The organism is Sphingomonas sp. 67-41 (assembly GCF_001899725.1).
GTDB classification, from domain to species: Bacteria; Pseudomonadota; Alphaproteobacteria; order Sphingomonadales; family Sphingomonadaceae; genus Sphingomonas; species Sphingomonas leidyi.
In genome coordinates this window covers 115,078-172,034 of the sequence record NZ_MKWJ01000004.1, presented here as the reverse complement: position 1 = coordinate 172,034, position 56,957 = coordinate 115,078, and the positions used below count along the sequence as shown (strand labels likewise).

Sequence of the window (56,957 nt, the reverse complement as noted above, 5' to 3'; positions counted from 1 at the left end):
GTCGAGGTTGAGGAAGGCGACGATATAGCCGCCGACCAGTTCCAGCCGGTCGGCGATCTTCGCCACCCGGTGCTCGGACTTGCGGCGCAGCACCACGAACTGATGCTCGATCCAGGCGAGCAGCGCTTCCTGCAGGCTCATCACCCGCGGCGTGCGATGCTTGTCGAGCACGTTCAGGTTGAGCGGCACGCGCGTCTCCAGGTCGGAGAGGCGATAGAGGCTGTTGATCAGGTCCTCGGCCACCACGGTGCGGCTGCGCGGCTCGAGCACGATGCGGATATCGTCCGCGCTCTCGTCGCGCACGTCCGCCAGGATCGGCAGCTTCTTCTCGTTGATGAGCTCGGCGATCCCCTCGATCAGCTTGCCCTTCTGGACGCCGTACGGGATCTCGGAAACGACGAGGTGCCAGCCCCCGCCCTTCTCGGTCACCTTCTCGATCTTGGCGCGGACCCGGAAGCCGCCGCGGCCGGTATTGTACGCCTCCGCGATCGCCGCCGGGCTGTCGACGATGATGCCGCCGGTCGGCAGGTCCGGGCCCTGCACATAGTCGAGCACATTCGCCTGGGGATTGTCGATCAGCGCCACTGCGGCGTGCATCAGTTCGGCGGCGTTGTGCGGCGGGATGCTCGTCGCCATGCCCACCGCGATGCCGGCGGCGCCATTGGCAAGCAGGTTGGGGAACAGCCCCGGGAAGAGCTCGGGCTCCTCGTCCTCGCCATTATAGGTGGGACGGAAATCGACGGCATTCTCGTCGAGCCCGTCCATCAGGTCGATGGCGACCTGCGTGAGCCGCGCCTCGGTATAGCGATAGGCGGCCGCGTTATCGCCGTCGATATTGCCGAAATTGCCCTGGCCGTCGACCAGCGGATATCGGAGGGCAAAGGTCTGGGCGAGGCGGACCATCGCGTCATAGACCGACTGGTCGCCATGCGGGTGGTATTTGCCGATCACGTCGCCGACGACGCGGGCGCATTTCTTGTAGCCGCTTGCCGGATCCAGCCGCAGCAGCCGCATCGCCCAGAGCAGGCGGCGGTGCACCGGCTTAAGCCCGTCCCGAACGTCGGGCAGCGAGCGCGCGGTGATCGTCGAGAGCGCGTAGACGAGGTAGCGCTCGGAAAGCGCGCTGTCGAAGGGAACGTCGGAAGGCGTGCCGGGGTCTTGGAGTTCGGTATCGAGGCTCATTGCCGCACCCGGATAGCAGCAGCCGAAGCAAAGCGCCAAGCCGGACGATCCAATCGCGTGCATTCGCCGAGGCGACATTCAACCGCCTGGTTTCGCATTCCGATGCGCAACCATCCGGTTGCGGCGCGCCCCAGGGACGGCCGGCGCGCGCGATGATTTTCGAAAGGGAGGGCCATTCCGGAACTAAAGCAGAACATGGGCAGCTTTTCCAGAGGCCCTGCATCGCGCGCGCGCCGGAGCAATCTCACGCTCGCACCCAAGTTATGCACATAATTCTGACGATAACCATCCGATATTCGCCGTACACTTGCCAATATCTTGCCATAAATCGACGCTTCGCAAGAATATCCCAGGAATACAGGCAGCGGAGGCAATTTTTTTGAGGGATAAATACGGGTTCTTCGAAACCGTTCCGTCTCCGAAACACAGGGGAATTCGAACGAAAGTAAGATCATGCGTAACTCATTCCTGATTCTCGCCGCCGTGACTTGCCTCGGCGGCGCGCAGACTGCCTTTGCTCAGGAAACCGAAGACCGGGAAACCGGACGGGCTCCCGCCCAGGCCTTTGCGGGCCCGCGGGTCGAAGCCACGATCGGCCTCGACCAGAGCGGCGACGATGCCTTTTTCGGCAAGGAACTGACCGGCATGCGCGCCGGCGGCGCGATCGGTTATGACGTCGCCGTCGGCAAGCGCGTCACGATCGGCGTCGAGGCCGGCATCGGCTGGATGGTCGCCGGCAACACCAAGCTCGGCCCCTTCCCGCCCCGCGACACGAACACCTACGCGATGAGTGCCGGGCGCGACATCGATGTCTCCGGACGCATCGGCTACGCGTTCAGCCCGAGCACGCTGCTCTACGGCAAGGTCGGCTGGGCGGACCAGAGCTATGGCGCGCGCTCCAGCGCGGGCAAGGACTATGGCGACAAGAAGTCCAACGGGTTGCGGCTCGGCGCCGGTCTCGAGCAGAAGCTCACCTCGAACGTCTATGCCAAGGCGGAATATCGCTACACCCGATATGGGGACGTCGGAAACATCAAGAACGATCGCCATCAGCTGCTGACCGGCATCGGCGTGCGCTTCTGAGCGCATGCGGGGGACGGGGCGCGCCCCGTCCCCCGATTTCAACGCTCCGGCGGCACCAGAGCGCCCCAGGGATCGTCGCGCAGCGACGTGCGGATCTCCTCCAGCAGCCAGTCGCGAAAGGCGCGGACCTTGGGCTGGTTGCGCTTGCCTTCGGCATACATCAGCCAGAACGCATTGCGATATTGCGCGACCTGGGGAAGCGGCTGGACGAGTTGCCCCGAATCGAGTGCGGCCTGCCACATCGGCGGGCTGAGGATCGCGACGCCGTGTCCGGCGATCGCCGCATTGCCGTCCAGGATTTGCGAATCGAAGCGGATGCCCGCCGCCTGGCTGGTGTCTGGCGCCTCGCCCAGCGCCGCCGCGAACCACAAGTCCCACCAATCGTCGCGATAGGTGAGTCGCGGCAGTTCGAGCAGGTCCTTCGGCGTGCGGATCGGCGGATGCTCGGCGAGGAAGGCAGGATTGGCGAGCGGCGTGATCGGCATCCGCATCAGGAAATGGCAGCTATGCCCAGGCAGCGGGCCCGGCGCGCCGCGCAGCGCGACGTCAGCCTCGCCCGCCAGCAGATCGATCATCTCGTCGCCGACATGAAGGCGCACTGCAAGGTCCGGGCGCGCGAGCTGGAACGAGCCCAGCCGGCTCGCCAGCCAGTTGGTGGCAAGGGTGCGCGGCGCGGTGATGCTGATGACGCTTTCCGTCTCGGCATGGACCGCGGCGAAGGCCTCTCCCATCGCGTCGAACGCGCCCGTGACCTGCGGCGCGATCCGCCGCCCCAGATCGGTGAGCACGATGCCGCGCCCGCTGCGGGCGAACAGCGGGGCGCCCAACCGCTCTTCGAGCAGCTTCATCTGGTAGCTCACCGCCGCCTGGGTCATTCCCAGCTCCTCTGCGGCGCGCGTGAAATTGCCGTGCCGGGAAGCGGCTTCGAACACGCGGACGGCAGCGAGCGGAGGAAGACGGCGCATCACAATATACAAGCACAGCTTATGGTATTTAGCCAATGATTTGTTGGCCCGCCGACGTGTTCGGGCGCAAATGGACAGGGTGCCGGACATGGCGCGACATCCAAGGGAACCAAGCCATGATGAAGACCCTGATCCCGCTCCTGCTGATCCTCTCCCCGGCCGCCGTGCCGGTGATCGCCCAGGCCCAGCGCGGCGATGCGAGCGTTCGCGTCTCCTATGCCGATCTCGACCTGTCGCGCGCCGCGGGTCGCCAGGCACTCGACCGGCGCCTCGCCCGCGCGCTCGACCAGATCTGCCCGGCCGATCGGCCTGGCTATCTGACTCCGGCGCCCGATGCGCTCCGCTGCCAGGCATATGCCCGCGAGCAGATCGCGGCGGCGCGCCGGCACGCGCTGGCGCAGCGCGGTGGCGTGGTCCGGATCTCCGCCGTTCCCTGATCGATCCCTCGGAACCGCGAAGCGGCGGGCGGCCTGCAACGCCGCCCGCCAACCATAAGCATTGCTGATAGCGCAAACCCATATCCCGAAAAGGGATGCGCGGCGCGGCCCATTCGGGTTGGGCCCGTCACAAAATATGGTTACTCCTTGGGCAAGGAACAGGGAGGAACCCATGCGAGTCGTTTGGGCATTGGCGGCGCTTGCGCTGCTCGCGGGATGTGGGCTGCTCGCGGGATGCGACGATCTCAATCGACCGCCTGCGGACGGCAAGGGCGGTTCCGAATTCGGGTCGGCAGCCAATGCCGAAGCCTTCGCCTCGACCGGCACCGGCTTCGACTATCGCTATGCCTATCGCCTGCCCGCCGCCAAGGTGAAGGGCGTCCTCCAGTCCAACGCCGATGCCTGCGACCGGATGGGGCCGGCGCGTTGCCGCATCCTCGCGATGCGGTATCGCGTGGATGACGGCAATCATACGCGCGCGGTGCTCACCATCCGCATCGACCCGTCGATCGCGCGCCGGTTCGGCGATGCCGTCACGGCGAATGTGGCGACTGCCTATGGCGTGCTCACCGATACCGAGATCAGCGGCACCGATGCCACTGCCTCGGCCCGCAGCATCGCCGTGGTGAAGCGGCTGCAGGACCAGCTCCAGAATGCGCGCGCCAGCACGACGCCGGATGGCCAGGCCCGGGCCGCTCGTCTGCAGAACGCACTCGCGCTGATCGCCGAGGTGGAGGCGAGCCAGGGCCAGACGCTGGCCAACGCGCCGATGCTGTTCACCTATGAATCGAGCAGCGCGCTGAGTGGCCTGGGGTCGTCCGAAGCCAATTTCCGCACTGCGGGCCAGACGCTCGAGAATTCGGTCGCCCAGCTCGTCCAGCTGCTCGCCAGCGTCGGGCCGTGGTGCCTGCTGATGCTGGCCGTGGTGCTGGTCCTGCGATGGATCATCCATGGCCGCGCCGTGGGTCCCGATGTCGAGCCGCGTCACGACGATGGCTATGACGATGGCCATGAGGGGAGCCATGACGGCCGGGACAATCGCGGCCGCAGCGACAATCGCAACCTCATCCAGCGCTGGTTCTCCCGCGACGACGCCGAGGAGCATACGCACTGACCCCGCGCGCCCGCGGGTGGCAAAGTGGCGGATTGGCATCCGCGCGCGAGGATGCATGATTGCACCCCTCCCCCCCTTTGGGTATAGCGCCACCTCTCGCCCCGGCAGGCCAGCGGATTCCCCGCGCCGCCGGGGCAATGACTTTCCAGGGGAACGAGCACCCGATGGCACGCCGCCGGCAGATCTACGAAGGCAAGGCTAAGATCCTCTACGAGGGTCCCGAACCCGGCACGCTGATCCAGTATTTCAAGGATGACGCGACTGCCTTCAATGCCCAGAAAAAGGGCACGATCAACGGCAAGGGCGTGCTCAACAACCGGATTTCCGAGCACGTCTTCACGCTGCTCGCCGGCATCGGCATCCCGACGCACTTCATCCGCCGCCTCAACATGCGCGAGCAGCTGATCCGCCAGGTCGAGATCGTGCCGATCGAAGTGGTGGTGCGCAACGTCGTCGCCGGCTCGCTTTCGAAGAAGCTCGGGATCGAGGAGGGCACGCCGCTGCCCCGCACGATCGTCGAATATTACTACAAGGACGATGCGCTGGGCGACCCGATGGTCACCGACGAGCACATCCTCTGCTTCGGCTGGGCGAGCCAGGAAGAGCTGCACGACATGGCCGACATGGCCATCCGCGTGAACGACTTCCTGTCGGGGCTCTTCGCCGGCATCGGCATCCGCCTGGTCGACTTCAAGCTCGAGTTCGGCCGGATCTGGGACAACGACTATAGCCGCATCATCCTGGCCGACGAGATCAGCCCGGACGGCTGCCGCCTGTGGGACATGGCCACCGGCGAGAAGCTCGACAAGGACCGCTTCCGGCGCGACCTGGGCGGCGAAGTCGAGGCCTATCAGGAAGTCGCGCGCCGGCTCGGCCTGTTCCCGGAGGGCGAGGATTCGGCCGTGCTGGACCTGGAGAGCCACCGGAAGCGCCGCGGCAAGTAATCCCGGTCAGGGTCGCCGGCGCCGCCCGGCACGGCGCATCGCGACCAACAGCGGGCCTGCAGCGACAAGCAGGAACAACGCACCGCCAATGGCCAGCGTCTCGTTCGCCTGCGTGGTTCGCGCGGACGCACCGATCGCGCAATCGGGCCCGTGGCAATATTGCAGGGCCAGGACGTGGAAGCCCAGGGCCACCCAATAGGCCGCCGCCGCCAGCCCGGAAACCAGCGACAAGGCGACGCGGCGCGTTCTCGACATCCGGGATGCCTAGCATTGCCTGCCAGATCGCCCAATGGCTGAACTCCAGCCTTGCAGCGAGGCGCCGGGGGCGCCATAGGCCCTGCCCATGAAGCTCCGCATCATCGTCACCTTGAAGAACGGCGTGCTCGATCCCCAGGGCAAGGCCATCCAGCATGCCTTGGGCGGCCTCGGGTTCGAGGGCGTGGAGGACGTCCGCGCCGGCAAGCTCTTCGAGCTCGAGCTCGCCGATTCGACCAGCGACGCTGCAGTCGACGAGATGTGCCGCAAGCTGCTCGCCAACACCGTCATCGAAAACTACCGGGTGGAAAAGCTGTGAAGACCGCGGTCATCGTCTTTCCGGGCTCCAACTGCGATCGCGACATCGCAGTCGCGCTGGAGGCGGTGACGGGGACTAAGCCCCACATGGTCTGGCACGGCGACAGCGAACTGCCCCAGGGCCTGGGCCTGATCGCCCTTCCCGGCGGCTTCTCGTACGGCGATTATCTGCGCTGCGGCGCGATCGCGGCGCGATCGCCGGTGGTGCGGGCCGTGGTCGAGGCGGCGGACAAGGGCATGCCGGTGATCGGCATCTGCAACGGTTTCCAGGTGCTGACCGAGACCGGGCTGCTGCCCGGCGCCCTGATGCGCAACTCCGGCCTCAACTTCGTGTGCCGCGACGTGCCGCTGACGGTCGACAATTCGCAGTCGATCTTCACCTCGGCCTATCGCTCGGGCGAAGCGATCACGATCCCCGTGGCGCATCATGACGGCAACTACTTTGCCGACGCGGAGACGCTCGACCGGATCGAAGGCGAAGGCCGTGTCGCCTTCCGCTACGCCGCCGATATCAACGGCTCGGCCCGCAACATCGCCGGTGTGCTCAACAAGGCCGGCAATGTGCTCGGCATGATGCCCCACCCCGAGCGCCGCATCGAAGCCGCGCATGGCGGCACCGATGGCCGCCGCCTGTTCGAGGGCCTGCTCGAGGCGGTGGCGTAGGCCGCACACCGCCCCGGCTCAGTGCAGCGCGGAAGCCGCCTGTTCGCCGCGTGACGACGCTGCGAGCCCCGGGGCCGGGAAAGACAGCGGACGACCGCTGCCCGCCACCCGGAAACGCCCGGCCTGCTCGGCAAGCGTGGCGATCTCCACGGTGAGGTTGCGCGCCGCCGCCGAAGTCTCTTCGACCATCGCGGCATTCTGCTGGGTCGACTGATCCATTACACCGATCGCGGTGCTGATCTCGCCGATCGCGATCGATTGGGCCTGGTTGTCCTCGGCCATCTGGTTGAGCAGCGTGTGCACGTCGCCCACATCCTCGGCGATGTTCGCCAGCGCGCCATCCACCTTCTCGACCATCTCCACCGCGGCAAGGATGTCCACCTGAGTCGCGGTGAGTTGTTCGCGCGCACGGCCCGCCTCTTCCTCGGCCCGCATGGCCAGCGCCGAGACGAGATCCGCGACGACGGCGAAGCCCCTGCCCGCCTCGCCCGCGCGGCCGGCCTCGACCGCCGCATTCATCGCGAGCACGCGCGTCTGGAAGGCGATCTTGTCGAGCCCCTCGATCACGGAGTCGATTCCCTTGGCGCTGTCGTTGACCCGGTTCATCGCCTGCACCGCCTGATCGACCACTTCGCGGCCGCCCGAAACGGTCGTCGTGGCACCGTCGGCGCGCGCCACGGTGCGGCTCGCCGCGGCGGCGGTCGCCTTCAGGCGCTGATCCATCTGCGTGATCGCGGCCGAGGTCTGCTCGAGGCTGGCGGCATTCGCTTCGGTGCGACGCGCAAGATCTTCCGACGCCTGGGCGATCTCGCCCGATCCGGTGCGGATCGCGGCACTGCTCTCGCCCACGGCGCCAAGCAAGTTGCGCAGCGAGGCGAGCGCGGCGTTGAAATTGTCGCGCAGCTTCGCATAGGTGGCGGGATATTCCTCGACGATGTCGGCGGTCAGGTCCCCCTCGGCCAGCCGCTCGAGATTGACGGTCATGCCCCGCACGATTTCGCCGTGATGCTCGGCTTGCTCGTTCTGCTGGATCTGTGCGGCGGCGGTGTCGCGGAACGAGAACATCGCCTTGGTCAGCCGGCCGACACAGTCCCGATAGTCGGTGAACTGGATCGGGCTGGCGAGATCGCCGGCCGCCAGCGCCTCCATGCGCACCACGGTCGTCACATAGGGCGTGGCAATCGCGTGGCGATACCAGACGGCCAGCACCGCGGCGACCAGGGTAGCGAGCACGCCGGTGGCGAGTGCAAGCCTGGGCGCGAGCAGCAGCGCCAGGGGCGAGAGCCCGACAAGCCCCACCATGGAACCGAACGACACGAGCAGCTTCTTGCGAATGGGCGCGTTGGCGACGAACCAGTGCATGGCAAATCTCTCAGCGGAGGCAACAATATGGTTGCCGCTTCCTCGCTATAGAGAGTTCCCGCGCCGAACCGGTCGTTTCGGCAAATATACGTAACAATAATCTACAATATTAGCCACAAATGCGTAACTTCCGTAAATTCGCCCCTATACGCGCGCCTCGATCCAGTCGAGGATATCGCCCATCACGCCCTCCCTGCCGAGATCGGCGAGCAGGTCATGATAATGGCCTTGGTAGATCTTCAGCGTCTTGTCGCCGGATCCGGCGGTCTCGTGGAAGAACGCGCTGCCATGGCAGACGGTCGCATGGTCGTCGGTACCATGGAGGATGAGCAGCGGGATCGTGATCGCGGGAAAGCTGTCGTGTAGCCGCTCGTCGGCGCGGGCCAGCGCGGCGACGGTGGCGGCGGGCTGCGTTTCGTCCTTGATATAGGGGTCGGCATTGAGCGCGGCCACCGCGGCCGGATCCCGCGAGAAGTCCTCGTTCTTGAGCTTGAGCACGCCGAGATGGGGCGCGATGTGCGCGAGCCCCTTGATCGCGGTGATCAGGAAGCCCGGCGCCGGCACCTGAAAGGCGAAGCTCTCGCAGATGAAGCCGGCGAGTTCCGCCTGGTTGTCGAGCGCATAGGTGGCGCCGGTTACCCCGCCCGCGCTGTGGCCGAGCAGAAACGTCTTGAGCCCGGGGTGGCGCTACTTGGCGATCGCGATCGCGCCGCCAAGGTCGTGGACATAGTCGGCAATATCCTCGACGTAGAAGCGCTCGCCGCCCGAACGCCCGCGCCCGCGCAGGTCAGGAGCGTAAACGGCGAAACCGCGCTCGGCCAGCCGCTCGGCGACCCAGGCATATTGGCCGCTATGCGCATTGAAGCCATGGCAGATGACGACCACGGCCCGCGCGGCGCCCTCGGGCAGCCAGGAGCGGAAGAAGATGTTGACGTGCCCGGTGCTGCCGAAAGTCTCTTCCGTCGTCGCAGTCATGCCCTGTCTCCCCGGAGATCGTTGCAGTGAAGATGTCCGCAATCCCGCACGCCTCACACCCGCATTGCGAACGGAGTGAAATCGGTCCCCTTGTCGAACACGTCCACGCCCTCGCGGCGCTTGAGGAAACCGACGACGAGATAGGTGACCGGCGTCAATATCACTTCCCATGCCACCTTGAGCGCCCATTGCGTGAAGAGCACCTGGAGGACGAGCGTGGCGGTCCACCCCTCCGCGCCCAGGAAGGCGAGCGGATAGAAGATCAGGCTGTCGACGCCCTCGCCGGCGATCGTCGAGCCGATCGTGCGGGTCCACAGCATCTTGCCGTCGGTCAGGATCTTCATCCGGGCGAGGACATAGGAATTGACGAACTCGCCGGCCCAGAAGGCGCAGACCGAGGCCAGGACGATGCGCGGCACCTGGCCGAAGATCGTCTCGTACGCGGCCTGGTTGCCCCAGCTCGGCGCCGGCGGCAGCGCCACGACCACCCAGGACATGAACGCCATGAACAGCACCGCGGCGGTGCCGGCCCAGATCACGCGGCGGGCCCGGGCATAGCCATAGACCTCGGTCAGGACATCGCCGATCACATAGGAGATCGGGAAGAACAGGATACCCGCACCGAACGGCCAATAGCCATTGTAGAGCGGCAGCCAGACCTGCGAGACCTTGCCCGCGCCGAGCACGTTGGAGAGCAGGATGATGGCGACGAAGGCAGCCATCACGAAGTCGTAATAGCGGAAATGCCCACCCCGCAGCGCGTTCGCGGCGATCTGCGCCGGCTTTGCGTCCCCCTGGCTCATGCAAGGACTATGATCCCGGTTCCGCTGCCGCGCAATCCACGCTAGGGGCAGCGCTACGCGCGCCCGTAGCTCAGTTGGATAGAGCACGTGCCTTCTAAGCTCGTGGTCGCTGGTTCGAATCCAGCCGGGCGCGCCATTCTTGTCTTTGGGGCCTCGCATAAGCTCGGAGGCGCGTTCGCGCTTGCGAACCCTGGCGGGTTCGATGTCGCTCCAGTCGAGTGTGCCAGCCCGTCGCGAGCGCAGGATTCCCGCGCCCATAGAATCTTTGTCCGGATATTCGCGATCCCGCGTCTCCTCCCTTGAGGCAGCATGTGCACGTCAGCACCAGCACGACGTGGAAAGGCACCGGACGTTGCGCGCATGCCCACCACGTCCCGAGCGCAAAAAGAAAAGAAGTTTACCAGATTACCGCCCTGTTCACGGGATAATTTCAATATAAACCTCGACTATGCCGAAGCAAATTAACGAAACGCGCGGATGTGCGAAATATTTCTTTCACAAAAGAATCAAATAATTCTCCATGCGAATCGCATTAATAAGAGGAATTAATTTCGCAATCTTCAAATTGCGGAGGCGTTATTGCGATGCGCAGTACAAACCAGACTGTACAACGGGAGATTGTATGGAAAACCAACTTCAGACGCTGAACGGATCGCATGAAGACAAGCCAGGTGCGCGCATCGGTTTCGGCACGCTGCCCGTTCGCTCCCTGGCCATCGCGGCGTTCGGAGCGCTCATGATGCTGCAGCCAAAGCCCGCACAGGCGCAGGGCTGGCCCGCCCCGGTCGCGCCGCTGCCGGAACTGGCCACCGCGCTCGACAAGCGGTTCCAGCCGGCGATCGATTTCGACACCGATGTCTGCTTCAACGTGCCGGCAGTCAACGCGGCGGGCGCGATCAGCGCGGGTGCGTCGACCTATGCCACCCGGCCGCCGGCGTCGTGCCGCAACCCCAGCTACCGGACGACCAGCAACGTCTATGTGCGCGCCCGCTGCAACAACGGCTATTGCGCGCGCGTCTACAGCTATTTCTGGCAGTCGGACTTCTCGCACGCCTATGACTGGGAATCGGTCATCGTCTGGACGACCGACCAGGGCACCAGCAGCACCGTGGTCGGCGTCACGCGCGGCGATCATGGCGGCTGGGAAACCCGCGCCACCAGCGGCGGCCAGTTGCGCTTCCAGAGCGATTCGACCGGCCAGCACGTCAAGATGGTCTATCACTACGAGACCTGGGGCTTCTCGCACCTGTGGCGCTTCTCGAAGACCGACAATGGCGACGAGCCGCCCGAGAACGGCACCGGCCAGTGGCTGATCCAGCCGCTGATCAGCTGGAACGGCTATCCCTCGGCCAGCGTTCGCAACGCGATCTCCAACTATAATTTCGGCAGCGGCAATTTCGACAACAAGGATGCCCGCTTCTCGGGCGTGCTCGCCGCCACGGTGAACACCAGCATCACGCCGGGATTCAACCCCAACCTGGATTCGGGCCCGAACTCGCCGGGTTGCCCGGCCGGCTCCACCCTCTGCTGACCGACTTCGCCCCGCGCCGCCAAACCCCCGCGGCGCGGGGCGGAACCCTGGCGAGGCTCCGCCGACGAGGTGCACATGGCAAGAAATCGCAAGGTCGCATGGCAGATGCTCCTGCTGGGGTGCGCGGCCGTGATCGTTGCCGGCTGGGCCTGGCTGGTGCTGCGGAGCGCGAGCGGCGGGGGCAAGCCCGCCGCCGAAGGCCTGGTGCGCGTGGACATGCCGGCAACCGCAGCGCGCACCTCCCCGATCGCCGCGCCTGTGGCCATGGCGAACCTCCCTGCCCTGCCCGACAGGGTGATCGCGCATGTCCGCCAGGACTATCCGCTGCTCACGGAGGTAGACTTTCGCTGCGATGCCGGCGGATGCGCGGTGACCGCCACGATACCGCCACCCACGGACGACGCGTTCCTGAAGCAGCGCCAGGAGATGCTGCTCGGCGGCCTTGCCAGGACAGTCGCGGCGGATGGCTATACGATGCTCGGGCCAGTCCGGATGGACGAGGTCGCGTTCAATGTCTTCCATATCCGCGCATCGGTGACACCGGCGCAGGGACAGGAGCAGGCGCGATAGGACGCCCGCGATCGGGAGCCGTCGGGCGCAAGCCCAAAACGGGCGCCCCGGCAAGCAGGACGCCCGTCAGGCACCGGCTCGGGCGTCGATCCGGACCGGCACAGGGATGTATGCCGGCGCAACTGTCGGGTTCAGGTCGCGTCGGCACGCAGGCCCTGTGGCCGGGCGCGCCGGGCATGACGAGGCAGGTGCGACGTAGGACGAAGATCGAGCGACGAATCCGGTTCGCCGTCCGTCAGCCGAGATTACTTATTGCCGCCGCGCCAGTAGAGCAGGCCGGCGACGATCGCCGCCGAGCCGATGCCGATGGCGGCGCCCATGCCGATCTGCTTGGCATCGGGCTTCCAGCGCTTCTTGGCCTCGACGATGTCCTTGACGGCCTGCAGCGCTTCGCTCCCCGCATGGTGATCGTGCGGCGCCTCCTCGACCGGATGGGGCGACGGGGCATCCTCGGGCAGTGGCGGCTTCTTGCTCATGGTCTTCCTCTATTGGCGCAAGCCTGAACGTCAGGCTAATGCGGCGGTTGCACCCAAAGATGCAAGCCGCCACAAGCTCGGCCCCATGAACCCGCTCTACGCCCGGATGGGCACCACGATCTTCGAAGCCATGTCCGCCCGCGCGCGCGAGACCGGGGCGATCAACCTGGGCCAGGGCTTCACCGACGGGCGCGGGCCGGAAGCGGTGCTGCAGGCAGCGGCGAAGGCGGTGGTCGAGCGGTCGAACCAATATCCCCCGATGCTCGGCCTGCCCGAGCTCCGCCATGCCGTGGCCGACCATTATGCTCGCCACCAGGGGCTGAACCTGGCGGCAGAGGAAGTGGTGGTCACCTCGGGCGCGACCGAGGCGCTGGCCGCCGCGATCTTCGCCTGCGTCTCCCCCGGCGACGAGGTGATCTGCTTCCAGCCGCTCTACGACGCCTATGTGCCCCTGATCCGCCAGGCCGGCGGCGTGCCGAAGTTCGTGCGCCTCCAGCCGCCCGAATGGAAGATCGACCGGGCGGCGCTCGAAGCCGCGGCATCGGGCAGGACGCGCGTGCTGATCCTCAACAACCCGCTCAATCCCGCCGCGACCATGTGCGGCGCGGACGAGCTGGCGATGCTCGCCGATTTCTGCGTCGCGCACGACCTGATCGCGATCTGCGACGAGGTGTGGGAGCACGTCACCTTCGACGGCGCCCGCCACCTGCCGCTGATCGGCTTCCCCGGCATGCGCGAGCGCACGGTGAAGATCGGCTCGGCCGGCAAGATCTTCGCGCTGACCGGCTTCAAGGTCGGCTGGATGTGCGCCGCCCCCGCCATCGCCCGCGTGCTTTCCAAGGCGCATCAGTTCCTCACCTTCACCACGCCGCCCAACCTGCAATGGGCAGTCGCCGAGGGCCTCGCCACCCAGGACGGCTGGGTGCAGGAGGCGCGCCACCGCTTCCAGCATGGCCGCGACCGGCTGCGCGCCGGGCTCGCCGCCGCCGGCTTCGCCGTGCTGCCGAGCGCCGCGACCTATTTCCTCTCGGTCGACCTCGCCGCCTCGGGCATCGCCCTGGACGACGTCGCCTTCGCCAACCGGCTGATCGACGAGGCCGGCGTCGCCTGCATCCCCGTCTCTGCCTTCTATGCCGAGCAACCAGTGACCAGCGTGGCGCGCTTCTGCTTCGTCAAGGAAGACGCCACGCTCGACGCCGCGATCGCACGAATCGCCGAGGCCCGGGACCGGCTGGCGAGCGGCTGACCGGCCGCACGCGGATATGCGGGAAACATACGCTGCGGCCCCCTTTCCGCCCCTCCGCAAGAGACCCGCGCGACCGAAGCCGGCGTTCCGGTGATAGGGAAGACTGCCCATGCCCGGCGACTCGGCCGCGGGGCGGTTCGCCTATGGAAGCGCCCGCTTCGCCGTGTGGCGTGCAACTCGTCTCGTTTGCGGCACGTTCGCCGGGCCGCGGGACAGATTGGAGTTGTACCATGCGTAACATGAAGTTCCTGATGCGCGGCGCGGCAGTGACCGCGCTGCTCGTCGCGACCCCGTCGCTCGCCCAGAGCCGTATCGACCGGGCACGCACCGCCGTGACCGAAGCCGCCGCCAAGGTGGAGGCGGCACAGACCGCCGGCGCCCAGACCTATGCCGGCGAGACCATGGCCAAGGCCGAGGAGGCGCTGCGCGTCGCCAAGGACCAGCTGGCACGCGACCATCGCGATTCGACGATCAGCGAAGCGCGACGCGCCTCGGGCCTGGCCGATCAGGCGCTGGCCGAGGCCGAACACAACAAGGACGCGCGCATGGCCGCCGAGCGCGACGCGCGACGCGACGCCCAGGCTGCCGCAGCCTCGGCTTCGGCGGATGCCGCGGCAGAGGCCAGCCAGCGCGAGGCCGCGCAGAATGCCGCGGCGGTAGCCCAGGGCAATGCGGCGGCGGCGAATGCCCGCGCCGACATGGCCGCCCAGGCGGCGCAATCGGCGGCGGCGGACGCGGCGGCAGTGCGCGCCGCGGCAGTCCAGTCGGTCGCGACGACGATCGAGACCACCACCACCCAGCCGGCAGCGCGCAAGGCGACGACGGTGAAGAAGGCGCCGGTGCGCAGGACCACCCGCACCACCGTGTCGCGCCCGGCAACGACGTCGACGACCACCACCACGGTAAAGACCGAGCCGCGCTGACGCGGAGTCCTGCGATCGGCGGCGATAGCGCGAGGCGCGCGCTCCACGCCACCGCGCACGCCCAGGGTCAGATCCTGTCCAGCACCCCGCGCTCGGTGATGTAGCCCGTCACCAGCCGCGCGGGGGTCACATCGAATGCTGGATTGGCGGCGGGGGAGTCGGTGACACGGACAGTTCCGATTTCCCCGCTTGCGCCCGGCCCGCTCAGCCGGGTCAGTTCCTCGGCGCTGCGCTCCTCGATCGGGATGTCGGCACCGCTTTCGGTGTCCGGGTCGAACGTGGTGTAGGGCAGGGCGACATAGAAGGGCACATCATTGTCGTGCGCGGCGAGCGCCTTCAGATAGGTGCCGATCTTGTTGCAGACGTCGCCGTTGCGCGTGACGCGATCGGTGCCGACCACCACGGCATCCACCTGCCCCTTCATCATCAGCAGGCCGCCGGCATTGTCGGCGATCACCGTATGCGGCACGCCGTGGTTGCGCAGCTCGAACGCGGTGAGCAGCGCGCCCTGGTTGCGCGGGCGCGTCTCGTCCACCCAGACATGGACCGGGATGCCGGCATCGTGCGCGAGATAGATCGGCGCGGTGGCGGTGCCATAGTCGACCGTGGCGAGCCAGCCGGCGTTGCAATGGGTGAGGATGTTGAGCGGACGATCGGGATTCCGCGCATGGAGTTCGCGGAACAACTCCAGGCCATGCTCGCCGATCGCGCGGCAGAGCTCGGCATCCTCGTCGCAGATCTCGTCGGCGCGCCGGAACGCCGCCGCGGCGCGCTCGCGCTCCGGCAGCTCGGCGACCGCCGCGCGGACCGCATCGAGCGCCCAGCGCAGGTTGATCGCGGTCGGGCGCGTCTCGAACAGCGTCTCGTAGGCCGCCTGGAGGTTCGCGTCGCCCGGATCGGCCGCGAGCGCCATGGCATAGCCATAGGCGGCCGTGGCGCCGATCATCGGGGCACCGCGCGTCCACATCTCGCGGATCGCCACCGCGGCGGCATCGACGTCGCGCAGCTCGACCCATTGCACGTCCCAGGGCAGCTTGCGCTGGTCGAGGATGACCACGCCCTTGCCGTCTTCGGTGCGGCGGATCGAGCGCGTGGGACGGCCTTCGAGGATCATGGGAGCACTTCCGCCAGAGAATGGATGTCGGCCGGGCCGCCTTCGCGGTCGATCAGCAGCGCCTGGAGTCCCGCTTCGTGCGCGGCATCGACTTCGGCGGCCATGTCCGAGACGAAGAGCAGCTCGGAGGGCGCGAGATCGAGGGCATCGACGATCCTGGTATAGGAATCGCTGTCGCGCTTGGGGCCGGTGGTCGTGTCGAAATAGCCGCTGAGGAACGGCGTCAGGTCGCCGGCGATCGAATGGCCGAAGATCAGCTTCTGCGCGGCGATCGAGCCGGAGGAATAGATGCTCACCATGAGGCCGGCGGCCGTCCAGCGGCGCAGCGCCTCGGGCGTGTCGGGATAGACATGTCCCTTGAGCTCGCCATCGGCATAGCCCCGGGCCCAGATCAGGCCCTGCAACGTCTTGAGCGGCGTTTCCTTGCGGTCCTCGTCGATCCAGGCGAGCAGCGTGGCGACGGGATCGTCGCCCGGCACCTGGGCCAGGATCGGCGCGGCGACTTCGGGATTGTTCGCGACGAATTCCGCCAGATGCCTGCGCGCATAGGGAAAGAGCTCGTCGGCGACGAAGCGGATGCTGCTCGTCGTGCCTTCGATGTCGAGGAGGATGGCTTTGGGCGGGGTGTGGGTCATTCTTCTCTCGTCATCCTGCCCCTTTCGTCATTCCCGCACAGGCGGGAATCCGGGGTAACAGGGCGGCGTCCTTCACGATTCTCGATCCCCGCCTGCGCGGGAACGACGGGGATTGGCTCAGACCAGCTCGTGCCGCGGGAAACGATCGGCAATCGTGTCGCCGGTGAAGTTGGCGATCCAGCCGTCGGCATTGGTGAACAGGCGGATCGCAGTGAAGCGCGGGCTCGGCCCCATGTCGAACCAGTGGCGGGTGCCGGCCGGCACCGAGATCAGGTCGCCTTCCTCGCAGAGCACGGCATAGATTCTCTCGCCATCGCGCAGGGTGAACAGCCCCTCGCCTTCGACGAAGAAGCGGACCTCGTCCTCCGAATGGCGATGCTCGGAGAGGAACTTGCTGCGCAACGCCCCCCTTTCGGGGTGGTCGGGCACCATGCGGATCACGTCGACGGACCGATAGCCCTTCTCGGCCTTGAGCCGCTCGACCTCCGGGGCGAAGGCCTCGAGCACTTCCTCCTGCCCGGCATCGGCGGCAAGCGGGCGCGACGGCCATTGCTCGAAGCGGACGCCGATCGGCGCCAGCGCCGCCGCGATCGCCCCGGGATCGCGCGTCTCGGTGAGCGGCGCGCCGCCCGTTTCGTCGAAGACCCTGAGATGCGTCATCGCTTCCATGCCCTTTCGGCCAGCTCGGCGGCGATCAGCCATTCGGTGCCCTCGAGCACGCGCTCGGCCTCGGCCAGGTCCTTGCCCCAGGCATAGAGCCCGTGGCTGCGGATAAGATAGGCCGGCGCCGCGCCCGGCGCCAGCAGCGCGGGCGTCACCGCAGCCTCGATCACCGCCATGTCCTGGCTGTTGTCGACGATCGGCAGGCGGATCTCCGCCTCGTGCGTGGCGTTCCCCGGAAAGACCTTGAGCATCTCATGGCCGGCGAACACCCATTCGCTGGCGTCGGCGGCGGCGCGGCTCATCCCCACGGCCTCGGGCGAATGCCCGTGGAGCACGGCGCCCGTGTCGGGGAACAGGCGATAGATGGCGAGGTGCAACGCAGTCTCGGCCGAGGGCTTGCCGGGCGTGAGCCCCTTCCCCTGCAGGTCGACCCGCATGATCCCCGCGGGCGTCAGCCGGCCCTTGTGCCAGCCGGACACGGTGACGGCGACGCTGCCGTCGTCGAGGCGAACGGAATAGTTGCCGGCGGTAGCGGGGGCCCAGCCGCGCGCGTCGAGCCGGCGGCCAACCTCGACCAGTGCGTCGGCGGCATCTGCGAAGGACATCGTCATGCCCGCGGCCTTAGCCGATCCGCGGGCACCGAGGGCAACAGATTTTATTTGTAGCCGCGGCGCGGAAGCGGCTGGACGATCTCGCTGGCCGGGCCCGTGACCCAGCTCGCCGGCTGGGGCTGCGGACGGGGCGCCATACCGGGCATGGTCACCATGTTGAACGCCTCGCCGCCCAGGTTGCGGGCGTCGGCCATCAGGATCGGCGTGGAGGGCCCGGAGCGCTCGGGATTCGTCACCGGCTCGTCCGTCACCATCACGTCGCCGCCGATCTCCGTCAGCGCGTAGAGCTGCTTGGCGAAGGCCGCAGGGAAGCGGATGCAGCCATGCGAGGCGGGATAGCCGGGCAGATGGCCGGCATGCAGCGCGATCCCGTCCCAGGTGAGCCGCTGCATATAGGGCATCGGCGCGTTCGAATAGAGGTTCGAACGGTGGAAGACCTTCTTCTGGAGGATGGTGAAGGCGCCGGCCGGCGTCTCGTGCCGGTCCGAACCGGTCGACACCGTGCTCGCCCCCACCAGCTTGCCGCCGCGATAGACATAGGCGCGCTGGTCCGGAATGCTCACCACGATCGAGACGGGATCCCAGTCGTTCGTGCTCGCGCGGATGATCTGCGGCTGCTCGTACCAGACCCATTGGCCGTTGCGCAGCCCCTCGGGCGCGACCTGCATCGTGTCGGACGCGATCCCCTGCGCGGCGGCGGGAGCGGTGGGAAGAATGGCGGCCAAGGCCAGGAAAAGGACGGCAAAGGTGCCGGAACGCATCGAACAGCTCTCCGAATCCGACGAGCCAGGACGGCTCAGGGCGATTCCTTAACGAAATTAACCTAATTTCGTGCCGCTGCCGAATCGGCGATACTCGCACGGCCAAATCGCTGGCAACGTTCCGGATTTCGGGAAGGCTTCGGCGAACCGGGCGAACGATGCGGCGAGTCGCGCAACTTGGGACAGATGTTGAGCAACGCGCTTACCATCTGTCTGGTATAGGTTCCCCCTGGGGACGAGCAGCGGGCTTTTTGGATAGTGATGGATAGTCTCGATACGATTCAGTCGCGTCGCGCCTTGTTGAGGACGGCGCTGGTGATGGCGAGCGGCGCGGCGGTTTCGGCCTGCGCCTCGCGCACGATCGGAACCGCGATGGCACCGGCGCCGCTGCCGGTCCCGGCGCCGATCCCCGAAATTCCCAAGGCGCCCGAAGTGGCCGCCGCCAAGGTGCCCGGCGTGCCCGCCGGCATTCGCCCGGAACTGTTCAAGAAGGCGCTGGCCGCGCTCAACCGCCATTCGATGCGCATCCCGTCGCACGACCGGATCGCGATCGCCGACTTCGCCTCGCCCTCCTACAGCCCGCGCTTCTTCGTGGTGAACCTGGGCACCGGCCAGGTCGAGCGCTTCCTGGTCGCGCACGGCATCGGCTCGGATCCGCAGCATACCGGGCTGCTCCAGCGCTTCTCGAACGAAGTGAATTCGGAAGCGACCTGCGAGGGCGCGTTCCTGACCGCCGACTATTATGTCGGCAAGCATGGCGACTCGCAGCGCCTGCTCGGCCTCGACCCGACCAACAACAACGCGCTCGACCGCGCGATCGTGGTCCATTCGGCCTGGTATGCGAACACCGACATGATCGGCCGGCACGGCAAGCTCGGCCGCAGCCAGGGCTGCTTCGCGGTGGGAGAGAACGAGCTGGCCAAGCTGTTCGAGCGGCTCGGCCCGGGCCGGATGATCTACTCCGCCAAGGTCTGATCGCCTCAATTCCTCGGCAGCGCGGGCCCCGGCCCCGTTCCGCAGGGAAATGGCGGCGCCCAGCAGGGATAGCCGAATTCGAGCTTCGTCGCATAGCGGGCGACCGGCCTTTGCGGCCAGCTGCCCGGCAGCACCACCTCCGCCTTGCCGCTGCCCCTGGGCCAGGTCGCGACGCTGGCGGGCGTGACGCCGTACCACAGCGCCTCGCCCTCGAACCGCCGCTTGAAGGCGATCGCCATCACGCGGTTCCCCATCCATAGCTGGTGATAGTCGGCCGGGCTGCGCTGGGGACCCTTCGCATCCACCACTGCCGAGCGGGCGAAATAGATGTCCTGCCACGGCGCTGCCGGCGCGGCGAAGGCGAGCGCCTTGGCCGGCTCCTGCGGCATGGCGGGACGCGGCACGATGCGGAAGCTGGCGAGCAGCACCAGTGCGGCCACCACCACCAGCCCGCGCAGGTCGCGCCAGGTGAGGAGCAGCCAGGTGAACAGCGCCGCCATCGGGAACAGCCACTTGAAATAATGGGCGTTGAAGAAGCGCCACATGCCGCTGGGCACCAGATCGACATAGGCAAGCATCATCGCGGTGTAGATCAGCGCGGCCAGCGCCATGCAGAGCGTGAGCCAGCGCGCCGGGCCCCGCAGGCGCATGACGCCCAGGATCAGGCCCGCCGCGCCGGTGAGCAGCCAGGGCAGTTCGCGCAGCAGGCCGGTCTCGCCGGGGAACCAGGGCGCGGGATCGACCAGCAATATGCTCGCCTTCCAGCCGAGATCGGCGAAGGCGAAGCCATAGTCGCCCGAGAGCAGGGTATAGTCGGTGAGGCGCCAGCCATAGATGGCGAGATAGAGCGCCGCATAGGGAAGGAACGCCGCCGCCGCGCCGCCGGTCGCCCGGGCGAGATCCGGCCAGCGCCGCTCCATCAGCACCGGGCGCCACAGGGCGAAGCCGCCGATGACGACCCCCACCACGACGTCCGCCGGCCGAACCAGCGCGATTCCCGCCAGCAGCGCCCCGAGCAGCCAGGGGCGGCGGCGCGCGCCGGACATCATGTCCGCCGCCTCGGCAAAGGCGAGCCAGATAAGGGCCGCCGACATGGTGGTGGTCCAGGGCTCGAGCCAGAATTTGGAGATGCGCAGGTCGCCGATCGTCGCGGCGAGGAACAGCAGCCCCGCGGCGAAGCTCCCGACCCCGAGGCGCGCGCAGACGCGGTGGAAGCCCCAGAAGGCAAGCGCATAGCAGGCCAGGTTGATCGGCACGAAGGGCGTCGGCGCCCAGGCGAAGGGCGCGCCCGCGAGCGGATAGAGCAAGGGGTACCAATGCTGGTCCGGGCTCAGGTCGAGGCGCAGAAAGGCCCTGGCCGACAGCAGATACTGCTTCTGGTCGTGCCAGCCGCGCCACCATGGCCCTTCCGGCGCGAAGAACTTCAAGTTGATCTTGAAGACCGTATAGGCCGCGAAGACGATCATGACCGCCCGCACCGGATGCGCGTCGAACTGGCGGCGGATCCAATGGAGCATGGCCTGCGGGTATCTTCTGCGCGGGGTTGGCACAAGCGCGCCCGAGCGACTAGGTGTGTGGCGTGATCGAAACATAACCGGTTGCAAGACGGAGACGATGAGCCAGTCCCACCCCTTTTATTCGATCCACCGCCAGGGAATGATCCGCGCGGGCCTGTGCACGCCGGCGGTAGTGGTGGGCGATCCCGCCGCCAACGCGCAGGCAGCGATCGCGCTGGCGCGGCAGGGCGACGAACAGGGCGCCGACCTGCTCGTCTATCCCGAACTCAACGTCACTTCCTATGCGATCGACGACCTGCACCTGCAGGACACCATCTGCGAGGCGACCGAGGCGGGGATCGCGGCGATCGTGGCGGCGAGCGCGGAGCTGAAGCCGGTATTGCTGGTCGGCGCCGCGCTCCGGCGCAACGGGCGGCTCTACAATTGCGCCGTCGCCATAGCGCGCGGACGGATCCTGGGCGTGGTGCCCAAGAGCTACCTGCCCAATTATCGCGAATATTACGAGAAGCGCTGGTTCGCGCGCGGGGCCGGCCTGGCGGGGCTGGAGATCGTGGTGGCCGGGCAGAGAGTGCCCTTCGGCACCGACCTGATCTTCGCGGCCGAGGAGCTTCCCGACTTCGTCTTCCATGTCGAGATCTGCGAGGATTACTGGTCTCCCCTGCCCCCCTCCACCGAAGGCGCGCTGGCCGGGGCGCTGGTGCTGTGCAACCTCTCCGCCTCGAACATCGTGGTGGGCAAGGCGCGCGAGCGGGCGATGCTGTGCGCGGCCCAGTCGGCGCGGGCGGTGGCGGCCTATGTCTATTCCGCCTCCGGCCCCGGCGAGAGCACCACCGATCTTGCCTGGGACGGCCAGGGCATGATCCACGAGCTGGGCGAACTGATCGCCACCACCGAGCGCTTCGAGCTGACCACCGAAGTGGTGTGCGCCGATATCGACCTGGAGCGCCTGCGGCTCGAGCGGATGCGGATGGGCACGTTCAACGACTGCGCCGCCGACAATGGCGATCCGGAGACGCGCTTCCGCCGGGTGACCTTCCAGCACCGGCCGGACCATGCCGACAGGGGACTGCTCCGTAAGCTGCGCCGCTTCCCCTTCGTCCCCAACACCCCCTCCCGGCTGGAGGAAGATTGCTACGAGGCGTTCAACATCCAGGTGGAGGGGCTGCGCAAGCGGCTGGAAGCCACCGGCGCGAAGCACATCGTCATCGGGGTCTCGGGCGGGCTCGATTCCACGCACGCGCTGATCGTCGCGGCCAAGGCGATGGATCGGCTCGGCCGTCCGCGCACCGACATTCTCGGCTTCACCATGCCGGGCTTCGCGACCAGCGAGGGGACCAGGGCCAATGCCTGGGCGCTGATGGACGCGCTGGGCGTGACCGGCGCGGAGATCGACATCCGCCCGGCGGCGCGGACGATGCTCGAGGGCATCGGCCATCCCTTTGCCAGCGGCGAGCCCGTCTATGACGTGACGTTCGAGAACGTCCAGGCGGGCCTGCGCACCGACTATCTGTTCCGCCTGGCCAACCAGCGCCACGGCTTCGTGCTCGGCACCGGCGACCTCAGCGAGCTGGCGCTGGGCTGGTGCACCTATGGCGTGGGCGACCATATGAGCCATTACGGCGTCAATGCCGGCGTGCCCAAGACGCTGATCCAGTATCTCATCCGCTGGACGGTGCAGACCGGCCAGTTCGCCGGCGCGGCGGCACGCGTGCTGACCAGCATCCTCGATACCGAGATTTCCCCCGAGCTGGTCCCCGCCGATGCGGATGGCAAGATGCAGAGCACGCAGGAACGGATCGGCCCGTACGAGCTGCACGATTTCTTCCTCCACTACACGATCCGGTACGGCCTGCGCCCCTCCAAGATCGCCTTCCTCGCCTGGCACGCCTGGAAGGATGCCGCGACGGGGCAATGGCCGATCGGCTTTCCCGAGGATGCACGGCACCATTATGACCTGGCGACGATCGCGAAATGGCTGGAGGAGTTCCTGTTCCGCTTCTTCCAGACCAGTCAGTTCAAGCGATCGGCGCTGCCCAACGGGCCCAAGGTCTCGGCCGGCGGCGCCGTAAGCCCGCGCGGCGACTGGCGCGCGCCCTCGGACGGGGTGGCGCGGCCCTGGATCGACGAGCTGAAGGCGAATCTTCCCTAGGTCGAGGACTCAAACAAGTATCTGATTTTCCTCCGTCATCCCCGCGCTCTCTTTCGTCATCCCCGCCTGCGCGGGGATGACGGGGTTCGCTGAATGAGTCCTCGGCCTGGGTTTCCGTGTCATGGTCACCTTCGCCTCGTCCGGAAAGGCCATAGCCATCCGGGCGATAGCGTTACCAGCGCTTGACCTGTATATCCTTCCCGACAACGCTGACAAAAAATAGCGAGAGAGGGAATCATGCACGTCCGCCGTCACGCCTTCACGGCGCCGTTGATCGCACTGGGCATCGCTCTCGCGGCCGCGGCCCCCGCCGCCGCACAGGACCAGCCCCGGCCCTGGATGGATGCCGGCCTCGCTCCCGATGCGCGGGTGAAGGCAGTGCTCGCACAGATGAGCGAGGACGAGAAGCTGACGCTGGTCTTCGGCTATTTCGGCACCGATTTCGCGCCGAAGAACGGCTACAAGGCCCCCGCGGAAGCGCGGCAGGGCTCGGCCGGCTATGTGCCGGGCATTCCCCGGCTGGGCATCCCCGCCCAGTGGCAGACCGATGCCGGCATCGGCGTGGCCACCCAGGGCGGCGCGGCGCGAAAGCGCGGACGGACCGCCCTGCCCTCGGGCCTCGCCACCGCCGCGAGCTGGGACGTCGACCTCGCCCATGCCGGCGGCGCGATGATCGGTGCGGAGGCGCGCGCGTCGGGCTTCAACGTGATGCTCGCCGGCGGCGTCAACCTGATGCGCGAACCCCGCAACGGCCGGAACTTCGAATATGGCGGCGAGGACCCGTTGCTCGCCGGCACGATGGTGGGCGCGCAGATCGCCGGCATCCAGTCCAACCACATCATCTCCACCGTGAAACACTATGCGGTGAACGATCAGGAAACCGATCGCGACACCGGCAACTCGATCATCGACCAGGGCGCGGCGCGGACCAGCGACCTGCTCGCCTTCCAGATCGCGATCGAGAAGGGCGATCCGGGTTCGGTGATGTGCGCATACAACCGAGTGAACGGCATCCATGCCTGCGAACACCCCTGGCTGCTGACTGACGTGCTGCGCCGCGACTGGGGCTATAAGGGCTATGTGATGTCGGACTGGGGGGCGACGCACTCCACCGCGCCGGCCGCGAATGCCGGGCTCGACCAGGATTCGGGCTTCCCGTTCGACAAGGAGCCCTATTTCGGCGCGCCGCTGAAGGCGGCGGTGGCGAAGGGCGAGGTTTCGGCCGCGCGGCTCGATGCGATGGCGGGCGCGATCCTGCATGCGATGTTCGCCAACGGGCTGTTCGAAAGGCCGATCGCCGAGGCGCCGATGGACCTGGCCCCCGCGATGCTCGCCACCCATGCCGAAGCGACTCGCCGGGATGCCGAGGGCGGCGCGGTCCTGCTCAAGAACCGGGGCGCGATCCTGCCGCTCTCGCCCACGGCAAGGAAGATCGTCGTGATCGGCGGGCGCGCCGATAGGGGCGTGCTGGCGGGCAGCGGCTCGTCGCTGGTCTATCCGGTGGGCGGCAATGCCGTGCCCGGCCTGAAGCCGGCGACCTGGCCGGGGCCGGTGATGTACTATCCCGATGCGCCGCTCGCGGCGATCAGGGCGCAGGCGCCCAATGCCGAGATCCTGTTCGCCGATGGCGGCAATGCCGGCAGCGCTGCGAAGCTCGCCCGGGATGCGGATGTCGCGATCGTCTTCGCCACGCAATGGGCGGGCGAGGCGTTCGACGTGTCGCTCACGCTCGAGGACGGCCAGGACAAGCTGATCGCGGCCGTGGCCAAGGCCAATCCGCGAACGGTGGTGGTGCTCGAGACCGGCGGACCGGTGCTGACACCATGGCGCGACCAGGTCGCCGCCATCCTCGCCGCGTGGTATCCGGGCACCCAGGGCGGCAACGCGATCGCCAACCTGCTGTTCGGCAAGGAAAATCCTTCAGGCCATCTGCCGGTCAGCTTCCCGGCGAGCCTCGACCAGCTGGCCAAGCCCGCCGCGCCCAACAAGGGCGACACGACCTATGGCGAAGGCGCGACGGTGGGCTATAAATGGTATGACGCCAAGGGGCTGACGCCCGCCTTCGCCTTCGGGCACGGGCTCAGCTACACCACGTTCGCCTATTCGGGGCTGCGCGCGCGCGCCGATGGCGGAACGGTCTCGGCCAGCTTCACCGTGCGCAACACCGGCAAGGTGAAGGGCAAGGCCGTGCCGCAGCTCTATGTCGCCGGCGCCGGCTGGGAGGCCCCGAAGCGGCTGGGCGCCTTCGACAAGATCGCGCTGGCGCCGGGCGAAGCGAAGCAGGTTTCGCTCAAGATCGATCCGCGCCTGCTCGCGACATGGGACGCGGCGGGCAATGGCTGGAAGATCGCGGGCGGGACGGTGCAAGTGATGCTGGCCACCTCGGCCAAGGATATCGTCGCGACGGTGCCGGTGACGCTCGAGGCGCGAACGATCGCGGTGGGGTGGCGACCCTAGGCCATAATCGTCGCCTGGATGACGGCTGCGGTGCGCGACCGCGGTCAAAGGGTCAATCGCCGCCCTTCCCGCGCGCTTTCCCGCGCCATCTCCATGATCCGCAGCCCCAGCACCGCGTCCTCGCCGCTGACCGGCACGGGCGCTCCCTCGGTGATCGCCCTGGCGATGCCGGCATAATAGCCGCGATAGTCGCCGGTTTCGGTCGGCACGATCTCGCTGCCGCCATCGGCGCGCGTGAGGGTGCCGTGGAATTGCGGCTCCTCGTCGCCCATGGCGGGATCGGTGTAGCGGGCGCCATCCTTCACCCGCGCCTCCTGCGGATCGAGGCCGTGCTTGGCGAAATCGGCCCGGGTGCCGTGCAGCCAGAAGCGCGGACGCGGCGTGACGAACAGGCGGCCGGCCGAAAGCGTCACCCGGCGCGGGCCATGGAACAGGGTGATCTCGAAATAATCGTCGGTGCGTCCGCCCTGGCGCTGGACCGCGAGATCGGCCTGGAGCGCCTCCGGTACGCCGAAGAGCTGAAGCGCCTGGTCGATCAGATGCGGACCGAGATCGGCGAGGATGCCGGCCCCCGCTCCGGGATCTTCCTTCCAGGCCTGGGCAAGCGCGGGGCGGAACCGGTCCCAACGCAGCTCGGCCAGCATCACCTCGCCCAGCACGCCGCTGTCCAGCAGCTTGCGGACGGTGCGGAAATCGCCGTCCCAGCGGCGATTGTGGAAGGCGCTGACCAGCAGGCCCTTCGCCTTGGCGAGCGCGACCAGCGCTTCGCCGTCGGCAAGGCTGGTCGCGAAGGGCTTGTCGATCACGACATGCTTGCCGGCCTCCAGCGCCCGGCGCGCAAGCGGGGCGTGGGTGTCGTTGGGCGTGGTGATCACGACCAGCCGGATGTCGGGATCGGCAAGCAGCGCCTCCGGCGTGGTGACGGGCACGTCGGGATGGCGCTCATGCACCAGGTCGGCGCGCGAAGTGGCGATGGCGGCGAGTTCCAGCGCCGGCACGGCGGCCACCAGGGGCGCATGGAAGGCCATGCCGCCCAGGCCATAGCCAATCACTCCGGTGCGGATCATGCGACGCTCCCTCTATCCTGCTGCCACCGCCCCTTAGGGCCAGGCAGGCGGCCGCGGGAAGAAAAAGCGTGACCCCGGCCGTCAGCCGGGATCACGGAGGGGACCTCTTCAGATCGCGTATTTCGCCCGCTGCGGCCGGTTGAGCATCGCATTGGCCGCATCGTCGCCGATGAACCGCTCCGACACGGGATCCCATTTGAGCCGCCGCCCGGTCTTCATCGCGATGTGATGGAGCAGGCAGGTCGAGCAGGCACGGTGGCCGATCTCGGCGGGCGCGCTGACCGGCACGCCCTTCAGGATCGCGTCCAGCCAGTTCCGATGTTGCTCGGGCGCCTTGTAGAGCCGGACCTCGTTCGGGCCGATCACGCTGTCGAGGATTCCCGGATCGCTCGCGGTCAGCGGCACGTCGGCAGGCTTGGAGGGATCGGAGGAGGAGACGGCGCCCGTGCGCTGGACGAAGACCCAGCCCTTGTCGCCGATGAACTTCACGCCATTGGGCAGCGCGCCCGAGATCGTCATCGTCACGCCATTGGCATAGCGGGCATGCGTCTCGAACGGGCCGTGCACGTTCCATAGCCCGGACTTGGGGAATTCGGCACTGCCCCAGATCTCGACCGGGCCGCTATGCTCCATGTCCATGCCCCAATGGGCGATGTCGACGTGATGGGCGCCCCAGCCGGTGATCATGCCGGCGCCGAACTGCTCCATGCGGAGCCAGCCGGGCCGATCCTCGAAGCTGTTCTGCGGGTGGACGCGGGTCTCGGTATAATAGACTTCGGGCGTGGTCCCCAGCCAGGCGTCGTAATCGAGGTTGGACGGAATCGGCATCCGCGGCGCTTCCGGTCCGGAGGGATCGCCGGGCAGGCCGATCTCCACATGCTTCAGCCTGCCGATCCGGCCGTTGCGGACCAGCTCGCAGGCGCGGTGGAATTGCGGCCAGGGGTCCTGTCCACGCTGCTGCGACCCGATCTGGAGGATCCTGCCGGATTGCTTGACCTCGTCCGCCATCCGCCGCCCCTCGGCGATGGTGAGCGAGGCGGGCTTCTGGAGATAGACGTGCTTGCCCGCCCGCACCGCATGCACGGCAAGCGGGGCGTGCTGGTGATCGGGCGTGGAGATCAGCACCGCGTCGATGTCCTTCGCGGCAAGCAGTTCGCGATAATCGGAATGGCCGCGCGTGCCCGAATAGGGTTTGCCGGTGCTTGCGGCATAGCGATCGTCGACCAGCTGCATGCCGGCGCCGAGCCGCTTGGTATCGACATCGCACACCGCGACGATCTGGGCATCGGCGTGCTTGTGGATCTCCTTCATGTCGTGGACCCTGCTGATCCGGCCGACGCCGATCGCGCCGATCGTCACCCGGTTCGACGGCGCGTTCCGGCCGAACACGCTGGACGGCACGATCATCGGCGCCGCGATGGCCCCGAGCGTCTGGCGTCTGGAAAGCCGCATGCCCCTCTCCTTCCCTGGTTCAGGCCGAAACCGGCCGCGTGGCGTTCTTCTGCGCGGTGAGCACCAGTTCGGCCGCGAGCAGCGCCTGGTCCTGATCCTGTGCGACGCTGCTGCGCTCGACGACATCGGCGATGAACTGCGGGCCGAAGGGGAGATGGACCTTGGAGCAATCCATGTACTGCACGCCCTGCCTGTCGCAGATCAGCAGATGGTTGCCGCCGGGCCGGCCGGCGATGTCGACATATTTGCGCAGCTCGATATAGCCCTCGGTGCCGAGGATGAAGAGCCGGCCATCGCCCCAGGTCGGCAGCCCGTCGGGCGTGAACCAGTCGACCCGGACATAGCCGGTGCCGCCGTCGCCGGTGAGCATCATGTCGCCGAAATCCTCGAAGTCCGGCTTGCCCGGCCACTTCACGTTGCCGGTCTGCGCGGCGACGACATGCGCGGTCTTCGAGCCCGTATAGAACAGGAACTGATCGGCCTGGTGGCTGCCGATATCGGTGAGGATGCCGCCATAGCGCGCCTTGTCCCAGAACCAGTCCGGACGACCCGAGCCAATGCGGTGCGGCGCGAGGTTGACGGTCTGGATCACCTTGCCGATCCGGCCCTGCCGCACGAGTTCGCCCGCCTGGACGGCGGCGCGCACCTCGAGCCGTTCGGAATACATGATCGCGAACTTGCGGCCGGTTTCCTTGATCGTACGGCGGACTTCGGCAAGCTGGTCGAGGCTGGTGATCGCCGGCTTGTCGCCGAGATAGTCCTTGCCCGCCTTCATCGCCCGGATGCCGAGGGGCGCGCGGAGATCGGGGATCGGCGCGCCGGCGATCAGCCCGATCGTCTTGTCGCCGAGGATCTCGTCCTCGCTGCGGGCCAGCTTCACGGCATTGCCGTAGCGCTTGCGGAAGGCATCGATCTGCCTCGGGTCCGTGGCGTGGAACGCCTTGAGCACGCCGCCGCCGCGGATCATCGCGTCGGTCATCGAATAGATGTGCGCATGATCGAGGCCGATCACCCCGAAATCGACCTTGTGCCGCACGCCCGGCTCGGGGCCGACGGGCGCGGCATTCTCGGACGGGGCGTTGCCCGAGCTCTGCGACTGGGCGAGAACTTCGGGCGGCAGCATCGCGGCGATGCCTGCAATGCCGAGGATCGAACGACGGTCCATTCTGGTGAAGCTCCCTGTCACTGTGCCGGCGTGGCGGCGGTCTTCCAGTTGATGACATGATAGGTGGCCGGGATCCCGCCCACATTGCGCAACGCATGTGGCGCATTCGACGCATTGAAGATCACCGAGCCGGGCCCGAGCCGCTCCCATTTGCCACCCGAGAGCGCTTCGACCGTCCCCTTGTCGATGATCACGAGTTCCTCGTTCGGATGCTGGTGCGGCGGGTGCGAGGACAGGCCCGGGTTGAGCGTGGTGACGTGCATCTCGAGCTCGGCCAGCGTCGCGGTGGGCTGGCGGACGAGAGTGCGCAGCGCGCCGACATCGGTCTTCCGCACGGCCAGCCGGTCCCAGTTCCACACCGCCGGCCCGAGCACATCCTGCCGCTGCGCCAGGGCGCTGGCGCCCCAGCCGAGCAGCACCGCGACCGCCGCGACGGCCAGATCCCTTTGCGTGATTCGCATCGCCACTCTCCTCGCCCGCGCGATCGCTCGCCGCGTCGGACGGGAGGGTGTTATCTGCAATTGTCCGAGTTTTGAACCCTATTTTTCGAATATCGCGGCGGCGCCGCCATGCGCGGCGAGATCGAGCGTCAGCGCCTCTCCCTCCACCACCCGCCTCTCAGTGAGGACCGGGGCGTCGGGCTTGTCGCCGTCGGCCCACAATCGCATCGTCGCACCCCGCCGGCCGAGGAAATCGAGCAGCACGGTGATCTTGCGCGCGGTCTCGCTGTTCAGCGCGCCGAGGAACCAGCTCGCGCCCTTGCGGCGGGCAAGGACGATATATTCCCCCGTCTCCCCGGCCAGGTAGCGCGTCTCGTCCCAGCTCGTCGGCACCGCCTTGATGAAATCGAAGCCGGCGGGGCTGGCGGCATAGGTGTCCGGACTGTCGGACACCGCGGCGACCGGCGACAGAAAGGCGACGTACAGCGCCAGGCCATGCGCGCGCGTCGTCTGGACGAAGGGCAGGTCGCCGCGGATGCGGAAGGCCTCGGGCGTCACGTTGCGGAAGCCGCCCGGCGTATAGTCCATCGGGCCGATCAGGCCGCGGGTGAAGGCGAGCATGACGTTGTGGCGCGACGTCACCCGGCGCGACCATTTATTGTACTCGGCGCCCATCACGCCTTCCTGCGTCATGAAATTGGGCCAGGTGCGCGCGAGCCCGCGCGGCGGATAGGCGCCGTGGAAGTCGACCATGATGTGATGGCGCGCGGCCGCCGCCAGCGTGCGCGCATACCAATTGACCATCCACTGGTCGTCACGGTCCATGAAATCGACCTTGATCCCGGCGATGCCGAGCTTCTCATATTCGGCGAGCGCGTCTTCCTGCTGCTCGTCCAGCGCCTGCCAGTGCATCCAGAGCCAGAGGCGGACCTTCTTCGATCTGGCATAGTCGACCACTTCGCGCAGGTTGAGCGCGTCGGTCCATTTGGTGATGTCGACGCCCGGCCGGCGCACCCCGCCCCCGCCGGCCCCCGCATACCAGCCCTCGTCGATCATCGTATAGGGCAGGCCATTGTCGGCGGCGAAGTCGATCAGCGCCTTGGCGACCGCGGTGGTGCTGCGCTGGCCGGGGAGCGCCGCGATCACGGGGCCGCTCCACCAGTCCCAGCTCGTCAGGCCGGGCCGTATCCAGCCCGTATCCTCGATCCGGCTCGGACTGGAGAGGTCGAGGACCAGCGTCGACTCGTTGAGCTTGCCCAGCTGGTCCGCCAGCATAACCACGCGCCACGGCGTGACGATCGGGCTGCCGATCCGCGTGTGCACGGCGATGCGATAATCGTCGAGCGAGGGCGAGAGCTTGACCTGCAGCCCGGGCCCGCCGTCACCGCGCCCGGTGAGGTACATGCCGGCAAAGTCGAGCAGGTCCGCCTCGGTCAGCGCGAAGGCGGCCTTGCCGGTCTCGCAGGCGAAGGGCAGGCTGAAGAGGTTGTGATCGCGCAGGCGCGGCACGTCGACGGGGTCGAACTCCCCTTCGTGGCTGGAGCCGAACTTGCCGACGTTGAAGCCCCAGCATTTGTAGGTCGGCGGGAAATAGAAGCCGGTGCGCTCGTAGCGGACGATCGCGGCCGCTGTCTGCGGCTGGACGGGCACCACGGTGCGAAAGGCGACGCCGTCGTCATAGGCGCGCAGCACCACGTCCATCCGGCGCTTCGCCCCGCCCTTCTCCTGGAAATGCACGGTGAGCTGGTTGTAATGGTCGCGCCCTTCGGCGGCATTGCCGGCGACGATCGGATAGCGGGCGTCGGCGCTGGCGGTCTCCGACCCGGTGATCGCCAGGCCATAGCCGAGCGTATCGGCATCGAGGTCGAGCAGGATCGGCGACGGCGCGAGCACCAGGCCGCCGCCGCGCGACACCGCATAGACCGGCGTGCCCGAACCGTTCAGCTGGAGCGAGATGCGGTTGCTGCCGTCGGGCGACACCGCGGTGAGGACCTGCGCGCCGGCAGGCGCCGCGACGAGCAGCGCCAGCGCCGCAAGGAACGCCCTCACGCCTTGTGCGCCTTCAGCACCGGGGCGAGCACGCTCTCCATCGCGGCAAAGCCCTGCGCGGTCGGATGAACGCCGTCAAAGGCCATGCCGGGCTTCATCGCGCCCGTTTCGGTGGCCAGCACGCCGGTATAGTCGATGAAGGTCGCGCGGGCGCGGCGGGCATAGTTCTGCAGGAAGAGGTTGGTCAGCCGGATCGGCTCGACCGGGTTCACCCCCGGCCGCCAGGGGAAACGATCCGCCGGCGGCACCGCGCCGAGCAGCACCGCGATGCCGTGCGCCTGGGCGAGCTCGGTCATCGCCTGGAGATTGTCGCAGCTCTGCTGGACCGTGATCTTGCCGGTGTTGCCGGCAACGTCGTTGGTGCCCGCCATGATGTGGACGAGGCGCGGGCGCAGCCGGATCACGTCGGCCATCATGCGGAGCACCATCTGCGGCGTGGTCTGCCCGCCGATGCCGCGGCCGATGCGCCCGGGGGTGAAGAAGCCGGGCCGGCTGTCGGCCCAGATCTGGGTGATCGAATCGCCCATGAAGACGATGTCGACCTTTCGGCCCGAGGCGATCAGCTTTTCGTTGTCGGCGGCATAATGGCCGAGCCAGGGCCAGTCCTCCTTCAACTGGCGCTGGCGCTTCTCGTCCCCGCTCTCCTGCATCTTGGCGGCACAGGCGGCAGGAATGAGCAAGGTCCCGGCAAGGAACCCACGACGGACCATCGACATCACGGCGCCTCCAGCATCGTACGGACGGCGCCGACACTAGCGCCCGGCCGGCCCCGGCGGAAGCGCCCCGGAACGGGACAGGTTTTCAGAACAAGAGCCCGCAAGTTCCCGCAGACAGGGCCGTTTAGGGGGTTGGCCCGGCATTGTGCGCGGATGACGGGACCGCGTTGGACGGCGTTACGCGCACCAGTTCGTTCCTTGCCGCCGGAGGGGGATCCTCCCCCGAGTCCGGCGGCAAGCGAACGGCCTTCTCAGTGCACGGACGCAGTCTCGCCCTCGGCCCGGACCACGGGGGCGCGGCCGGCGGCGAGCGCGAACGCGCACAGCGCGACATAGCAGCCCGCGGGCAGGATCAGCGCGAAGCCATAGCCATGCGCGCCCGAGACGAGGCCGACGAGCAGGGGGAGGACGGCGCCGCCGACGATGGCGGTGCAGAGGAGGCCCGAGGTCGATTCGGCGCTGGCGGTGGAGCGTTCGAGCGTGAGAGTGAAGATGACGGGGAACATGATCGAGTTGAACAGGCCGATGCTGAGCGCGACGAAGCCGGCGGTGACGCCGCCGACCGCGAAGACGTAGAGGCACATGGCGGCGGCGATGGCGGTGAACAGCGCGAGCAGTCGGTGCGCCTTGACCCTGGTGAGCAGGAGCGAGCCGACGAGGCGGCCGACCATCGCGCCGCCCCAATAGAAGGCGACGGCCTTGCCGGCTTCCTGGAGCGAGACGCCCGGGATGCCGTCGCTGCCCATCGCATAGCCGAGCAGCGGCACGCCGAAGGCGGCATCCGAATGGCCCCAGATCGCATCCGAATTGAGGAACAGCGCCATCTGCGTGCCGATCGACACCTCGGCCCCGACATAGAGGAAGATCGCAAGCCCGCCGAGCAGCGCCCATTTGGACGAGAAGGCCGAGAGCAGCCCCGCAGTCGATGCCGGCGGCGGCGCGGCTTCGGTGACGACACGGCGGCTGAGCCAGAAGAACACCGCGAGCGCGGCGATCAGGCCGCAGATCCAGAAATAGGCGGAATCGATGCCGGCCAGCGCCTGCGCGCGGATTTCCGGCGTGATCGCCGTGCCCTCCTTCACCTCGACGCCCTTCAGGAACAGGTGCGCGCCGAGCAGCGGGCCGAGAAAGGTGCCGACCGAGTTGAAGGTCTGGCTGAGCACGAGGCGGAAATGGCTGCCCCTGGGATCGCCCAGCGCTGCGGCGAGCGGGTTGGCCGCCACCTGCAGGATGGTGATGCCGCTCGCCAGGACGAACAGGCCGAGCAGCACCAGCCAGTAGTTCGCCACATTCGCTGCCGCGAGCATGATCAGGCAGCCCGCGATCATGGTGCAGAGCGCGGCCAGGATCGAAGGCACTGCCTTCAGCCGCCCGACCAGCGCCGCCGCCGGGAACGAGACGACGCAATAGGCGAAGAAGAACGCGAATGCGCTCGCCTGGGCCTGGAAATCCGTCAGCGTGAAGATGCCCTTCACCGCGGCCACCAGCGGGTCGACCAGCGAGGTGATGAAGCCCCAGGCGAAGAAAAGCGTGGTGACGGCGGCGAAGGCCAGCGTCGTCTGCGTGGAACGTGCGGATGCCAAGATATCTCTCCCCTGCGGACGTCGCCCGCTTCTTCCCCTGGCGGGCGTTTATCGGAAACTGGTCCGACAACGTTGCCAATGTCAAGGCACGTCGTCGCATCGTGTAAATTCGACGCTCGCCACGTGCGCCCGGTTTGGCTTAATAGCAGGTGGCGATTCAGGTCGCCCGGCCTCAGGGCGGCCGCGGAGGAGATTTGCGAGTGACCAAAGTGTTTTCGGGCCGGGTGGCCCGCCGGGCCGCATGGACTGCGGCGCTTGCCGGGATAGCGGCGCCCGTCGTCGCGCAACAGGTCGCTCCCGCGCCGCAGACCACGCCGACCCCCACGCTCCAGGCGGTGCCCGTGCCGCCGTTCGTCCCCAATCCGCCGGTGGTGCTGCCGGTGCTTACGGCGGCGCAGGCGGCCGAACTCGCGCCGATCCTCAACGAGGCCGGCTTCGCCCAGGGCCTGCGCCGGGTCGGCGATCCCGCGCCCGGCTTCAAGGACAGCGAGACGCTGGTGCGGGCGGCGCTCGACTATGCCCGCGCGGTCCATTCGGGCCGCCTGGCCGAAAGCGACTTCGACCCGAACTGGGGCCTGCGCCCCGCCGCCTATGATCCCCTGCCCGCCTTTGCCGAGGCCGTGAAGCAGAACCGCGTCGGCGCCTGGCTGCGCGACCTGCCCCCGCCCTGGGCCGGCTATGACACGCTGCAGAAGGGCCTCGCCACCTATCGCAAGATCGTGGCGGCCGGCGGCTGGCAGAAGCTCGCCGCGGGGCCGGACCTCGCGGTGGGCGCGAGCGGCGCGCGCGTGGCAGCGCTGCGCAAGCGGCTGGCGGTGGAGGATCCGCAGGCGATCGCCACCGGCGACAAGTTCGACGCCGAGCTGAAGGACGCGGTGGTGCGCGCCCAGCGCCGCTACGGGCTCAACCCCACCGGCGTGGTCTCGTCGGGCACGCTTGCCGCGCTCAACGTGCCGGCGCAGGACCGGGTTGGCCAGATCATGGCGAACATGGAGCGCTGGCGCTGGCTGCCGAGCGAGCTGCCCGCCAAGCGCATCCAGGTGAACATCGCCGCCGCCGTGCTCACCGTGTTCGAGGGCGATGCCCCGATCGCGTCGATGAAGGCCGTCACCGGCCGCCCCGGCAACGAGACGCCGATGCTCCAGTCGAAGATCCACTCGATCGTGCTCAATCCGCCCTGGAACGTGCCCACCGGCATCGCCGCCAAGGAACTGTGGCCCAAGGGCGAGGCCGCGCTGAAGGCGCAGGGCTACAAGATCATCGGCACCGGCGCGAACCGCCGCCTGCAGCAGCAGCCCGGCCCGAAGAGCGCGCTCGGCCGCTACAAGTTCGACTTCCCGAACAATTATGCCGTGTATCTGCACGACACCCCGTCGCAATCGACTTTCGCCAGCTTCAGCCGGCTGGCCAGCCATGGTTGCGTGCGGCTTGAGAAGCCGGGCCCATTGGCGCAACTGCTGCTGCGCAACGATCCGAACTGGCAGCCCGACCAGATCAACGCCGCGCTCGCCAAGGGCGACACGCTGCGCGTGACTCTGCAGGAGCAGGACCAGGTCTCGGTCTATCTGCTCTACTGGACCGCCTTCGCCAATGCGAACGGCACGATGAACTTCCGCGGTGATCCCTATGGCTGGGACAAGGATCTCGCAGCAAAGATCGAGAAACGCTCCGCGATTACGGCTGCCGCCGTTTCCGCACGTTGAGAAAAGGGGAAATGACCGAAATGAAGACCCGTACCCTCGCACTGATCGCCGTTGCCGGCCTGGCGCTCGCCGCCTGCTCGGGCAGCAAGCCGGAAGACACGAGCGCGAACGAGACCATCGTCGCGAATATCGGCGAGCCCGAGACGTTCACCAACGTCACGATCGACCAGCCGGTCGAGACGCCGGCAGTGACCAACGTCGCCACCAATCCGCCGCCGGTCGCCGACCTCTCCCCCGATGCGCAGACCCAGGACGACGCCGACGCGACGGGCATGACCGCCAAGGTCGACCGCAATTCGAGCGCGGGCGAGCCGGCGCACTGAGCGACAGGAAGGGCGGGTGCCGCCGGTGCCCGCCCCTCATTGTCGTCCACCGCCGCCCTCGCCCTTGCGGGGATGACGGAAGCGAATATGCGGCCCCGGCCTAGTCCTGCGTCCGGATGCAGAGCGACACCGCGCCGCCGGCCAGCGTGCCGAGCGCGAGGATCAGCAGCCACAGCGTATAGCCGGTCTTCTCCGGCGCCAGCGCCAGCGCCAGCAGCGGCGCGACCATCGCCGGCAGGGTGTTGGTGAGGTTGAGGATGCCCAGGTCGCGGCCGCGATGCCCCGGATTGGGCAGCAGCTGCATCGCGATCGCCGAATGGATCGCCAGGAACACGCTGAGCCCCGACAGCGCCAGCGCATGCCCCGCCGCCGCCACGCCCCAATTGCCCGCGAACGCCATGACGCCGAGCCCCGCCGCCATCGCCAGCGCTCCGGCGGCGAGGAAGGGCTTGCGCCGCATCATTCGATCCGAAAGGCGCCCCGCCAGCACCGTCAGCAGCACCGCGACGATGGTGGAACCGGTCATCGTCGCGACGATCGGATTGGCCTCCACGCTGGTCTTGCTGATGTCCTCCCGGTCCAGCACCGAGAGGAAATAGTAGAAGCCATAGGTGGACAGGCCATTGCCGGCGACCTGGAACAGGATGCGCGAGGCCCAGGCGAGGATGAAATCGAAACGGCGGAGCTCGCGCTGCGGCCCGGGCGGCGGCGGCGGCAGGGCGGCGCCTTCGCGGGCGAGGAGCAGGAACGGCGCGGTGAGCCCGACGAACAACAGGCAGAGCAGCGCATAGCGCATGGCATCGCCGCCCAGCCCGGGCAGCGTGATCAGCACCGCCGACATCGCGCCGATCGGATGCGAGACACCGGTGAGGCCGGCGACCATGCCCTTCTGCGCATCCGGTATCTCGTCCGCCATCACCGCGGCGATCGGCGCGAACATCATGTTGATCCCGATCTGGATGCAGGCGACGGCGAACAACAGGCTCACTGGATCGGCCGCGACCAGCAACAGGCCATAGGAGGCGCTGAGCACCCCCAGCCCCATCGTCACCCAGGGCCGCCGGGTGCCGCGCAACCGCCGCGTGCGGTCGCTCAGCGCGCCGAACAGGATATTGGCGAAGCTGGCCACCGCCGCGCCGCCCAGCGCGCCGGCGCTGAGGAGCTGCACCGCATGGCCGCCCCCCGCCTGCGCCGCCTTCAACGGCAACAGCACCATGACGAACGGCATGAAGCTGACGAACATGCCCGCATAGGCCAGCGCATAGAGCAGGATGAAACCGCGGCCGGGCGAGACGAAGCTGCGCATGGACGGCGGAGCATCGCCGCCGGCCGGAGCCAAGTCAACGCCGCGGCGGCGCGGTAGAGGCACGGACGACGAAATCGAAGGGAAGCAGGAAGCGGCCATTGCCGGGCGGGTCGCCGCGGGTCTTGCTTTCGATCAGCAGCTCGGCGGCCTTGGCCGTCATCGCCGCGATCGGCTGGCGGATCGCAGTGAGCGCGGGCACGCTCATCCGCACTGTCGGCGTATCGTCGAAGCTCACCACCGAGAGATCGCCGGGAACCGACAGGCCGAGCGGCCCGGCGGCATGGAGTACGCCCAGCGCCATTTCGTCGCTGCTCGCGAGCACCGCGCTGGGCGGCGATTCGAGCGCGGCGAGCGTGTTGAGCGCCGCGATCCCGGCTTCGTAGGTGAAATCGCCGGGCTGGAGATAGGCGGGATCCACGCGCAGCCCGCGCGCCTCGATCGCATCGGTGAAACCGCGCAGGCGATCCGGGCTCATCGCATATTCGGGATGCCCCTGGACATAGGCGATGCGCGTATGGCCAAGGTCGAGCAGATGCTCGGTCGCGCGGCGCGCTGCCGCCTCGTCGTCCATGTACACTGCAAAGCCCTCGCCTTCGCGGTGCGAGCCCAGCCGCGCGAAGATTAGGCCGCCCTGGTGGAGGAGATCGGTGATCCGGTCGTCCTCGCTGTGCGGCGGCGTCAGGATCACGCCATCGGGGTGAAGCGCGGAGAGCGCGGCCCGGACCTGTGCCTCGAGCTGGTCGGAATGCGAATCCACCAGCTCGAACAGCATGCGATAACCATGCTCGGCGCATTTGAGCATGCCGCCATAGAGCATCTGGTCGACCCAGTCGTTGCCGCGCCGCGACTGCCAGCCCTCGAGTGTCGGCCGCTCGTCGTTGAAGGCGAGGATCAGATAGGAACGCGAGCCGCCCAGCCGCCGCGCGGCGAGGCTGGGGACATAGCCCAGCTTGTCGATCGCCGCCCGCACCCGATCCTGAACCGGCGCAGTGACGTTGGGGCCCTTGTTGATGACGCGGCTCACCGTCTGCAGCGAGACTCCCGCCTCGGCCGCCACGTCCTTGATCGTGATCGCGCGTTTCTTCTGCATCAGACCCCGGCCATGACGGGACGGGTCAGATCCACCTTCTCGGCACGGCAATGTGCGTCGATGAACTGCTGCTGGGTCGGCAGTTGCCGGACGAAGCCGGCAAGCTGCTCGCGCGCCTTGTCGAGCCCCGCATAGAGCATCGCCTCGTCGATCCGGTCGACCAGCGGGTGGTAGGTGCGCGGGCGAATGCCCATGCCCTCCAGCACGGAGAACCAGCTGACCGAGCGGAACAGCTCGTCGAGCCCCTCGCGAAGCGTGCCGTTGCTGCGAAACAGCTCCACCCGTTCCTTCAGGCTGTCCGGCCAGTCCATGTCGCGGCATTTGCGCCAGAAGGGCGTGTCGTCGCGCGCGGTGGTGCAATAATGGAGCACGATGAAGTCGCGGATCTCGGTATAGTCCGCCACCATGCGGCGGTTATATTCGTCCGCCAGCGCCGGATCGCAGTGGCGATCGGGCAGGAAGCGGAAGAAGAAGTCCATCCCGCGATAGATCAGGTGGATCGCCGTCGATTCCAGCGGCTCGATGAAGCCCGAGGACAGGCCGATCGCCAGCACGTTGCGATGCCAGATCTTCTCGCGCACGCCGGTCCTGAACGGCACCACCATCGGCCCGGCGACCACTTCGCCCTCCACCTTCTCCAGCAGGATTCGCGTCGCCTCCTCGTCGCTCATGAACTCCGAGGAATAGACATGGCCGTTGCCCGTGCGGTGCTGGAGCGGGATGCGCCAGCGCCAGCCGGCGTCCTGCGCCTCGGCCAGCGTATAGGGGCGCGGCGGACCGACATTCTCCGTCTGCGCGGCGATCGCGCGGTCGCAGAACAGATAGTTCGACCAGTCGGTATAGCCGCTGCCGAGCGCCTTCTCGATCAGCAGCGCCCGGAAGCCGGAGCAATCGATGAAGAAGTCGGCGTCGATCGTGCGACCGTCCTTGAGCGTCAGCGTCGAGACGAAGCCGCGAGCGTCGAGCGCGACATCGGTGACGATCCCTTCGGTACGCTTCACGCCGCGCGCCTCGGCATGGCCGCGCAGGAACTGGGCGACGCGCTTGGCATCGACGTGCAGCGCATAGGATGCGCCGGCGATCGGCGTGTTCCGCGCCTTGAACGGCAGCATGAAGCGCCCCGCATGCGCCATCACCGTGGCGGGCGCGAAATCCTGGAGCGGGAAATCATGCCCCGCAAGCGTCGCCTTGCGCCAGCATTGGTAGAAGTCGCTGAGCTCCACGCGCTGGCCGACATCGCCGAACGGGTGGAAATAGCTCTCGTCCTTGCGAAACCAGTCCTTGAACTCGATGCCGAGCTTGAAGCTCGCCTGGACCTGGCGGACAAAGTCCTGCTCGTCGATGTCGAGCTTGGCGATCAGCTCCATGAAGGGCGGGATCGTGCTTTCCCCCACGCCGATCGTGCCGATATCGTCGCTTTCCACCAGCTCGATCTCGAACAGCCTGCCCTTCATGTGATGCGCCATCACCGCAGCGGCGATCCAGCCGGCAGTGCCGCCGCCGACGATGCAGACCTTGCGCAGTGCGTCCGGATTGTTCATGCGGATGTCCTCATGGGCTCGGCAGCGGCGCCATCGACCGTCGCGAGGAATTCGGAATGGGTGGGCGTATCGGCGACGGTACGGGCGATGGCGGCGCGCATCTGCTCCAGCCCCTGCGCGAGTTCGTCCGTGCCGACCGCGGCGACGCCGGGATCGAGCCGCTCGGGCAGATGCTCGAACCCGCCATAGATGGCCAGCCAGGATGCGGGCGAGAACATCTCCCAGCGATAGCGCAGGAAGGCGCCCCGCGCGCGCCAAAGCTCCAGCTTGGCGGCCAGGCTGTCCGGGAGCGTCATCTCGCGACAGGCCTGCCAGAACGGGCCGTCGCGCGTGCTCAGATGGTAATGGAGGAGGATGAAGTCGCGAACGCGCTCCATCTCCTCGGCGGACTGGGCGTTGTATTCGGCGATCACCGCCGGATCGAAGCCCTTGTCGGGGAAGAGCTGCTTCAGCCGCTCGATGCCGGTCTCGATCAGCGCGATGCTGGTCGATTCCAACGGCTCCAGAAATCCCGAGGCCAGGCCGAGCGAGACGCAGTTCCTCGCCCATGCGACTTCGCGCCGGCCCGGCGTGAAGCGCAGGCGGCGCGGCTCCATGGTCGGCGCGCCGGGGATGTTGGCGAGCAGTTCGGCCCGCGCCTCGTCGTCGCCCTGGAAATCGCTCGCGAAGACGAGGCCGTTGCCTTCGCGGCTGCGCAGCGGGATGCGCCATTGCCAGCCGGCAGTGCGCGCGGTGACGGTGGTGCAGCTGGGCGGCTCGCCCACCCGCTCGCTCTGCACCGCAAAGGCGCCGTCGCACAGCAGCCAGTGCGACCAGTCGCGATAGGGCGTGCCCAGCGCCTCGCCGATCAGCAGGCCGCGAAAGCCCGAGCAATCGACGAACAGGTCGCCCGCTACGCGCTCGCCGCTGTCGAGCGTCACCGCTTCGATGAAACCGGTCTCGCCGTGGAGCGTCACATCGGTGATGCGCGCATCGATGCGCGCCACCCCCGCACGCTCGGCATAGGCGCGCATGTGCGCAGCGAAACGTGCGGCGTCGAAATGGAGCGCCCAGTCGAACACCGAGAGCTGGCTGGGCGGATTGGGCAGCGGCACGCTGGCATGGCCTTCGCGTGCGAGCATCGCGCCCAGCGAATATTCCTCCAGCGGCGCGGCGCGGCCGGCCTGGCGCGCCTTCTGCCAATATTGGTGGAAGTCGATGCCGCGCAGGTCCTGCCCGAAGCGGCCAAAGGGGTGGACGAAGCTGGTGCCGGGCTTCCAGTCGACGAAGCGGATGCCGAGCTTGGCGGTCGCCTCGCAGGCGCGCATCACTTCGGCATCGGTCATGCCGAGCGCGGCGTAGAAGCGGCGAATGGTGGGGATCGTCGCCTCGCCGACGCCGATCGTCCCGATCTCCGAGCTTTCGATCAGGGTGATCCGGGTGCCCGCCCCCGCCAGATATGCGCCCAGCGCGGCCGCCGCCATCCACCCGGCGGTGCCCCCGCCGACGATGACGACACGCTCGATCGCGCCGCTGGCCATGCCCCCATGCTTCATCGTGTCATTCTGATCGTCCCGGCCTCGGGTCCGCAAGCGAAACCGCGCCGATCCTGCTCCCGGGGAAAAATGAGCCGGCGGCCCGGGAAGACCGCCGGCCCAGGAGGGTTGGCTCTTAGAAACGGTAGCGCACGCCCACCGAGTAACGCGGCTCGAAACGGTTCTGCGAATGGAACTGCTTCGAATCCTTGTCGAACTGGAAGTAATAGCGTTCGCGTTCGCCCAGCAGGTTCGAGACGTTGCCGTAGATCGCGAACTGGCTGTTGATGTTCGCGGTCAGGTTCACGTCGACATAGTTGCTCGTGTCCTGCATCACCGGGATGTTGCGCTGGTCGGTGATGTCCGGATCCGGGTTCACATCATAGCCCAGGCCCATGTTCGCAAGGCGCGGCGTGCGGTGGTTCCACGCGACGCGGACCTGGAAGATGTGGTCCTGATACCAACCGACCAGGTTGATCTGGTGCTTGGAATTATCCTGGAAAGGCAGCTTCTTGCCATCGAGACCTCGTGCCGACTGCGAGGAGTCGGAGAAGGTGTAGTTGGCGTCGATGCCGAAGTTGCGCAGGAACGGCACGTTCGGGAACAGGTCGGTAAAGGCCAGCTTGGCGCCCGCTTCCACGCCCTGCAGGTTGCCGCCTGCGCCCTGGATCGGCTGCGTCACCGGCACCGTGCGGCGGATCACGCCGTCGGCATCCGGATAGCGGCCGATCATCTGCGTCGCGGTAGTCACGAAGCTGTCGATGTTGAGCTTGAACAGGCCGATGTTGAGCATCGAGGCGCGGCCCAGATAATATTCCAGGCTGAGATCGTAATTGTTCGAGCGCCACGGGTTCAGATAGGGGTTGCCGCTCGCATTCGCGCTCGTCACCTGGCGGACGCCGAGCGGCGCCGCAGTCGGGTTCGTCGGGTTCGGCCCCTGCGAATCCGCGGTGTTGATCTTCAGGCCGCCGCCATAATTGCCGAGATCCAGCGGGATCATCGTCTTGGCGAAGGCCGCGCGGATGCGGATATTGTCGGTGACGTCGTAGGACAGGGTCACCGTCGGCAGCCAGTCGGTATAGCTGCGACGGGTTACGCTGTCGCCGACGTCGAGGTTGGTGTCGCCATAGGCCCGGGTATCGCCGGTCAGGTTCTGCTTCACGTCGATGCTGGTCTTGATGACCTTCACGCCGATATCGGCCTTGAACCCTCCGCGCTTCCAGTTGGTGTTGATGTAGGCGCTCTCCTCGATCAGGTCGACGTCATAGGTGTTGCCCGGGACGATGACTTCGTCGGCACCGCCGAACACGCGCGTCATGAACGACTTGATGTCGTCGAAGTCCTTGGGATTGACCACCCACATGCCCGGCATGCCGTTGACCACGCCGCCCCAGTTCGTCTGGAAATAGACGTTGTTATAGGCATTCAGCTTGGTCGGCCGGTTGACGGTATAGCCCTGGAAGCAGGTCGGCGTGTTGGCCGCCGATGCGCCGCAGTTCGAAGGCGAAGTCGCCAGCGGCAGCCCCGCATTGTAGCCCGGGTTCGACACCATCTCGCCCGCCGAGCATTGCGGGTTGTCCATCACCACGTCGATCGCCTTCCACTGCGCCGAGCAGCCCGCGGCGGTGGCGGCGCCGTTGCCGCCATAGAAGTTCGAGAACAGGTGGAAGTTCTTGATCTGGGTCGAGCGATCCGAGCGGCGCACGCCCACGTCGACGCGGTTCAGCAGGCCGAACAGGCCGCCGCCCTGGAACTCGTAGCTGCCATCGGCGCGGAACACGCCGAGATCCGACGTATTCTCCTGATTGCCCTCGGACGAGAAGGCCGCGACGGCATAGCTGTCGAGATTGGCCATATAGTCCTTGAGCGACTTGCCGGCGCCCAGCCCGCCCGAGATCGGCGTGTCGAAGCCGCTCAGCACCGGGTTCTGCCCGCGCAGGTCGAGGTGCAGCAGCGGATCCTGGCCATAGCCCAGCGGGTTCGGGTCGATGTAGCGGCCGCCGTTCGCGCCGACCACGTTGTTGGTATAGCGCGAGGCCGGATATTGCGCCGCGATGTTCGCCGGATAGAAGGGCCCGCGCGTCAGGTCGTTCGGATTGCGGAACAGCGTGAACGCCCGGTTGCCCGCGCGCCAGTTGCTCAGGTCGCCCTGCACCTGCCCGTTCATGCTGCGCAGCTTCGCATCCGAGCGCAGCGCCCGCGCCGTGAACTTGAACGGACCGCCCGTATCATAGTCGAGTTCCAGGTTGTAGTTGGTCGACTTCTCGCGAGCGGTGCGGTTCACCGAGAAGGAATTGAACCACCACACATTGAGGTCATATTGGTCGACGTCGAGCCAGGGCTGCTGGTTCGCACCGATCTGGCCCGTGGAGGTCGACTGGGTCGGCGTCGTCCAGGTCAGGCCGTTCCAGCGGTTCGAGATGTTCACGCCCGCCGCCCGGTTATGCTCGACCAGCTCGGTGTGGAAGACTTCGCCGGTCAGCGTCCAGCCCTCGGCGAACTTCAGCTGCACCGCGCCGTTGATGCCGAAGCGGTTGCGCTCCACTTCGCGGCTGAACAGCTCATAGCCGTGCGGCGCGATCCAGTTGGGGCCCGTGCCGCCCCAGTCGTTGTTGCCGAACGGGCTGCCGCCGATACCGGCATAGTTGTTGCCGAGATGGGCCTTGCTCTGCGTGGCGCCGACCATCACGCCGATCGTGTCGTTACGCCAGCTCAGCAGGCCGCTGATCAGATAGTCGTTCTTCTTGGTATAGTCGCCACGCGAATATTCGACCTGGTTGGCCAGGGTCAGGCCGTTCTTCAGGTCGAACGGACGGCGGGTGCGCAGGTCGACGGTACCGGAGATGCCCGACAGCGCGTTGCGCAGGTCCTGCGACTTGTAGACCACCACTGCATTCATCAGCTGCGCGGGGATGTCGTTCAGGTTCGGCTGCGCGGTGCCGAGATTGCCCGGGCTCAGATACTGCTCGCCGTTGAGCAGCGTGATCACCTGGGGCAGGCCGCGGATGTTGACGCTCGAACCCTCGCCGGCGTCGCGCTTGATCTGCACGCCCGAGATGCGCTGCAGCGCGTCCACCACGGTGACGTCGGGCAGCTTGCCGATGTCCTCCGAGGAGATCGCATCGACGATCGCGGTCTCGTTGCGCTTGATGTTGATCGCCTTGGCCTGCGACGCGCGGATGCCGGTGACGACGATCTCCTCACCCTGATCGGCCCCCGCATCCTGCGGCGCGACCGCGTCCTGGGCCCATGCCGGCGCGACCAGGGCGGTCGATGCCAGCAAGCCGGCCATCAAACTGGATAGTCCCTTCATTCCCATTGTCCTCCCACTCTGTTCTGCACCCCGACGCATCTACGCGCGCCTCACCCGGTGCTGTCGTCTCAGGGCGCCAGCCGGCGCTCCTGCAAATCCGCCGCGCCCGTGAGCACCGGTTGGCCGGCGTCCCGCGCGATCGCGACACGATAGGTTCCCGCCGCCACGCGCCATCCGGGCTGCGCGACGTCATAGTCCGCGACGATGCGCGGCTCGGCGATCAGGGTGATCCGGCGCGTCTCGCCGGGCTTGAGCGTCACGCGCTCGAAGCCGGCCAGGCGCAGCGGGCGGCGGCCCGTGGCCGGCGTCACATAGAGTTGCGGCACATCGGCCCCTTCGCGCTTGCCGCGATTGGTCACGTCGAAGCTGACCTTGAGTGCCTCGCCCCCCTCCACCGTGAGGTTCGCATAGCCGAAGCGCGTGTAGCTGAGGCCATAGCCGAAGGGGAAAGCCGGGCGATGGCCCTGGCGGGCATACCAGCGATAGCCGACGTCCGAACCTTCGCGATACTCGACCGCGAAGGGCTTGATCGCCCGCGCATCCTGTCCGCGATCGGGCAAGGCCTTGACCTGGTCGAAGCCGGGCACCGCGGGGCGCGGCGCCTGGTCGATCGCGGCGGGGAAAGTGATCGGCAGGCGCCCCGAAGGATTGACCTCGCCGAACAGCACCCGCGCCACCGCTTCGCCGCCACGCTGGCCCGGATACCAGGCGGCGAGCACCGCCGGCACCTTGTCGAGCCAGGGCATCAGCACCGGGCCCCCGGTGTTGAGCACCACGGCGGTGCGCGGATTGGCGGCGGCGACTGCGGCGATCACTGCATTCTGGTTGCCGGCCAGGTCGATCGTCTCGGGGTCCTCGGCCTCGGTGGTCCATTGCGTCGCCCAGACGATCGCCAGATCCGCGTTCCTCGCCGCCGCGGCGGCAGCTTCGGGGTTGCTGCCATCGACGAAATCGACGCGCGCCCTGGGGGCCAGCGCACGGATCGCCGCGAGCGGCGACGACGCGTGCCAGGTCACGCGCACGAACGACGCGGCCGGGCCGTCCTTGAGGGGTATCTCGATCGGTGCGCCGCCGACCGAGCGGACCTGCGACGAGCCGCCGCCCGAAAGCACGCCGACATCGGCATGGCCGCCGATCAGGACGATGCGCTTCGCCGTCCGGGCGAGCGGCAATATGTCCCTGTCGTTCTTGAGCAGCACGATCCCCGCCTCGGCGGCGCGCTGCGCGACTTCGGCGTTCCGCGCATGGTCGATCGGCTGCGGCGCATCGACCACCGGCGCGTCCATCACCCCGGTGGCGAACATGCCGTTCAGGACGCGGCGGGCCATGTCGTCCAGCCGCGCCATCGGCAGCGCGCCGCTCGCCACTGCCTGTTTCAGGTCGGCGCGGAAAAAGGAATGCGTGTCGAGCTCGCCGCCCGATTGCTGGTCCAGCCCGTTGCGCGCGGCCTTCACGGTGGAATGCACCGCCCCCCAATCGGACATCACCCAACCCGGATAGGCCCAGTCCTGCTTGAGCACGGTATTGAGCAGGAAGTCGTTCTCGCAGGCGAAGTCGCCATTGACGGACATATAGGCGCACATCACCGAGCCCGGCTTGCCGCGCTCGATCGCGAGCTGGAAGGCGAGCAGGTCGCTTTCCCGCAACGCCGCCTCGCCGATCCGCGCGTCCATCACGAAGCGGCCGGTCTCCTGTGCGTTCAGGGCGAAATGCTTGATCGTCGAGACGATGTGGTTCGACTGGATGCCCTTGATCGATTCCCCGGCGATCACGCCGGCGAGCAGCGGGTCCTCGCCCAGATATTCGAAGTTGCGGCCGCCCCAGGGATCGCGCGTCAGGTTGATGCCGCCCGCCAGCATGACGTTGAAGCGCTTGGCCCGCGCCTCGCCGCCGATCATCGCGCCGCTCTCATAGGCGAGCTTGGGATCGAAGCTCGCGGCCAGCGCCAGGCCCGAAGGCAGTGCGGTTGCGGTATCCCCCTTGCGCTGCTCGACCTGGTTGGCGACGCCCAGGCTGGCATCGGTCTCGCGCAGCGCCGGAATGCCCAGGCGCGGAATCGCCGCCTGCTGGCCGGCCGAGGGGATCATGTCGCTCGGTGCCGCCGGATCCTTCGCCAGCGGCGGGAACCAAGTATAGACGAGACCCAGCTTCTCCTCGAGCGTCATCGCCGCAAGCAGCGCCTCCGCGCGCGCCGCCGCCGGCAGCCTGGCATCGGCCCAGGGGCGCGCGGCGGGATCCGCGGACGGGCGGGCTTCGTTCGAGGGTGCGGCGGGAGCGACGGGATCCTGCGCGTGCGCGCCCGTCATCGTCCCGGCAAGCGCGGTGGTGGCGAGCAACGCCATGGAGCGCGCCACGTGCCGCAGGCTGATCAGCATTACCCTCTCCCCTTCGGCGCGTGCAACGGCGCCGCGCATGCCCGAAGGCATGCCAGTTCATCCGATCCAACCTGGGGGAGCTTTTCCGACAACGCTGTCGGTTTCAGCGACGGAACGCGCCGACAGCGCAGCATGGCGCGCACGGCAGCCTGTTCCAACACCCCTCTATCGTTTACGGAGTCTTTTGCTCCGATCCGATGGTTAGAGCATAGATTGAGAGCGTTCTCAAGAACGTTCTCAATTTTGTTTCATCGCGGCTGTGGGGGGCTTGGGCAGGCTATGGATTCCCGCCTGCGCGGGAAGGACGAAAGCGGAACGGGACATCGGCTGGCCCCCGCGGCGGCGCCGTGCATCGGGCACCCCGATGCGCGAGAATTTGCCTGGATCGTTGTTCGCGCTAGAACCCCGAGGAACAGGGCATGACCCGACCGTCTCAGGGCACGCGCCAGCTTCAAGGGGAGCAGAGGCCGATATGCATGGACCAGGCGATTTCGAACTCTCGCGGCGCGGCGTCTTGATCGGCGGCGCGGCATCGGTGGCGGCCAGCGCCGCGCCTCCCGCCGCCGGAGCGCGAGCGGTGGCCTCGGCAGGCACCGGGGCGCCGGTAATGGCCAAGGTCGGCTTCACGGTGAACGGCAAGCCGCACACCCTGGAGCTCGACACGCGCACCACCCTGCTCGACGCGCTGCGCGAGCATCTCCGCCTGACCGGCACCAAGAAGGGCTGCGACCATGGCCAGTGCGGCGCCTGCACGGTGATCGTCGATGGGCGGCGGATCAATTCCTGCCTCAGCCTCGCGGTGATGCACGAAGGCGATGCGATCACCACCATCGAGGGGTTGGGCACGCCCGACAGCCTGCATCCGATGCAGGCTGCCTTCGTCAAGCATGACGGCTATCAATGCGGCTATTGCACGCCGGGCCAGATCTGCTCGGCGGTTGCGATGCTCGACGAGATCCGCGCGGGCATCCCCAGCCACGCGACCGGCGACATTGCGGGCAAGCCGGCGATGAGCGGCGACGAGATCCGCGAGCGGATGAGCGGCAACCTCTGCCGCTGCGGCGCCTATTCCAACATCGTCGAGGCGATCGCCGAAGTCGCCGCCCGGAGGAAGGCATGAAGGCGTTCAGCTATCAGCGCGCCGGCTCGCCGGCCGAGGCCGCTGCGATCGTCGGCCGCACCCAGGGCGCCCGCTTCATCGCGGGCGGCACCAATTTGCTCGACCTGATGAAGCTGCAGATCGAGACGCCGACCCATCTGGTCGACGTCAACCATCTGGGGCTCGACCGGATCGAGGCGACGACAGAGGGCGGGCTGCGCATCGGCGCGCTGGTGCGCAACACCGATCTCGCCGCCGACGGGCGCGTCCGCAAGGACTATGCCCTGCTCTCCCGCGCGCTCGTCGCGGGCGCGTCGGGCCAGCTGCGCAACAAGGCGACAACGGCGGGCAACCTGCTGCAGCGCACCCGCTGCCCTTATTTCTACGACACCAACCAGCCCTGCAACAAGCGCAGCCCCGGCAGCGGCTGCGCGGCGATCGGCGGGGTGAATCGCGGCCTTGGCGTGATCGGCACCAGCGAAGCGTGCATCGCCACCCATCCGAGCGACATGGCGGTGGCGATGCGCGCGCTCGACGCAGTGGTGGAGACGGTACGCGCCGACGGCACCGCCCGCGCCATCCCCATCGCCGAATTCCACACGCTGCCGGGCGACACGCCGAACGTCGAGAACCCGCTTGCGCCGGGCGAGCTGATCACCGCGGTGACTCTCCCCCGGCCGGTCGGCGGCACGCACATCTATCACAAGGTGCGCGACCGGGCTTCCTATGCCTTCGCGCTCGTCTCGGTGGGCGCGATCCTCCAGAAGGACGGCACCGGCCGGGTCGCGTTCGGCGGTGTCGCACCCCGGCCATGGCGCGTCGAGGCGGCGGAGGCCGAAATGCCGCGCGGCGCTCGCGCCGTGGCGGCAGCAGTCCTTGCGGGCGCCACGCCCACCGAGCAGAACCGGTTCAAGCTGGTGCTGGCCGAACGCACGCTCGCCGCCGCCATTGCCGAAGCGAGGGGCTGAGCCATGAAGTTCGACACGCCCGCCGGCACCAATCCGATCGACCAGCTGAAGGTGATCGGCAAGCCCACGCCGCGCATCGACGGCCCGCTCAAGACCACGGGTTCCGCGCCCTATGCCTATGAGCATCACGACGCGCCCGACCCTGCCTATGGCTTCATCCTCGGCTCGGCGATCGCCAAGGGGCGCCTCACGGGCATGGACCTGCGCGATGCCAGCGCGGCGCCCGGCGTGCTCGCCATCGTCACCGCGGAGAATGCCGGCAAGCTCGGCAAGGGCAATTTCAACACGGCGAAACTGCTCGGCGGCCCGGAGATCGAGCATTATCACCAGGCCGTGGCGATCGTCGTCGCCGAGACGTTCGAACAGGCGCGCGCCGCCGCCGCGCTGATCCGGGTCGACTATGCCCGCGACAAGGGCCGCTACGATCTCGCCGCGGCGAAGGACGGCGCCGGCAAGCCGCCCGAAGGCGGGTTCAACGGCCCGGCCGACAGCGGCCATGGCGACTTTGCCGGCGCCTTTGCCGCCGCCCCGGTGCAGCTCGACGCGACCTACACCACGCCCGACCATGCCCATGCGATGATGGAGCCGCACGCGACGATCGCGGCGTGGGACGGCGACCGGCTCGATCTGTGGACCGCCAACCAGATGATCGCCTGGTCGGTGGGCGACATGGCGAAGACGCTCGGCATCCCGCGCGAGAAGGTGCGGATGCGCTCGCCCTTCATCGGCGGCGGGTTCGGCGGCAAGCTGTTCATCCGCGCCGACGCGGTGCTGGCGGCGCTGGGCGCCCGGACGGCGAACCGGGCGGTGAAGGTCGCCCTGCCCAGGCCCTTCATGTTCAACAACACGCCGCACCGCCCCGCGACGATCCAGCGCATCCGCCTGGGCGCGACGCGCGACGGCAAGCTGGTCGCGATCGGGCATGAGAGCTGGTCGGGCGACCTTCCCGGCGGCGGCCCGGAGACGGCGACCGGGCAGACCAAGCTGCTCTATGCCGGCGCCAACCGGATGACCGCGATGCGGCTCGCGGTGCTCGACCTGCCCGAGGGCAATGCGATGCGTGCGCCGGGCGAGGCGCCGGGCATGATGGCGCTCGAGATCGCGATCGACGAGATGGCCGAGAAGCTCGGCCTCGACCCGGTCGCCTTCCGCGTGCTGAACGACACCCAGGTCGATCCCGAGAATCCCGGCCGCCCCTATTCGCAGCGCCAGCTCAACCAGTGCCTGCAGACGGGCGCGGAGAAGTTCGGCTGGGCCCGGCGCGCGAAGCCGGGCAGCGTGCGCGACGGCCGCTGGCTGGTCGGCATGGGCGTCGCCGCGGCGTTTCGCAACAACATCAACATGAAGTCGGCCGCCCGGGTGCGGCTCGACGCGCGCGGGATCGTCACCGTCGAGACCGACATGACCGATATCGGCACCGGAACCTACACGATCCTCGCCCAGACCGCTGCCGAGATGATGGGCCTGCCGCTCGACAAGGTGGTGGTGAGGCTGGGCGATTCGAGCTTCCCGGTCTCGGCCGGATCGGGCGGGCAATGGGGTGCGAACAGCGCCACCGCCGGCGTCTATGCGGCCTGTGTGAAGCTGCGCGAGGCAGTGGCGCAGAAGCTCGGCTTCAACTCGGCCGACGCAGTGTTTGCCGGCGGCAAGGTGAAGAGCGGCAAGCGCAGCGTGCCCCTGGCCGAGGCGGCGAAAGGCGGGGAACTCGTCGCCGAGGACGCGATGGAATATGGCGACCTGGCCAGGAAATATCAGCAATCCACCTTCGGCGCGCATTTCGTCGAAGTCGGCGTCGACGCAGCGACGGCCGAGATCCGCATCCGCCGCATGCTCGCCGTGTGCGCGGCGGGGCGCATCCTCAATCCGGTCTCCGCGCGCAGCCAGGTGATCGGCGCGATGACCATGGGCGCCGGCGCCGCGCTGATGGAGGAACTGGCGGTCGACAAGCGCTTCGGCTTCTTCGTCAACCACGATCTGGCCGGCTACGAGGTGCCGGTCCATGCCGACATCCCCCACCAGGACGTGATCTTCCTCGCGGAGGCCGATCCCACCACGTCGCCGATGAAGGCCAAGGGCGTGGGCGAGCTGGGCATCTGCGGCGTCGGCGCGGCGGTGGCCAATGCGATCCACAACGCCACCGGGATGCGCGTGCGCGACTATCCGATCACGCTCGACAAGCTGCTGGCCGGAATGCCCGAGCTCGCCTGAGCCCGGGCGTTCCCCTCCCCGCCGGAACCCGGCCCGTCAGCCCTGGATGAAGGCCAGCAGATCGGCGTTGATCACTGCGGCATGGGTGGTGGCCATGCCGTGCGGATAGCCTGGATAGGTCTTGAGCGTGCCCTGTTTCAGCAGCTTGGCCGAGAGCGGCGCGGAATCCGCATAGGGCACGACCTGGTCGTCGTCGCCGTGCATCACCAGCACCGGCACGTCGATCCTCTGCAGATCCTCGGTGAAATCGGTCTCGCTGAACGCCTTGACGCAGTCGTAATGCGCCTTGATCCCGCCCATCATGCCCTGGCGCCACCAATTGTCGATCACGCCCTGGTCCACCTTCGCGCCCGGCCGGTTGAAGCCGTAGAACGGGCCCGCCGGCACATCGATGAAGAATTGCGCGCGATTGAACGCGGTCTGCTCGCGGAAATTGTCGAACACCTCCATCGGCAGGCCGCCCGGATTCTTCTCGCTCTTCAGCATCACCGGCGGCACCGCGCCGATCAGCACCGCCTTGGACACCCGCCCCGGCTTGGCCCGGGCGACATAGTGCGCGACTTCGCCGCCGCCCGTCGAATGGCCGATATGAACCGCGCCGCGCACGTCCAGATGCTCGACCAGCGCCGCGACGTCGGCGGCATAGGTGTCCATCTCATTGCCCGTGTCGGTCTGGGTGGAGCGGCCATGCCCGCGGCGATCATGCGCGATCACGCGATAGCCCTTGAGCAGGAAGAACATCATCTGGTTGTCCCAGTCGTCGGCCGAGAGCGGCCAGCCATGATGGAACCAGATCGCCTGCGCGTCGCGGGGCCCCCAATCCTTGTAGAAGAGCTCGGTGCCGTCCGCGATCTTGAGAATGCCCATGGTCCTGTCTCCTGCATGGCGATGCGCCGGGCGGAACCGGGCAATGGCCGATTCCGGCGGGGCAATTCTATCAGGTCCCGCGCGCCCGGCCAGCCATTGCCTGGCCTATTCCTCGGCCCTCGCCGCCGCTTCCGGCAGCGGCTCCGAATGGAATTCGTGCCAGAGCCCGTTGAGGATGCCGAAGCCGACGGCAAGGCCGACGCCGAGGATCCACGAGAAATACCACATGGCGAACGCTCCTCAGTAGAAGTCGGGATTGGTGCGCACGTCCTGCGCGGTCACCCTGCCGAACATCACGCGATAGGCCCAGGCCGTATAGGCGAGGACGATCGGCAGGAAGATCGCCGTCACCACCAGCATGGTGAACAGGGTGCCGTGGCTCGACGAGGCGTTCCACACCGTCAGGCTCGAAAGCGAGTCGATCGAGCTCGGCAGGATGAACGGGAACATCGACAGGCCCACCGTGGCGATGATCCCCATATTGGCCAGCGACGAGCCGGCGAACACCAGCACGTCGCGGCGCGCGCGGATGCCGAGCAGCGCCAGCACCGGACCCAGGAAGCCGAGCAGCGGCGCGAGCAGCATCCAGGGATGCGCGCCATAGTTGCGCAGCCAGGCGCCGCCCTCGGCCACCGTGGTCGAGAAGCGCGGGTTGGACGGCCCGCCGGGATCGACCATACCGTCCAGCCGGTAGCCCAGACCGCCCCAGGCGACGAACGCGCCGCCGGCCGCGAACAGCAGCAGCGCCAGCACCGCCGCCGCCTGCCCCCAGCGCCGCGCCCGCTCCAGCACCACGCCCTCGGCCTTCAGGCTCAGCCAGCCCGCGCCGTGCAGCACCAGCATCGCCACCGAGAGCAGCCCGGTCACCAGCGTGAACGGCGTGAACAGCCCGAGCAGCGAGCCTTCGTAGAAGGCGCGCAGATCGCTATCGAGGCGGAAGGGAATGCCCTTCATCACATTGCCCACCGCGACGCCGAAGACGAGCGCGGGCACGAAGCCGCCGACGAACAGCGCCCAGTCCCAGCGCTCCCGCCACGCCTTGTCCGGGCGCTTCGAACGATATTTGAAGCCCACCGGCCGCAATATCAGCGCCGACAGCACCAGGAACATCGCGAGATAGAAGCCCGAGAAGCTGACGGCATAGACGAAGGGCCACGCGGCGAAGATCGCGCCGCCGCCCAGGATGAACCACACCTGGTTGCCTTCCCAGGTCGCGCCGATGGTGTTGATCACCATCCGCCGCTCCTCGTCGGTCTTCGCGACGAAGGGCAGCATCGCCGCCGTCCCCAGGTCGAAGCCGTCGGTCAGCGCGAAGCCGATCAGCAGCACGCCGAGCAGCAGCCACCAGAGGATGCGGAGCGTTTCGAAATCGAGAGGGATGGACATGGTCTGTCTCCAAAACCCCGGCCCGGCTCATTCGGCCGGAACGGCGTGGAAATCGGGGCGTGCGGGCTCCGGCGCATCGGCGGCGCGATACGGCTCCGGCCCCTTGCGGATCGCGGCGAGCATCAGCCGCACCTCGATCACCGCCAGCGCGCCATAGAGCAGCGTGAAGCCGGCGATCGTCAGCCACAGCTCGGGCACGGTCAGGCTCGACGGCGCGAGGAAGGTCGGCAACACCCCTTCCACCGCCCAGGGCTGGCGGCCCACTTCGGCCACGGCCCAGCCGACCTCGGCCGCGATCCAGGGCAGCGGCATCACGACAAGCGCCAGCCGCAGGAACCAGCGCGCGTCGAAGCGCTGCACCGTCGAATAGAAGAAGGCGACCGCGAAGAAGGCGATCATGCCGAAGCCGATCCCGGCCATGATCCGGAACATCCAGAAGATCGCCGGCACATTGGGCACGGTGCTCCATGCCGCCCGCTCGATCGTCGCCGCGTCCGCCTTGCGCGGATCCGCGACGAAGCGCTTGAGCAGCAGCGCATGGCCGAGATCGTCCTTGGTCCGCTCGAACGCCGCGCGCGCGGCCAGATCGTTGCGGTCCACCTTGAGCTTCTCGACCGCGTCATAGGCCGCCAGGCCATTGACGATCCGTCCCCGGGCACGCTCCACCAGCGGGAAGATGCCATTGACCTCGCCGGTCAGGCTGCGGGTGGAGATCAGGCCCAGCACATAGGGGATCTTCACTTCATATCGGGTTTCGCGCCCGCTGTTCGAGGGGATGCCGAAGATCGCGAGCCCCGCCGGCGCCGGCTCGGTGTGCCACATGCCCTCGATCGCGGCGAGCTTCATCTGCTGGTTCTCGGTGAGCGCGTAGCCGCTCTCGTCGCCCAGCACGACCACCGACAGCGACGAGGCCAGGCCGAACGCCGCGGCCACGGTGAAGCTGCGCCTGGCCAGTTCCAGGTGCCGGCCCTTGAGCAGATAGAAGGCGGAGACGCCCAGCACGAACACGCTGGCCATCACATAGCCGGCACTCACCGTGTGGACGAACTTGGCCTGGGCCACGGGATTGAAGAGCACCGCCGCGAAGTCGGTCACTTCCATCCGCATCGTCTCGGGGTTGAAGGTCGCGCCGGTCGGATGCTGCATCCAGCCGTTCGCGACCAGGATCCACAGCGCCGACAGGTTCGATCCCAGCGCCACCATGAAAGTGGTGAACAGATGCGCCTGTTTCGACATCCGCTCCCAGCCGAAGAACATCAGCCCGACGAACGTCGCCTCGAGGAAGAAGGCCATCAGCCCCTCGATCGCAAGCGGGGCGCCGAAGATGTCGCCCACATAATGCGAGTAATAGGACCAGTTGGTCCCGAACTGGAATTCCATGGTGAGTCCGGTGGCGACGCCCAGCACGAAATTGATGCCGAACAGCTTGGCCCAGAAGCGCGTGACGTCCCGCCAGATCGGGCGGTTGGTCATCACGTACACGCTCTCCATGATCACCAGCATGAAGGACAGGCCGAGCGTCAGCGGCACGAACAGGAAGTGATAGAGCGCCGTCAGCGCGAACTGGAGCCTAGACAGCTCCACGACTGCCATGCTGATCATCGCAGGAATCCCCCTACGCCAAAGTCTGCGCCCAACGGGTTGGCCGCGTTCCGTTCGTCACTAAGGGCCCTATCCGGAAGGCGCTTTGATCATGGACAAATACGCTGCCATGGCAACATGCGTTAGAACCGGAACGAAATGACCTGGCTCCTGGACATACCCGGCGCGGCGCTGTTCGCGGCCGGCATCGCCCTCGCGGTCAGCAGCCTGGCGGCGGGGGAAGGCCTGTCCTGGGGCGCCGTGGCGCTGATCCTGGCGGGCGGGGCGATCCGCGCGGGGGCGGCGATGCTGGCCCATGCCGTCGCCATCCGCGCGGCGCAGCGCGTGGTTGCGGGCTGGCGCGCGCGGATCTTCCCGCGCCTGCTCGCCGGCCGGCTCCCCCGTCCGCTGCTCGCCGGGGAGAGCGCCGCGCTGGCGATCGATCACATGGTAGCGATCGAGGCCTGTGAAGCGCGCTTTCGCCCGGCCCGCGCCGCGTCCGCCGCCGCACCGCTGCTCGTCGCCGCGATCGTCGCCTGCGCGAGCTGGGTGTCGGCGACGATCCTCCTGGTCACGCTCGTCCCGTTCGCGCTCGGCATGATCCTCGCCGGCAGCGCCGCGCGCCGCGCCGCGGAGCGCCAGCTCGCCGCGCTCGCGGGACTCTCCGGCCTGTTCGTCGATCGCATCCGCGCCCTGCCCATCATCCGCCATTTCGGCGCGGAGGACCGCATCGCCCGCCAGGTGGCCGCCGCGACCCGCGAAGCGGCGGACCGCACCGTCGCGGTGCTGCGCGTCGCCTTCCTGTCCGGCGCGGTGCTGGAATTCTTCGCGGCGCTCTCGGTGGCGCTGGTCGCGGTATATTGCGGCTTCGCGCTGCTCGGGCTGCTGCCCTTTCCGCCGCCTGAGAAGCTCTCGCTCGGCCACGCCTTCTTCGCGTTGGCCATGGCCCCGGAATTCTACCTGCCGATGCGTCGCCTGGCCGCCGCCTATCACGAGAAGCAGCTGGGCGACGCCGCCATGGCCGCGCTGGCGGACGTCGAGGCGCCGGCGCCTGCCCCGCCCCCGGCGGCGCGCTTCGACGGCCTGCGCGTCGCGCAGCTCGCCATCGCCTGGCCGGGCCTGCGCATCGGCCCGATCGGCTTCGAACTCGCTTCGGCCGACCTCGTCGCGCTCACCGGCCCCACCGGCAGCGGCAAGTCGAGCCTGCTCGCCGCCATCGCCGGCCAGGTCGCGCCGGCGGGCGGCGCCGTCACCACCGCGCGCGGGGACGCACTCGACCCTGCGGACATCGCCTGGGCCGCGCAGACGCCGTTGCTCCTTCCCGGCACCCTGGCGGAGAACATCGCGCTTGCCCGCCCCGATGCGACGCCGGAGGAGATCGCGCGGGTCGCCGGGCAGGTCGGCCTGGACGCCGTGATCGCCGCCCGCGGCGGGCTGGGCCTGATGCTCGATCATCGCGGCTCGGGCCTGTCGGGCGGCGAG

The 56,957-nt window shown here is 67.9% G+C and carries 48 protein-coding genes, 1 tRNA gene and 1 pseudogene (2 of these 50 only partly in view); 20 read left to right on the top strand and 30 right to left on the bottom strand.

Annotated features, from left to right (window positions below):
- Positions 1-1,182, bottom strand: the 5' portion of a protein-coding gene (parC, locus tag BGP17_RS02525; protein WP_286710903.1) for a DNA topoisomerase IV subunit A. Its footprint begins 1,059 nt before the window's first position; the window shows 1,182 of its 2,241 coding nt (coding positions 1-1,182); its start codon is at positions 1,180-1,182; its stop codon lies off the left edge, out of view.
- Positions 1,183-1,635: 453 nt separating this feature from the next.
- Between parC and BGP17_RS02520 the strand changes: the two genes are divergently transcribed.
- On the top strand, positions 1,636-2,265 hold the full coding sequence (locus tag BGP17_RS02520) for an outer membrane protein (protein ID WP_286710902.1): 630 nt from the start codon (positions 1,636-1,638) through the stop codon (positions 2,263-2,265).
- Between the two features lie 38 nt (positions 2,266-2,303).
- Here the strand turns inward: BGP17_RS02520 and BGP17_RS02515 are convergent, their stop codons facing one another.
- Entirely contained in the window at positions 2,304-3,230 is a 927-nt protein-coding gene (locus tag BGP17_RS02515; protein WP_286710901.1) for a LysR substrate-binding domain-containing protein, read from the bottom strand.
- A gap of 116 nt (positions 3,231-3,346) precedes the next feature.
- Here BGP17_RS02515 and BGP17_RS02510 point away from each other — a divergent pair, with 116 nt between their 5' ends.
- The 3 genes from BGP17_RS02510 to purC all read left to right on the top strand — a co-directional run bounded on the left by BGP17_RS02510 (position 3,347) and on the right by purC (position 5,725).
- Entirely contained in the window at positions 3,347-3,667 is a 321-nt protein-coding gene (locus tag BGP17_RS02510; RefSeq protein WP_286710900.1) for a UrcA family protein, read from the top strand.
- Positions 3,668-3,839: 172 nt separating this feature from the next.
- On the top strand, positions 3,840-4,781 hold the full coding sequence (locus tag BGP17_RS02505) for a hypothetical protein (RefSeq protein ID WP_167299182.1): 942 nt from the start codon (positions 3,840-3,842) through the stop codon (positions 4,779-4,781).
- A 164-nt stretch (positions 4,782-4,945) separates the two neighbouring features.
- Complete coding sequence (gene purC, locus BGP17_RS02500) at positions 4,946-5,725, top strand: phosphoribosylaminoimidazolesuccinocarboxamide synthase (RefSeq protein ID WP_167299183.1); 780 nt, start codon at positions 4,946-4,948, stop codon at positions 5,723-5,725.
- A gap of 6 nt (positions 5,726-5,731) precedes the next feature.
- Here the strand turns inward: purC and BGP17_RS02495 are convergent, their stop codons facing one another.
- Positions 5,732-5,980 (bottom strand): hypothetical protein, encoded by a 249-nt coding sequence (locus tag BGP17_RS02495; RefSeq protein WP_286710899.1) that lies wholly within the window; start codon positions 5,978-5,980, stop codon positions 5,732-5,734.
- A gap of 88 nt (positions 5,981-6,068) precedes the next feature.
- Here BGP17_RS02495 and purS point away from each other — a divergent pair, with 88 nt between their 5' ends.
- The gene (gene purS / locus BGP17_RS02490; RefSeq protein ID WP_286710898.1) at positions 6,069-6,299 is read left to right on the top strand and encodes a phosphoribosylformylglycinamidine synthase subunit PurS; all 231 of its coding nucleotides are present in this window, start codon (positions 6,069-6,071) and stop codon (positions 6,297-6,299) included.
- The gene (gene purQ, locus BGP17_RS02485; protein WP_167299185.1) at positions 6,296-6,961 is read left to right on the top strand and encodes a phosphoribosylformylglycinamidine synthase subunit PurQ; all 666 of its coding nucleotides are present in this window, start codon (positions 6,296-6,298) and stop codon (positions 6,959-6,961) included. Before purS ends, purQ begins: the two co-directional genes overlap by 4 nt.
- Positions 6,962-6,979: 18 nt before the next feature.
- Here purQ and BGP17_RS02480 read toward each other — a convergent pair whose 3' ends face one another.
- The 3 genes and pseudogenes from BGP17_RS02480 to BGP17_RS02470 form a co-directional block, all read right to left on the bottom strand.
- The gene (locus BGP17_RS02480) at positions 6,980-8,323 is read right to left on the bottom strand and encodes a methyl-accepting chemotaxis protein (protein ID WP_286710897.1); all 1,344 of its coding nucleotides are present in this window, start codon (positions 8,321-8,323) and stop codon (positions 6,980-6,982) included.
- A gap of 144 nt (positions 8,324-8,467) precedes the next feature.
- Positions 8,468-9,298, bottom strand: a pseudogene (locus BGP17_RS02475) (alpha/beta fold hydrolase).
- A gap of 53 nt (positions 9,299-9,351) precedes the next feature.
- Entirely contained in the window at positions 9,352-10,101 is a 750-nt protein-coding gene (locus BGP17_RS02470; protein ID WP_167299188.1) for a queuosine precursor transporter, read from the bottom strand.
- A gap of 59 nt (positions 10,102-10,160) precedes the next feature.
- Between BGP17_RS02470 and BGP17_RS02465 the strand changes: the two genes are divergently transcribed.
- The 3 genes from BGP17_RS02465 (at position 10,161) to BGP17_RS02455 (ending at position 12,202) form a co-directional block, all read left to right on the top strand.
- Positions 10,161-10,237 (top strand) — tRNA-Arg (locus BGP17_RS02465).
- Between the two features lie 486 nt (positions 10,238-10,723).
- A complete protein-coding gene (locus BGP17_RS02460; protein ID WP_167299189.1) occupies positions 10,724-11,632 on the top strand; it encodes an NPP1 family protein in 909 nt (302 codons plus the stop codon).
- 75 nt (positions 11,633-11,707) lie between these two features.
- Complete coding sequence (locus BGP17_RS02455; protein ID WP_286710896.1) at positions 11,708-12,202, top strand: hypothetical protein; 495 nt, start codon at positions 11,708-11,710, stop codon at positions 12,200-12,202.
- A gap of 245 nt (positions 12,203-12,447) precedes the next feature.
- Here BGP17_RS02455 and BGP17_RS02450 read toward each other — a convergent pair whose 3' ends face one another.
- Positions 12,448-12,678 carry a hypothetical protein gene (locus BGP17_RS02450; RefSeq protein ID WP_286710895.1) on the bottom strand — a complete coding sequence of 77 codons (231 nt, stop codon included), beginning with the start codon at positions 12,676-12,678 and terminating at the stop codon, positions 12,448-12,450.
- An 85-nt stretch (positions 12,679-12,763) separates the two neighbouring features.
- On the opposite strand from BGP17_RS02450, the gene BGP17_RS02445 reads away from it, so the two are divergent.
- Together BGP17_RS02445 and BGP17_RS02440 are read left to right on the top strand one after the other, a co-directional pair.
- Positions 12,764-13,924, top strand: coding sequence for an aminotransferase (locus BGP17_RS02445; RefSeq protein ID WP_286710894.1), 1,161 nt, complete (start codon positions 12,764-12,766; stop codon positions 13,922-13,924).
- 230 nt (positions 13,925-14,154) lie between these two features.
- Entirely contained in the window at positions 14,155-14,847 is a 693-nt protein-coding gene (locus BGP17_RS02440) for a hypothetical protein (RefSeq protein WP_167299192.1), read from the top strand.
- A gap of 67 nt (positions 14,848-14,914) precedes the next feature.
- Here BGP17_RS02440 and mtnA read toward each other — a convergent pair whose 3' ends face one another.
- The 5 genes from mtnA to BGP17_RS02415 all read right to left on the bottom strand — a co-directional run bounded on the left by mtnA (position 14,915) and on the right by BGP17_RS02415 (position 18,631).
- Positions 14,915-15,961, bottom strand: a complete 1,047-nt coding sequence (gene mtnA / locus BGP17_RS02435) for an S-methyl-5-thioribose-1-phosphate isomerase (protein WP_167299193.1) — start codon at positions 15,959-15,961, stop codon at positions 14,915-14,917.
- Entirely contained in the window at positions 15,958-16,596 is a 639-nt protein-coding gene (gene mtnC / locus BGP17_RS02430) for an acireductone synthase (RefSeq protein WP_167299194.1), read from the bottom strand. The genes mtnA and mtnC overlap by 4 nt, the downstream gene beginning before the upstream one ends.
- A gap of 117 nt (positions 16,597-16,713) precedes the next feature.
- A complete protein-coding gene (locus tag BGP17_RS02425; protein ID WP_167299195.1) occupies positions 16,714-17,256 on the bottom strand; it encodes a 1,2-dihydroxy-3-keto-5-methylthiopentene dioxygenase in 543 nt (180 codons plus the stop codon).
- Positions 17,253-17,870 carry a methylthioribulose 1-phosphate dehydratase gene (locus BGP17_RS02420; RefSeq protein WP_286710893.1) on the bottom strand — a complete coding sequence of 206 codons (618 nt, stop codon included), beginning with the start codon at positions 17,868-17,870 and terminating at the stop codon, positions 17,253-17,255. Before BGP17_RS02420 ends, BGP17_RS02425 begins: the two co-directional genes overlap by 4 nt.
- A 44-nt stretch (positions 17,871-17,914) precedes the next feature.
- Positions 17,915-18,631 carry a L,D-transpeptidase family protein gene (locus BGP17_RS02415; protein WP_286710892.1) on the bottom strand — a complete coding sequence of 239 codons (717 nt, stop codon included), beginning with the start codon at positions 18,629-18,631 and terminating at the stop codon, positions 17,915-17,917.
- Positions 18,632-18,892: 261 nt separating this feature from the next.
- Between BGP17_RS02415 and BGP17_RS02410 the strand changes: the two genes are divergently transcribed.
- On the top strand, positions 18,893-19,606 hold the full coding sequence (locus tag BGP17_RS02410; protein ID WP_086130001.1) for a murein L,D-transpeptidase catalytic domain family protein: 714 nt from the start codon (positions 18,893-18,895) through the stop codon (positions 19,604-19,606).
- Between the two features lie 5 nt (positions 19,607-19,611).
- Here BGP17_RS02410 and BGP17_RS02405 read toward each other — a convergent pair whose 3' ends face one another.
- Complete coding sequence (locus BGP17_RS02405) at positions 19,612-21,123, bottom strand: hypothetical protein (protein ID WP_167299198.1); 1,512 nt, start codon at positions 21,121-21,123, stop codon at positions 19,612-19,614.
- Positions 21,124-21,220: 97 nt separating this feature from the next.
- Between BGP17_RS02405 and BGP17_RS02400 the strand changes: the two genes are divergently transcribed.
- Positions 21,221-23,272: an NAD(+) synthase gene (locus tag BGP17_RS02400; RefSeq protein ID WP_286710891.1), complete on the top strand. Its 2,052-nt coding sequence runs from the start codon at positions 21,221-21,223 to the stop codon at positions 23,270-23,272.
- Between the two features lie 237 nt (positions 23,273-23,509).
- On the top strand, positions 23,510-25,729 hold the full coding sequence (locus BGP17_RS02395; protein ID WP_286710890.1) for a beta-glucosidase family protein: 2,220 nt from the start codon (positions 23,510-23,512) through the stop codon (positions 25,727-25,729).
- A gap of 44 nt (positions 25,730-25,773) precedes the next feature.
- Here the strand turns inward: BGP17_RS02395 and BGP17_RS02390 are convergent, their stop codons facing one another.
- The 7 genes from BGP17_RS02390 to BGP17_RS02360 form a co-directional block, all read right to left on the bottom strand.
- Positions 25,774-26,796, bottom strand: coding sequence for an oxidoreductase (locus BGP17_RS02390; RefSeq protein WP_286710889.1), 1,023 nt, complete (start codon positions 26,794-26,796; stop codon positions 25,774-25,776).
- A 108-nt stretch (positions 26,797-26,904) separates the two neighbouring features.
- Entirely contained in the window at positions 26,905-28,248 is a 1,344-nt protein-coding gene (locus BGP17_RS02385; protein ID WP_286710888.1) for a Gfo/Idh/MocA family protein, read from the bottom strand.
- Between the two features lie 19 nt (positions 28,249-28,267).
- The gene (locus BGP17_RS02380) at positions 28,268-29,413 is read right to left on the bottom strand and encodes a Gfo/Idh/MocA family protein (RefSeq protein WP_286710887.1); all 1,146 of its coding nucleotides are present in this window, start codon (positions 29,411-29,413) and stop codon (positions 28,268-28,270) included.
- A gap of 17 nt (positions 29,414-29,430) precedes the next feature.
- Positions 29,431-29,874 carry a cupin domain-containing protein gene (locus tag BGP17_RS02375; RefSeq protein ID WP_286710886.1) on the bottom strand — a complete coding sequence of 148 codons (444 nt, stop codon included), beginning with the start codon at positions 29,872-29,874 and terminating at the stop codon, positions 29,431-29,433.
- 78 nt (positions 29,875-29,952) lie between these two features.
- On the bottom strand, positions 29,953-31,902 hold the full coding sequence (locus tag BGP17_RS02370) for a glycoside hydrolase family 97 protein (protein ID WP_286710885.1): 1,950 nt from the start codon (positions 31,900-31,902) through the stop codon (positions 29,953-29,955).
- Positions 31,899-32,618 carry a GDSL-type esterase/lipase family protein gene (locus BGP17_RS02365; RefSeq protein WP_286710884.1) on the bottom strand — a complete coding sequence of 240 codons (720 nt, stop codon included), beginning with the start codon at positions 32,616-32,618 and terminating at the stop codon, positions 31,899-31,901. The genes BGP17_RS02370 and BGP17_RS02365 overlap by 4 nt, the downstream gene beginning before the upstream one ends.
- A gap of 251 nt (positions 32,619-32,869) precedes the next feature.
- Positions 32,870-34,201 (bottom strand): MFS transporter, encoded by a 1,332-nt coding sequence (locus tag BGP17_RS02360; RefSeq protein ID WP_286710883.1) that lies wholly within the window; start codon positions 34,199-34,201, stop codon positions 32,870-32,872.
- A 200-nt stretch (positions 34,202-34,401) separates the two neighbouring features.
- On the opposite strand from BGP17_RS02360, the gene BGP17_RS02355 reads away from it, so the two are divergent.
- Together BGP17_RS02355 and BGP17_RS02350 are read left to right on the top strand one after the other, a co-directional pair.
- Positions 34,402-35,904: a L,D-transpeptidase family protein gene (locus tag BGP17_RS02355; protein ID WP_286710882.1), complete on the top strand. Its 1,503-nt coding sequence runs from the start codon at positions 34,402-34,404 to the stop codon at positions 35,902-35,904.
- A 20-nt stretch (positions 35,905-35,924) separates the two neighbouring features.
- Positions 35,925-36,227, top strand: coding sequence for a hypothetical protein (locus tag BGP17_RS02350; RefSeq protein WP_167299208.1), 303 nt, complete (start codon positions 35,925-35,927; stop codon positions 36,225-36,227).
- Between the two features lie 100 nt (positions 36,228-36,327).
- Here the strand turns inward: BGP17_RS02350 and BGP17_RS02345 are convergent, their stop codons facing one another.
- From BGP17_RS02345 to BGP17_RS02320, 6 genes are all read right to left on the bottom strand, one after another.
- On the bottom strand, positions 36,328-37,533 hold the full coding sequence (locus tag BGP17_RS02345; RefSeq protein WP_286710881.1) for an MFS transporter: 1,206 nt from the start codon (positions 37,531-37,533) through the stop codon (positions 36,328-36,330).
- Between the two features lie 34 nt (positions 37,534-37,567).
- Positions 37,568-38,623, bottom strand: coding sequence for a LacI family DNA-binding transcriptional regulator (locus BGP17_RS02340; protein WP_286710880.1), 1,056 nt, complete (start codon positions 38,621-38,623; stop codon positions 37,568-37,570).
- A complete protein-coding gene (locus BGP17_RS02335; protein WP_286710879.1) occupies positions 38,623-40,164 on the bottom strand; it encodes a tryptophan halogenase family protein in 1,542 nt (513 codons plus the stop codon). The genes BGP17_RS02340 and BGP17_RS02335 overlap by 1 nt, the downstream gene beginning before the upstream one ends.
- Complete coding sequence (locus tag BGP17_RS02330; RefSeq protein ID WP_286710878.1) at positions 40,161-41,699, bottom strand: tryptophan halogenase family protein; 1,539 nt, start codon at positions 41,697-41,699, stop codon at positions 40,161-40,163. Before BGP17_RS02330 ends, BGP17_RS02335 begins: the two co-directional genes overlap by 4 nt.
- 115 nt (positions 41,700-41,814) lie before the next feature.
- On the bottom strand, positions 41,815-44,970 hold the full coding sequence (locus tag BGP17_RS02325; RefSeq protein WP_286710877.1) for a TonB-dependent receptor domain-containing protein: 3,156 nt from the start codon (positions 44,968-44,970) through the stop codon (positions 41,815-41,817).
- 89 nt (positions 44,971-45,059) lie between these two features.
- Complete coding sequence (locus BGP17_RS02320; RefSeq protein ID WP_286710876.1) at positions 45,060-47,366, bottom strand: beta-glucosidase; 2,307 nt, start codon at positions 47,364-47,366, stop codon at positions 45,060-45,062.
- Positions 47,367-47,838: 472 nt separating this feature from the next.
- Here BGP17_RS02320 and paoA point away from each other — a divergent pair, with 472 nt between their 5' ends.
- From paoA to paoC, 3 genes are read left to right on the top strand one after another with little or no spacing between them, the layout of a single operon-like run.
- A complete protein-coding gene (gene paoA, locus BGP17_RS02315; RefSeq protein WP_286710875.1) occupies positions 47,839-48,486 on the top strand; it encodes an aldehyde dehydrogenase iron-sulfur subunit PaoA in 648 nt (215 codons plus the stop codon).
- Positions 48,483-49,433 carry an FAD binding domain-containing protein gene (locus BGP17_RS02310; protein ID WP_167299213.1) on the top strand — a complete coding sequence of 317 codons (951 nt, stop codon included), beginning with the start codon at positions 48,483-48,485 and terminating at the stop codon, positions 49,431-49,433. Before paoA ends, BGP17_RS02310 begins: the two co-directional genes overlap by 4 nt.
- 3 nt (positions 49,434-49,436) lie before the next feature.
- Complete coding sequence (gene paoC, locus BGP17_RS02305; RefSeq protein ID WP_286710874.1) at positions 49,437-51,641, top strand: aldehyde oxidoreductase molybdenum-binding subunit PaoC; 2,205 nt, start codon at positions 49,437-49,439, stop codon at positions 51,639-51,641.
- A gap of 36 nt (positions 51,642-51,677) precedes the next feature.
- On the opposite strand, the gene BGP17_RS02300 is transcribed toward paoC, so the two are convergent.
- The 4 genes from BGP17_RS02300 to BGP17_RS02285 all read right to left on the bottom strand — a co-directional run bounded on the left by BGP17_RS02300 (position 51,678) and on the right by BGP17_RS02285 (position 55,496).
- A complete protein-coding gene (locus tag BGP17_RS02300; protein WP_286710873.1) occupies positions 51,678-52,508 on the bottom strand; it encodes an alpha/beta fold hydrolase in 831 nt (276 codons plus the stop codon).
- Between the two features lie 105 nt (positions 52,509-52,613).
- Positions 52,614-52,736: a cytochrome bd-I oxidase subunit CydX gene (gene cydX, locus BGP17_RS02295; RefSeq protein WP_167299216.1), complete on the bottom strand. Its 123-nt coding sequence runs from the start codon at positions 52,734-52,736 to the stop codon at positions 52,614-52,616.
- Positions 52,737-52,748: 12 nt separating this feature from the next.
- The gene (cydB, locus tag BGP17_RS02290; RefSeq protein ID WP_167299217.1) at positions 52,749-53,894 is read right to left on the bottom strand and encodes a cytochrome d ubiquinol oxidase subunit II; all 1,146 of its coding nucleotides are present in this window, start codon (positions 53,892-53,894) and stop codon (positions 52,749-52,751) included.
- 27 nt (positions 53,895-53,921) lie between these two features.
- On the bottom strand, positions 53,922-55,496 hold the full coding sequence (locus tag BGP17_RS02285; RefSeq protein ID WP_167299218.1) for a cytochrome ubiquinol oxidase subunit I: 1,575 nt from the start codon (positions 55,494-55,496) through the stop codon (positions 53,922-53,924).
- A 138-nt stretch (positions 55,497-55,634) separates the two neighbouring features.
- Between BGP17_RS02285 and BGP17_RS02280 the strand changes: the two genes are divergently transcribed.
- Positions 55,635-56,957, top strand: the 5' portion of a protein-coding gene (locus BGP17_RS02280) for an ATP-binding cassette domain-containing protein (RefSeq protein ID WP_286710872.1). The gene runs 201 nt beyond the window's last position; 1,323 of the gene's 1,524 nt are visible here — the first part of the coding sequence; its start codon is at positions 55,635-55,637; its stop codon lies beyond the right edge, outside the window.

Bases quoted from the DNA above. Each gene is read 5' to 3' on its own strand.
- BGP17_RS02400 (WP_286710891.1), top strand. From the start codon at position 21,221: ATGAGCCAGTCCCACCCCTTTTATTCGATCCACCGCCAGGGAATGATC.
- BGP17_RS02330 (WP_286710878.1), bottom strand. From the start codon at position 41,699: ATGAAGCATGGGGGCATGGCCAGCGGCGCGATCGAGCGTGTCGTCATC.
- BGP17_RS02495 (WP_286710899.1), bottom strand. From the start codon at position 5,980: ATGTCGAGAACGCGCCGCGTCGCCTTGTCGCTGGTTTCCGGGCTGGCG.
- mtnC (WP_167299194.1), bottom strand. From the start codon at position 16,596: ATGACCCACACCCCGCCCAAAGCCATCCTCCTCGACATCGAAGGCACG.
- BGP17_RS02375 (WP_286710886.1), bottom strand. From the start codon at position 29,874: ATGCGAATCACGCAAAGGGATCTGGCCGTCGCGGCGGTCGCGGTGCTG.
- BGP17_RS02480 (WP_286710897.1), bottom strand. From the start codon at position 8,323: ATGCACTGGTTCGTCGCCAACGCGCCCATTCGCAAGAAGCTGCTCGTG.
- BGP17_RS02510 (WP_286710900.1), top strand. From the start codon at position 3,347: ATGATGAAGACCCTGATCCCGCTCCTGCTGATCCTCTCCCCGGCCGCC.
- BGP17_RS02440 (WP_167299192.1), top strand. From the start codon at position 14,155: ATGCGTAACATGAAGTTCCTGATGCGCGGCGCGGCAGTGACCGCGCTG.
- BGP17_RS02415 (WP_286710892.1), bottom strand. From the start codon at position 18,631: ATGCGTTCCGGCACCTTTGCCGTCCTTTTCCTGGCCTTGGCCGCCATT.
- BGP17_RS02505 (WP_167299182.1), top strand. From the start codon at position 3,840: ATGCGAGTCGTTTGGGCATTGGCGGCGCTTGCGCTGCTCGCGGGATGT.
- BGP17_RS02345 (WP_286710881.1), bottom strand. From the start codon at position 37,533: ATGCGCAGCTTCGTCTCGCCCGGCCGCGGTTTCATCCTGCTCTATGCG.
- BGP17_RS02325 (WP_286710877.1), bottom strand. From the start codon at position 44,970: ATGGCCGGCTTGCTGGCATCGACCGCCCTGGTCGCGCCGGCATGGGCC.
- BGP17_RS02285 (WP_167299218.1), bottom strand. From the start codon at position 55,496: ATGATCAGCATGGCAGTCGTGGAGCTGTCTAGGCTCCAGTTCGCGCTG.
- BGP17_RS02395 (WP_286710890.1), top strand. From the start codon at position 23,510: ATGCACGTCCGCCGTCACGCCTTCACGGCGCCGTTGATCGCACTGGGC.
- BGP17_RS02335 (WP_286710879.1), bottom strand. From the start codon at position 40,164: ATGAACAATCCGGACGCACTGCGCAAGGTCTGCATCGTCGGCGGCGGC.
- paoA (WP_286710875.1), top strand. From the start codon at position 47,839: ATGCATGGACCAGGCGATTTCGAACTCTCGCGGCGCGGCGTCTTGATC.
- BGP17_RS02520 (WP_286710902.1), top strand. From the start codon at position 1,636: ATGCGTAACTCATTCCTGATTCTCGCCGCCGTGACTTGCCTCGGCGGC.
- BGP17_RS02320 (WP_286710876.1), bottom strand. From the start codon at position 47,366: ATGCTGATCAGCCTGCGGCACGTGGCGCGCTCCATGGCGTTGCTCGCC.
- BGP17_RS02365 (WP_286710884.1), bottom strand. From the start codon at position 32,618: ATGTCGATGGTCCGTCGTGGGTTCCTTGCCGGGACCTTGCTCATTCCT.
- BGP17_RS02390 (WP_286710889.1), bottom strand. From the start codon at position 26,796: ATGATCCGCACCGGAGTGATTGGCTATGGCCTGGGCGGCATGGCCTTC.
- BGP17_RS02455 (WP_286710896.1), top strand. From the start codon at position 11,708: ATGGCAAGAAATCGCAAGGTCGCATGGCAGATGCTCCTGCTGGGGTGC.
- BGP17_RS02450 (WP_286710895.1), bottom strand. From the start codon at position 12,678: ATGAGCAAGAAGCCGCCACTGCCCGAGGATGCCCCGTCGCCCCATCCG.
- BGP17_RS02380 (WP_286710887.1), bottom strand. From the start codon at position 29,413: ATGGACCGTCGTTCGATCCTCGGCATTGCAGGCATCGCCGCGATGCTG.
- BGP17_RS02310 (WP_167299213.1), top strand. From the start codon at position 48,483: ATGAAGGCGTTCAGCTATCAGCGCGCCGGCTCGCCGGCCGAGGCCGCT.
- BGP17_RS02460 (WP_167299189.1), top strand. From the start codon at position 10,724: ATGGAAAACCAACTTCAGACGCTGAACGGATCGCATGAAGACAAGCCA.
- cydB (WP_167299217.1), bottom strand. From the start codon at position 53,894: ATGTCCATCCCTCTCGATTTCGAAACGCTCCGCATCCTCTGGTGGCTG.
- BGP17_RS02410 (WP_086130001.1), top strand. From the start codon at position 18,893: ATGGATAGTCTCGATACGATTCAGTCGCGTCGCGCCTTGTTGAGGACG.
- paoC (WP_286710874.1), top strand. From the start codon at position 49,437: ATGAAGTTCGACACGCCCGCCGGCACCAATCCGATCGACCAGCTGAAG.
- BGP17_RS02425 (WP_167299195.1), bottom strand. From the start codon at position 17,256: ATGACGCATCTCAGGGTCTTCGACGAAACGGGCGGCGCGCCGCTCACC.
- BGP17_RS02420 (WP_286710893.1), bottom strand. From the start codon at position 17,870: ATGACGATGTCCTTCGCAGATGCCGCCGACGCACTGGTCGAGGTTGGC.
- BGP17_RS02445 (WP_286710894.1), top strand. From the start codon at position 12,764: ATGAACCCGCTCTACGCCCGGATGGGCACCACGATCTTCGAAGCCATG.
- BGP17_RS02300 (WP_286710873.1), bottom strand. From the start codon at position 52,508: ATGGGCATTCTCAAGATCGCGGACGGCACCGAGCTCTTCTACAAGGAT.
- BGP17_RS02515 (WP_286710901.1), bottom strand. From the start codon at position 3,230: ATGCGCCGTCTTCCTCCGCTCGCTGCCGTCCGCGTGTTCGAAGCCGCT.
- purS (WP_286710898.1), top strand. From the start codon at position 6,069: ATGAAGCTCCGCATCATCGTCACCTTGAAGAACGGCGTGCTCGATCCC.
- BGP17_RS02350 (WP_167299208.1), top strand. From the start codon at position 35,925: ATGAAGACCCGTACCCTCGCACTGATCGCCGTTGCCGGCCTGGCGCTC.
- purC (WP_167299183.1), top strand. From the start codon at position 4,946: ATGGCACGCCGCCGGCAGATCTACGAAGGCAAGGCTAAGATCCTCTAC.
- mtnA (WP_167299193.1), bottom strand. From the start codon at position 15,961: ATGATCCTCGAAGGCCGTCCCACGCGCTCGATCCGCCGCACCGAAGAC.
- BGP17_RS02405 (WP_167299198.1), bottom strand. From the start codon at position 21,123: ATGCTCCATTGGATCCGCCGCCAGTTCGACGCGCATCCGGTGCGGGCG.
- BGP17_RS02470 (WP_167299188.1), bottom strand. From the start codon at position 10,101: ATGAGCCAGGGGGACGCAAAGCCGGCGCAGATCGCCGCGAACGCGCTG.
- cydX (WP_167299216.1), bottom strand. From the start codon at position 52,736: ATGTGGTATTTCTCGTGGATCCTCGGCGTCGGCCTTGCCGTCGGCTTC.
- BGP17_RS02385 (WP_286710888.1), bottom strand. From the start codon at position 28,248: ATGCGGCTTTCCAGACGCCAGACGCTCGGGGCCATCGCGGCGCCGATG.
- BGP17_RS02340 (WP_286710880.1), bottom strand. From the start codon at position 38,623: ATGCAGAAGAAACGCGCGATCACGATCAAGGACGTGGCGGCCGAGGCG.